Source organism: Nodosilinea sp. FACHB-141, from assembly GCF_014696135.1.
In the GTDB taxonomy this organism is placed as follows: domain Bacteria; phylum Cyanobacteriota; class Cyanobacteriia; order Phormidesmidales; family Phormidesmidaceae; genus Nodosilinea.
The window spans coordinates 230,687-287,894 of sequence record NZ_JACJPP010000012.1 but is presented as its reverse complement, the minus strand read 5'-3'; the positions used below and the strand labels follow the sequence as shown (position 1 = coordinate 287,894).

Sequence of the window (57,208 nt, the reverse complement as noted above, 5' to 3'; positions counted from 1 at the left end):
TGCTCGGTGATTTCGTCGCTGGCCAAGGCAGGTCTAGCAGTGCGTGTTGTGCTGACCCAGCAAGGGCAGGCCTTCATTCCGCCCCTGACGGTGGCGACCCTGGCCAGACACCCTGCCTATACAGACGAGAATTTTTGGCAGGCAACCCAGGGACGGCCGCTGCACATTGAGCTGGGCGAATGGGCTGAGCTGCTGGTGATTGCCCCCCTGAGCGCTAACACGCTAGGCAAGCTGGCCCATGGCCTAGCCGATAATTTGCTGACCAATACCGTGCTGGCCTCGACCTGCCCGGTGCTGCTAGCCCCAGCGATGAATACCGACATGTGGCAGCAGCAGGCCGTGCAGCGCAACTGGCACCAGCTACTTCAGGATCCGCGCTACCACAGCATTGATCCAGGTAGTGGGGTGCTGGCCTGCGATCGCATCGGCACCGGGCGCATGGCCGAGCCGGAGGACATCCTCACCCACATTCACTCGCTGCTGCACAGCGGCGGGCGGCGCGACCTAGTAGGGAAGCACCTGCTGATCAGCACCGGCAGCACCCGCGAGTTTTTAGATCCCGTGCGCTTTATCGGCAACCCCGCTAGCGGCAAAATGGGGATGGCCTTGGCCCAGGCTGCTCTTCACCGTGGCGCGACCGTCACCCTCGTTCACGGACCGATGGAGGAATCCCTCAAAGCCCGCCTGGGCGGCATCCAAACCGTGAGCATTACCACGGCTGAAGAGATGCACCGGGCGATGCTGACCAACCTACCCCAGGCCGACTGGATTGTGATGGCGGCGGCGGTAGCGGATGTGAAACCAGCGACCCAGGCCGCCACTAAGTTGGCCAAAGCAGATCTGCCCCAATCCCTACCCCTGGCCCAGGTGCCCGACATTGTGGCCGATTTGTCTCAAAAGCGATCGCCCCACCAGCGGCTGATTGGCTTTGCGGCCCAGACCGGCGACATCATTCCCCCAGCGTTGGATAAGCTACAGCGTAAGGGTTTAGATGCGATCGTGGCGAACCCTATTGATGTGGCAGGAAGTGGGTTTGGGGGCGATCGCAACCAGGCCGTCCTGCTCACTCAAGCGGGCGACAAGCTTCCGATTCCTCCCTGCACCAAGTTGGAGATGGCCCACCAAATCTGGGATGCTCTGCTGAAAGCTGGCTTCTAGCTGTGCTACATCCTGTGGATTCAGCTACCCCTCACCTCTTAAAATAGGGGCTGTTCTAACACTGCGGCCGCTATGACTGCTACCTCTGCTCCCAACCTGCTTTCCAGCGTGGTGAATCAGGTGCTCGCCATTAAGCCCCTGTGGAATTTTGCCAAGGGCCGTGCCCGCCACATGATGGTGACGCGGGCCGAAACTATCGGCGTACCCTGGCGGGAACGAGTTCAGGCCTTGCAGAGCCGTCGTACAGAAGTTGGGCTATCCACGGCTGAGAACGAGGAGCTGTCGCCCCTCTGGCAGACCGATTTAGAAGCGGTGCAAAATCCTTACCTCATCTATCCCGACTATTACACCACCAGCTTTCACGCCTACGACGAGGGCAATTTGGGCTGGCGACCCGCCATGGAGGTTGAAGTGGCGGCCCAAGCGGTGCACGCCAAGATCTGGCCCGAGGCCGGGGCTGCTGGCGACGATCGCCTCCGCCAGAGCTACCATGATGTCCTCATTGCCCAACTGCCCCAGGCCCCAGAGGCCATTGTGGATATTGGCTGCGGGGTGGGCATGAGCACCGAAGCGTTTCAGACCACCTTTCCCCAGGCGCACCTAACTGGAGTAGATTTATCACCTTACTTTCTCGCCGTGGCCCAGTATCGGCAGCAAGAACGGCAGGCAGCGGGGGAGATTTCCTCGACTGCAACTCCGATCGCCTGGCACCATGCGGCCGGCGAAGCAACCGGACTACTCGCTGCCTCCTATGACCTGGTTTCGATCTGCCTAGTCTTTCACGAGCTACCGCAATCGGCAGCAAAGGCCATTCTGCAGGAGGCGCGGCGGTTGCTGCGCCCCGGCGGACACCTGGCGATTATGGATATGAACCCCCGTTCTGAGGCCATTCAAAAACTGCCGCCCTTTGTCTTCACCCTACTCAAAAGCACTGAGCCCTATTTAGACGAGTACTTCAGCCTCGACATGGCGGCGGCTTTCGAGGCAGCGGGGTTTGAGCGGCCTACTGTAACGTTTAATAGCCCGCGGCACCGGACATTTATTGGTCAAGCGATTTAGGAGAATAGTGGTTAGGAAAAGCCCAGCGATCGCGCTAGGCCATGCTGAGTCGCGCTTTCTCATCGGGCAGGTACGCGTGTGCTGATCACGTGGGGCATAATCTGGACAGACCCTGCAACAACTTCTCCCTTCTGTCCAGGGCTCAGTACCTATGAAAAAAGTCAGTCCCGCCTCAGGGGAGACCCTCGAGCGCTTAAAGTTGAGCCTCTACCTGGTGCCTATTTTCGGGGTCGTGCCTGCTCTTTATAGCCTGTGGCAAAAGCAGGGCAGCCGCCAAGAGCTGGCGGTCAGTCGGCTGGTGGTTACCTTAGCCTTCACCTGGGTCATCACCTACGGGGTGCTCAGCGCCGGCAGCCATCTGGCACCAGGGCTGTCGCTGCGGCTACTGATTACCAACACCCTAGTGACGACCGGCTATACCTTGACCAACCTCGTCCTAATGGTGCGTCTATTGCAGGGCAAATCGGTAAACCTGCCAGGGTTTAGCCAGTGGAGCAAGCGGCTGCCCTAGGATTACGGGTGTCAACTCAGCCTCCCTGCTAGCACAAATTCTGGATTAGGAGAAAGCCCTAGACCTCGTCCCCAGGGCTGTTCCATAGCCGAACGAAAAATTAACCTAATTTGTTGGGTCCGTGCCATATTACGTGGGTCGGCTGACTAAATTGCTGTTAACATGCAGCTAAAAATTTGGCAGAGTCATCCCCCTACGGGGCTGTAGTCTCCTAACCCCGCTCATTTTTATTGCCCCGAGGTCCCTGGTGTCCCAACGTCATCCCCAACATCTCAACGCTCGTTCACCCCAGGGGCATCCACAAAAAATGCCAACTCAACAGCGACGACGCATGCCGCGTATGCTCGGCGTGGGCATTGCCCTGGCCTCGGTGGCGGGCATTTCTGGAGTGGCCGGGGCGATGCTAGCGGTTTCGCTGTCGGCGGCACCGCTCATGCAGCAAGATCTAAGCGCCGAAGAATCGGGAGTATTTAGCCAGGATGCCGCGATCGCATCGAGCGGTAATCTGCGGCTGCCCCGCCTGACTCGTCCAGTGAATATTCTGGTGCTAGGCGTCAAGGTGCTGACGACAGACGTCGAAAGCGTGCCCCCCGAACTGGAAGATGTGGGCTACCACGCCCTAGTCAACTCCTTTGACGGCCTCTCAGACTCGATGCTGCTGCTGCGGTTTAATCCCCAGACCGAGCAAATGGTAGTGCTTTCCCTTCCCCGCGACACCCGCACCTACGTGCGCGGCCGGCTAACCAAGCTCAACGAGGCCAACCGTGATGGCGGCCCCGCTCTAGCCGCCGAGTCAGTCAGCGATTTACTGGGTGGCGTGGCCGTCGATCGCTACGTGCGCATCAACGTGCAGGGGGTCGAAAAACTGATCGACGCCCTGGGCGGGGTCACGGTCAACGTACCCGCCGACATGAAGTACCAGGACGATAGCCAGCACCTATACATCAATCTCAAGGCGGGCGAACAAAAACTCAACGGCAATCAGGCGCTCCAGTTCCTGCGCTTTCGCTACGACTCCCAGGGCGATATTGGCCGCATTCAGCGCCAGCAAATGTTTATGCGAGCCCTAGCTGAGCAGGCACTCAATCCGGCGACCATTGCCCGGTTGCCCAAAATTTTGTCGGTGATTCAGGAAAACGTCGACACCAACCTGTCAGTAGAAGAGCTGTTGGCCCTGGTGGGCTACGGGGCACAGATCAACCGCTCTAACGTGCAAATGCTGATGCTGCCAGGCAACTTTAGTAGCCCCCAAGAATTTGCAGCGAGCTATTGGATCCCTAGCTACAACGACATCGACGGTATGGTTGACCAATACTTCGGTTTCGGTACTCAGCGGGTAGCCACCACTAGCGACCCTAGCCGAGTGCGGGTTGCTATTCAAGACAGCACCAACGACCCAGTAGCGGTGCAAGCCCTGACCCGAGCGTTGCGTGAAAGCGGTTACTCCAACATCTTTATCGACCAGACCCTAAACGCTCCCCTGCCCATTAGCCGCATCGTGGCCCAGCGGGGCGATGGTGCAACTGCCGAAATGGTGCACCGCTTTTTGGGAATTGGCGAGGTGCGGGTCGAAAGCACCGGCGCGCTCAACTCCGATATCACCATTCAGCTGGGCCAAGACTGGAACCAGGGTCTGGGTGAGTCGCTTTAAAATCACGCGATCGCGAGCATGCCCTAGGACGTAGACTGGCGGGGTAGCGATCGCATCGGATAAACACCTATGGCGCAGTGGGTTTGGGGCGCAGCCGCGCTAGCCGGTTTCAGCACAGTAGGCATTGCCACCCTGGCGCAGGCTCAGACCGCCCTGCAAGTGGTCTATCCCCCCGATGGCCACCAGACCACGGCAGAGCAGATCTTTTTCATCGGCACCGGAGCCACCGACCAGCCCGTGCTGCTGAATGGCGAACCCATTGAGGGACGCAGCGCCTCAGGGCACTTTGCCCCCTCCCGACCTCTCAGTCTCGGGGCCAACACCTTTACCCTGACCCAGGGTGACCAAACCTTATCAATTACGGTTACCCGGGTGGCCAGCGGGCCAGTGCTGCCAGAAACCCTGGGCTTTGCCGAAGGCTCGCTCCTGCCGGGGGCAGATATTGCTCGCCAGCCGGGGGACTGGGTGTGTCTGGGGGCCGTGGCTCCTGCCAATGCCACGGTGACAGCAGTCCTGGCAGGGCAGACCTACACCCTGCTGCCCCAGGGCGATCGCGCCGATTTGCCTCCCAACTCAGCCGTCCTCACCGACCAGGCCAGCCCCATTGCCACCACTGGCCCCAGCCGCTACGAAAGCTGCTTCATGGCCGAAGAACCGGGCGATCTGGGACAGCCCGTCTACCGCCTCGCCCAGGGGACGTCCGTAGTGACGGATGCCGCCCCCGGTTCTGTGAGTATTTTGGATCCTAGTGCGATCGAGGTCGTCGAAGTCACCGCTGCCGCTGGCGTAGCCCGCACCGGCCCCAGCACCGACTATTCCCGCCTCACTCCCCTACCTCAGGGCACCCGTGCCCAAATCACGAGCCGCGAGGGCGAGTGGCTGCGCCTCGACTACGGCGGCTGGATTCGTGCCGCTGAGACTCAGCCTGTAGCGGGAGGGTCAGTGGTGCGATCGCTGATTCGCGGCGTCACCTCCCGCCAGGTGCCGGGCTGGACAGAAATCTACTTTCCCCTGCAAGTCCCCGTCCCCGTCAGCGTTGAGCAAGGGACCGACACCTTCACCCTCACCCTGCACAACACCGTGCCCCAAACCGACACCATCTACGTCACCGACGACGGGCTAGTGGAACGCCTAGACTGGAATCCCGTGCTGCCCGACCAGGTAGAGTACCGGATCAATTTCAAAACCGACCAGCAGTGGGGCTACAAACTGCGCTACGAAGGCACTACCCTCGTGCTATCCCTCAAGCAGCCCCCCAGTCTTCAAGCTTCTCGCCCCCTAGCGGGCACCACCATTCTGGTAGACCCCGGCCACGGCGGCGACGAACCCGGCTCACGCGGCCCCAACGGCACCCCCGAAAAAGACGTCAACCTGGAAGTATCGCTCCTCCTACAAGCCGCTCTAGAAGCCCGAGGAGCCCAGGTGATCATGACCCGCACCGCTGACAGCACCGTTGGCGTCAACGATCGCCCCGCCCAGATTGCCCAAGTCGAACCCACCCTAGCCCTTAGCATTCACTACAACGCCCTACCCGACAGCGGCGACGCCCAAAACACCGCCGGCATCGGTGCCTTCTGGTTCCACACCCAGGCCCATAGCCTGGCCCAGTTCCTCCACGACTACTTGGTAACTGAACTCGATCGCCCCTCCTACGGCGTCTTCTGGAACAACCTCGCCCTCACCCGCCCCCACGTCGCCCCCTCCGTACTGCTAGAGCTGGGCTTCATGATCAACCCCAATGAATTCGAGTGGGTGACGGATCCGCAGAAGCAGGCGAAATTGGCAGAAACCCTGGCTGAAGGAGTGGAGCTTTGGGTGCAGCAGACGGGGGGAGGGGAGTGAGTGGATGGGTGGATGGGTGGATGGGTGGATGAGTGGATGAGTGGATGAGTGGATGAGTGGATCAGGATTAATTCGCTTCCAGACCCATTTGCAGAACAGGGGTTTAAACCGATGATCAGCTCGTCCTTTCCGTGAGGTCAAGGACGACGGAACGTCCTTGTCGACGGGGGTCTGGGGCCAGCGAAATGGCCCCGGCGGTAGATCTGGCTTTTCCGCAAAGTTGTGCGCCGCTCCTACAGATGGTGGTGGGCAACCGAAATTTAGGATCCCATCCTCAATGCGATCACCCCACCCCCTAAAATAAGAGACTGTTCAGAAACCTTTGTCGAAAGTGCAGGAAACCCCATGACCGTCCGCGTTCGCCTTGCCCCTAGCCCCACGGGAACTCTGCACATTGGTACCGCCCGCACCGCTGTGTTCAACTGGCTATTTGCCCGCCACGAAGGCGGCCAGTTCATTCTCCGCATCGAAGACACCGACGAAGAGCGATCCAAATCAGAATTCACCGACAACATTCTCGCCGGCCTCAAGTGGCTAGGCATGGAATGGGACGAAGGCCCCTTCTTTCAGTCCCAGCGGCTCGACCTCTATCGCCAAGCCATTCAAACCCTGCTCGACAAGGGCCTCGCCTACCGCGCCTACGACACTCCCGACGAGCTAGACGCCATGCGCGAAACCCAAAAAGCCAGGGGCCATGCTCCCCGCTACGACAACCGCCATCGTGATCTCACCCCCGACCAACAAGCAGCCTTTGAGGCCGAGGGCCGCCCAGCCGTGATTCGCTTCAAAATTGACGACAGCCGCACCATCACCTGGAACGACATGGTGCGCGGCCCCGTCACCTGGCAGGCCAGCGACCTGGGCGGCGACATGGTTGTCGCCCGCGCCTCCTCTGCCACTAACATTGGCCAGCCCCTCTACAACCTGGCCGTAGTGGTTGACGACATCGATATGGCCATCACCCACGTCATTCGCGGCGAAGACCACATCGCCAACACCGCCAAGCAAATTCTGCTCTACGAAGCCCTCGAAGCTGCCGTGCCCGCCTTTGCCCACGCACCGCTGATTCTCAACCAGACCGGGCAGAAGCTCTCCAAGCGCGACGGCGTCACCTCCATTTCTGACTTCCAAAAGATGGGCTTTGTGGCTCCGGCCCTGGTCAACTACATGACCCTGCTGGGTTGGTCAGCCCCCGACGCCACCGAACAGTTCACCCTGGCCGAAGCCGCCAAACAGTTCAGCTTCGATCGCGTCAACAAAGCCGGAGCCAAATTCGACTGGGATAAGCTCGACTGGCTCAACAGCCAGTACCTTCACGCGATGGAGCCCACTCCCCTACTAGAGCTGACGCTGCCCTACCTGCAAGACGCTTATGCCATTGATGCGGAGGCCGATCGCGGCTGGCTGTTGCCCTTAGTGACGCTCCTCGGTCCTAGCCTCACCCGACTGACAGACGTTGTGGAGCAAAGCCGCTTTTTCTTTACCGAAACCGTGGAGTTCGCTGATGACGCCAAAGCCCAGGTGCAGCTCGACGGCGTATCCCCTGTACTGGAGGGCATTCTGACCGGGCTCACCGAGAAATCTCCAGCCACGATTGACGAACTCAAGGCTTTAGTGGATGAGGTTACCAAGGCCCAGGGCGTGAAGAAAGGGCTGGTGATGAAATCGATGCGGGCGGCTCTCATGGGTGCCCTCCAAGGCCCTGACCTGATGGAGTCTTGGCTAATTCTGCGCCAGCGCGGCTTTGATGTGCCTCGTCTACAGGGGGCGATCGCGCTGACCTAGCCTTCGCCAATGGGCCATTACACCCAAGGTAATGGCTCCCAGCAGCAGCATGAGACCCCCAGCCAGACCGTAAGTAGCTGCTAAACCCAGCTGCTGGCTGAGGGGCTGGCTCACCAGCGGCGATATAAACTGACCAAAGAAAAAGCTGGTGGTGAGACCGCCCAAAATTCGTCCTCGCAGGGCCGCTGGGGTCGACGACGTGAGGCAAACGGTCATATTGGGGGTAAAGAGGCCGAGGCCCAGGCCCGCGATCGCCAGCCCCACCAGCACTCCCCCATAGCTCGATGCCTGGCTGATCACCAGGTAGCCCGTCCCCATCAGCCCAAAGGCCAGAGCATAGAGTGCGGTAAACGTGAACCGCGCCTTGAGTTTTTGGTAGCTGAGCGAGCTGCTGGCAGCGGCTAGGGTGGCCAGGGCGATCGCGAGCCCGCTCTGCGACCCATTGGCACCACTCAGCTGCTGCAGATAGAACGGCAGCTGCACCGGAATCATGTAAAACACGATTTGGGTCAGCAGGGCGATCGCAAAGGTCGTGATCAGCAACACCCAGGGGACGGGTTCAGGGTTGGCCGCAGCCAGGGCCTCCGCTTCAGCGCGGCTGACCCGCACCGGTTCGGGCAGCACCAGCAGCACCAGCGGCAGCATCAGCCAGGCTGTTGCATAGATCAAGAACGGAAACCGCCAGCTAATATCGGCCAGGTAGCCACCCAGGGTGAGAAACAGCACGCCGCCCAGCGCCATAAACGCGGCTTGCACCCCCAAAAACTGGGCGCGAGCGGCTCCCAGGTAATAATCGGCAACCAGGGTGGTAGCGGTGGTCATAATGCCCGCCACGCTCAGGCCCAGCACCAGCCGCCCGACCAAAATCCACCCGATATCGTTTAGAAAAAACCCCGAACTGCCCGCCAAACCGTAGGCAAACACCGACAGCGACAGCCAGCGCTTGCGGCCAAAGCGATCGATAATCGTGCCTGCGATCGGGGCGCCCAGAGCGATAAACAGGGCTGGCACCGTCAGGACCAGCCTCACCCAGTAGTCAGCGTTGGGCACATCGGCAAAGTGCGATCGCATAGCGGGCAGGGAGGGGGCGATCGTGGCTCCGGCCATGACCGTCAGGGTGCTGACCAGCAGCAGGGTAGCTTTCACCCCCAACGTCTCGGGATGGCGGGGTTTCATCGCTGGGCTCCTCGGCCGCTAAACATTTCTCAACCCGATAACAGTTAAAGTAACAATAGAGGAGAAGCCTGGCTAACGCTACGCACCTCAAGGTTAGTTACTCCCGGGACAATCAATTTGATCGGGGATTTGCCCGAGTCCCGTGGCTTACGTTACATTAAGTAAAGATTTATCTCATATTTCTTTTTCCGACTCGAGGTTCCGCCCCCGGCAACACCCTGTTTCCAGGCATGATAGACGTAGGGCCAAACTCGGTCACCATCCGTTAACTGAACATTCGTTAACACTGTGCACGTTAGTCAATAGAGGCCATAGGTATGAAATTTTCGTGGCGAGTAGCCTTACTGTGGACCCTGCCCCTGCTGGTAATAGGGTTTTTCTTGTGGCAAGGAGCATTTTCGTCAGCCCCGGCTGATATGGGTCGCAACGCGGCCAACACCCGCCTCACCTATGGTCGCTTTCTCGACTATCTCGATGCCGGGCGGGTGACAGCAGTAGATCTCTATGACGGCGGCAGAACGGCCATTATCGAAGCCGTTGACCCCGACCTAGACAACCGCGTCATGCGCTGGCGGGTTGACCTGCCGGGCAATTCCCCCGACCTGGTGAGCCGTCTGCGCACCGCCAACATCAGCCTCGACTCTCACCCCCCGCGCAATGATGGCGCTTTGGTGGGTGCCCTGGGCAACCTGCTGTTTCCGCTGCTGCTGATTGGCGGTTTGTTCTTTTTATTCCGCCGCTCCAACGGGGCCATGGGTGGCCCGGGCCAGGCGATGAGCTTTGGTAAGTCGAAGGCCCGCTTCATGATGGAAGCCAAGACTGGCGTCATGTTTGATGATGTGGCCGGTATTGACGAAGCCAAGGAAGAGCTGGAAGAAGTCGTTACCTTTTTGAAGAAGCCCGAGCGCTTTACCGCCATTGGCGCGCGCATTCCTAAGGGCGTGCTACTGGTAGGCCCTCCCGGTACCGGTAAAACCTTGCTGGCCAAGGCGATCGCAGGTGAAGCCGGCGTACCCTTCTTCAGCATCTCCGGTTCTGAATTTGTCGAGATGTTCGTCGGCGTCGGTGCTTCCCGCGTGCGCGACCTGTTTAAGAAGGCTAAAGAAAACGCTCCCTGCATCATCTTTATCGATGAGATTGACGCTGTCGGTCGGCAGCGGGGCGCAGGCATCGGCGGCGGCAACGATGAGCGTGAGCAAACCCTCAACCAGCTGCTCACCGAGATGGATGGTTTCGAGGGCAATACCGGCATCATCATCATTGCTGCCACTAACCGGGCAGACGTGCTCGACTCAGCGCTGCTGCGCCCCGGTCGCTTTGACCGTCAGGTGATGGTCGATCCGCCCGACATCAAAGGCCGAATCGAAATCCTCGAAGTCCACGCCCGCAATAAGAAGCTGGCCGAAGACATTTCTCTAGAGACGATCGCCCGCCGCACCCCCGGCTTTACCGGGGCTGACCTGGCCAACCTGCTCAATGAGGCCGCCATTCTCACCGCTCGCCGTCGCAAAGATGGCATGACTATGGCCGAGGTCGATGATGCCGTCGACCGCGTCATCGCTGGTATGGAGGGCACCCCCCTAGTCGACAGCAAGAGCAAGCGGCTGATTGCCTACCACGAGATTGGCCATGCGATCGTCGGCACCCTGGTCAAAGACCACGACCCCGTGCAAAAAGTTACCCTGATTCCTCGCGGTCAGGCTCAAGGTCTCACCTGGTTTACCCCCAGTGAAGAGCAGATGCTGATCTCGCGCGCTCAGATTTTGGCTCGGATTACCGGGGCACTGGGCGGTCGCGCCGCTGAAGATGTAATCTTTGGCGATGCCGAAGTCACCACCGGAGCCGGCAACGACCTCCAGCAGGTGAGCAATATGGCTCGGCAAATGGTCACTCGATTTGGCATGTCCGATCTGGGGCCGCTATCCCTCGAAAGCTCTCAGGGTGAGGTGTTCCTCGGTCGCGACTGGCTCTCTCGCTCAGAATATTCTGAGGAAGTGTCGTCTCGCATTGACGGTCAGGTGCGCACTATCGTTGACCACTGCTACACCAACGCTAAGCGCATTATGCAAGACCACCGCGCTCTGATCGATCGCCTAGTCGATCTGCTGGTCGAGCGCGAAACCATCGACGGCGACGAGCTGCGCCAGATCGTCTCTGAGTACACGGTAGTGCCTGACAAACAGCAGTTTGTGCCCCAGCTCTAGGGTCTAAGCTGTTGAGATGATTGAGGCTCGTCCCTAGGGACGAGCCTTTTTAGTTGGAGAGAAATTGTCTATGCCCCGCCCTGTGCTCTACGTGGCGATCACCAACCACGGCTTTGGTCATGCCACCCGTGCCGCCTCGGTTGCCGCTGCGGTCAAAGCGCTACAGCCCGAGGTGGATTTGGTACTGGCCACTACCGCTCCCCAATGGCTGCTCAACGAATACCTGCCGATGGACTATGAGTATCGTCCGGTAGCCTTTGATATCGGCGTGATTCAGCCCGATAGTCTCACCATGGATTTGCCAGCCACACTGGCTAAGCTTGAAGACATTCAGGCTCATCAACAAGAAACCGTGGCCGCAGAAGCCACCTACCTCAAGCAGCGCGAGGTGAATCTGGTGCTGGCTGATATTCCACCGCTGGCTACGGCGATCGCCCACGCCGCTGACATCCCCTGCTGGATGGTCAGCAACTTTGGCTGGGATTTCATCTACCGCGGCTTTGGCCCAGAGTTTGAGCCGATCGCCCGCTGGATTGGGGAATGTTTTGGTGAGTGCGATCGCCTCTTTCGCCTGCCCTTCCACGAGCCGATGGCTGCCTTCCCCCTCATAGAAGACGTCGGGCTAACTGGAGGAACCCCGCGCTATGAAGCTGAAGCATTGAGAGCACAGTGGAACCTGTCTCATCCCAAAGAACGCACGGTTCTACTGACCTTCGGCGGGTTAAGCCTCCAGGCCATTCCCTACGAGCGCCTCACCCAGTTCCCCGACTGGCAGTTTCTCACCTTTGAGCAAGACGCCCCCGCCCTGCCTAATCTGTTTAAAGTGCCTAGGCAAGGCTACCGCCCAGTGGATGTCATGCCCCTGTGCAGCCGCATAGTCTCCAAGCCAGGGTTCAGCACCTTCTCCGAAGCCTGCCGCCTCGATCTGCCCATTATTACTATCACTCGGGAAGACTTTGCGGAAGGCCCCGTGCTCGTCAACGGTCTGCAAGACTACAGCTGGCACCGAGTCCTCACCCCCGCCGAATTTTTCGACGGCAACTGGGCATTTTTAACCCAGCCCCTCGACCCACCCCGCACTACCAAATCCATCAGCAAAGACGGCAACCATCAGATCGCCAAAGCCATTGTCGATTATCTCAGTAGCTAAGTCTGGCACCCACTCAACTACTCCCTACTGAGCTCGCCCTTGCCCGGTCGGCAGCGGCGGCGGACTCTGGTACGGCAGCGGAATGTACTGCACTGTCGGGCGGCCCATCATCGGCTGAGGATAGAGATCCATCAGGCTGTAGATCTCTAGGGGCAAGCCTACGGTCACGGGCAGCCCCATGTCGGTTGCCTCTTCCACTGCGATCGGGTAGTCGTGGGTGACTTGGCCGGTGGTAAGGCGATCGATAATTTTGTCAATGTTGGCCGGGTCAACTTTCTGTCGAGGGTTTGAGTCTTCCAGCAGAGCTCGCACAAATCGCTGTACCTGGCTAATTGCCTTGCGGGCTAGATCGGCCGTTATGAGAGTCTGATCATCCATTTTCTCGGGTGGTTTTGCCTCTAGCACCGTGAGAATGCTGGCGGCTGCTACGTTGCCCAACTGAGGATCCACCGGCCCCAGCACCGCATTTTCATCCATCACAATTTCGTCGGCGGCCATTGCCAGCATCGTGCCGCCACTCATGGCGTAGTGGGGAATAAACACCGTTACCTTAGCCCCATGGCGCAGCAACGCTCGGGCAATTTGCTCGGTGGCCAGCACCAGCCCCCCAGGAGTGTGCAAAATCAAGTCAATGGGCACGTTGGCGGGGGTGAGGCGAATGGCCCGCAAAATCTGCTCTGAGTCTTCGATATTGATAAACCGCGAGATGGGAATGCCCAGCAGGCTGATCGACTCCTGGCGATGAATCAACAAAATCACCCGGCTGCCGCGCTGCTGCTCTAGATTGCGAATGGCGTTGATCCGACGTGACTGGACGAGCCGCCGCTGAATGGCAGGTTGAAGGGAGGAGAGAATTAAAAAGATGAAAAATAGGCTGATGACGTTCATGAGCTGACGAATAAATACAGCACCGGAGTCAGCACCCGTCCATCTTGCTCGATGGCGGCAGGGCCGACAACCCAACAATTAACGCTTCTGGCATCTTAGAAACTAACCGATGATCAGGGCGGTTGCCCGGTGCGATTCTAAAATCTGGTTCCAAGCCCCCGGCCCATAGCTATGATGACGAAGGGAACGCTTAAGGATGTGAAACCGTGATTCAACCTTCTGTGGCCGTATTCACCACCGCAATTGTGGCGTTTGCCATCACAGCAGCGCCAGCGGCAGATCTATCTTTTGCGACCCCCAATGGGCTGTTTCGTCTGGAGCCCGACAGCGGCGATCGCGAAGCCCTGCTGCCCGAGGGCGATCGCCCCTTCAATACCCTAGCCTGGTCTCGCAGCGGAGAGCGGCTAGCCATTGTTCAAAACTACGGCGAAGTCTATCGAGTTGAACCGGGTGCGGACTCCCCCAAGCTGGTGTTTTCTAGCGATTGTCAACGGCTGCCCACAATCGATCTGGTCTGGCAGCTCGATGGCGAAACCTTGGTCATTAAGCAGCGCTGCCCCGCCCCCACCGCCGGTGCCCCCGCTGAATTAGAACTGTTCCTTAGTCGCCCTACTGGAGAGGTGACAGCCTTTAATTCCTTGCCCGACAGTCCAGAGTCAGACGTTTTTGTGGCGCCCGATGGCAGCCAGATCGCCTATGTGACCGGCCAGCATATCTTCGTAGCCGGGCTGGACGGCAGTCGCCCTCGCCGCATTACCCAAACCCCTGGCATCTACGGTGCTGCTGGGAGCCCTTTGGCTTGGTCCCCCGATGGCACCCAGCTGGCCTTCTATGAGGGTAACTATCCTTTCCAGCGGCTCAATGTCGTGAGGGCTGACGGGGGCGATCGCCGCGTGCTGACGCCCGAAGCCAACTTCCAGATTTACCGCAGCATTGTGCTGTGGTCACCTGACGGTCGCTATATCGCCTACTATCGGCCCCACAACCCACCCCTCAGCAACCAAGAAATCATTGCTCTAGTCAACGTCAACACTGGGGAGACCCAATCTCTCACCCGGCCTGGTTTTTACGACGCCCTCAGCTGGGCTCCTAACGGTCAGCAGCTCGCCTTCGCCTCAGGAGCTCAAGCCGGTCGGCAAACCCTATTTCGCATGGATCTCGTCAGCCAAGAATTTACGGCTTTGACCAATCAGCCTCTGCAGAATATCCTCGACAGCCAGTGGTCCCCTGATGGCGAGTGGATCGCCTTTACGGCCACCCCGCCGGACGACTCACTAGGTACCCAGGTGCTGCACCGCGTTCAGCCCGATGGCACAGCACTGTCTCCCCTAACCGCCCTTGACGAATACGTTTATCCCTTCGCCTGGGTGCCAACCCCGATCGAGACCAACACCCAAGGCCTAAACAAGACTCCCTAGCTGAGCCTGAATTTCGCTCTGTCGCTGCACCGCCGTCAAAGCCTGCCGGACAACCTCAACCCCGGCCCTAGGCTTTGACGACTCCTCGGTTAGTGTTTGCTTCCACAAGCGGCTGCCGGGCTGCCCTGCAAACAGCATCAGCATGTGGCGAGTAATTTTGTTGAGCTTCAGCCCCTGGCGCACCCAGTGGTCAATGTAGGGCAGCATCGCTTCGGCCACCTGGTGGCGGCTGAGGGGATCCTGGCGGGCAGCAAAAAAGCTCTGATCAATCTGGCTAAAGAGGTAAGGATTGTCGTAGGCAGCTCGGCCAACCATGACCCCATCGACCTGGGCAAGCTGTTCTGTCACCTGCTCAAGTCGGGTCAAGCCACCATTGATCTCAATCCACAGGTGGGGAAAGTCGCGTTTGAGGCGGTGCACGTCGCCGTAGCGTAGGGGCGGCACGGTGCGGTTATCTTTGGGGCTAAGCCCCTGCAGCCAGGCCTTGCGGGCGTGAACAGTAAAGTGGCGGCAGCCGGTCTGAGCCACGGTATCCACGAAAGTGGCCATGTCCTCATAGCGATCGCGATCATCGATCCCAATCCGGTGCTTGACGCTGACCGGCAGCGGACTGGCCGCCATCATCGCCGCAACGCCCTCGGCGACCCGCCCAGGCTGGGCCATCAGGCAGGCTCCAAAGTTGCCGCTGCGGACGCGATCGCTCGGGCAGCCCACGTTCAAATTGATGGCATCATAGCCAAAGTCAGCGGCAGCGCGGGCCGAGACTGCCAGCATCTGCGGATCGTCACCTCCCACCTGCAGCACCAGCGGCGACTCACTGGGGGTAAAACCCAGCAAATGGTCGCGATCGCCGTGCAAAATTGCCTGGGCCGTCACCATCTCGGTATAGAGCAGGGTGTGCCGAGTGATCTGCCGCATAAAGTAGCGATAATGGCGATCGGTGCGATCCATCATGGGTGCAATGCTAAGGAGCACCTCAATGGTCGCCACTCCGGCTTGGTCCGTCGGTCTCGTCTCTACGGTCATAGAACCGCGCATTTCTGTCATTGTTGCTCCCGTAGTCTAGCACTCTGGCTCTGGGCATCCAGAGGTTGCTTCACCCAGAGCCAATCAATTCTGGGGGCCGGTTCTCCACCGTTTTAGATCAGTTTTCTACACTAGGTGATTACCCGTTTTTTTGACATCATGAAATAGTCACGTTCAGGTGAATGGCTCAATGAACAATGCGATCGGCTTGTTTTACAACTGGTATAAAGCAACTCTACGCAATACCAAATACCGCTGGCTCTTGGTTGTGGGAACCATAATTTACTTGGTTTCTCCCATTGATATTGCCCCTGACTTCTTGCCAATTATTGGCTGGGTCGATGACGGTTTGTTGGCCACCCTGCTCGTCACCGAATTGACTCAAATTGCGCTGGAGCACCTCAACAAGCGTAAGCAGTCCGGCACTAGCACAGCCGATGAACCCATTACCACCATTGATGCGTAGGCCGAGGCAGGTCAGTCCCTGCCAGACTCTTTACCCTCAAACCTATCTCCCGGAGATGTCGCTAGCGGCATCTCTTTTTTTTAAGCTTCGTCAAGGCGGGTTATGAGGTCTTGCGGTAGATTAAAAGCGAACGGCGACCTGCCTACCGGCTCTTTAGGTTAAAACTCCCATGACCACCGCCACCAACGTCTTGGGGACTCCCCTCGCCCCCTGCTGCACCTCGCCCATGACCGGCTTTTATCGTGATGGCTGCTGCAATACCGGCGCAGGCGATATGGGAGTTCACGTGGTGTGTGCCCAGATGACCCCCGAGTTTTTGGCTTTCACCAAGGCCCAGGGCAACGATCTCTCGACGCCGATGCCCGATTTCCAATTTCCAGGGCTCAAGCCGGGCGGTCGCTGGTGTCTCTGCGCCCCTCGCTGGCAAGAAGCCCTAGAAGCTGGGGTAGCGCCCCCAGTGATCCTCGATGCCACTCATGCTGCTGCCATCGAGCATGTTTCCCTAGCTGACCTGAAAGACCACGCTCTTCAGTAACCCAATCTAGGGACCTAGTCCCTAAAGTACATCCTTGGATTTAGCCTAATCGAGTCTAGGGACCGGGTGTCTAAGCCAAGAACGTCTCATCCCAGACGCACCGCTGTACCGCTGGCCGCCACCATCAGCATGTTGCCGCCGTTGTTGATTTCGAGCGATTCATAGTCAATGTCTACGGCAATAATGGCGTCGGCGCCTAGTTCCTGGGCCGCCTGCGTCATTTCTTTAATAGCGGTGTTGCGGGCCTGACGCAGAGACTTTTCGTAAGCACCCGATCGCCCGCCCACCACATCGCGAATGCCCGCAAAAAAGTCCTTAAAGATATTTGCGCCCAAAATAGCCTCTCCATTGACCAACCCGCAGTATTCAACTACTTGACGACCGTCAACGTTAGGACCGGTAGTTAAGATCATGGGTTGCCTCGGGTTAAACCGCTTCAGAACTCGTCACTTGCATACTAATATCTAGCCACGGAGCCCGAGTAACGGGGGCACTGCTGGAAATAAAGTCTACCCCCGTCGCCGCGATCGCCCCTAAGGTCTCCAGCGTCACGTTTCCAGACGCCTCGATCTTGACCGTTGGCTTTTGCTCGCGAATGCGCTCAACAGCTGTCTTCATCAGCTCTGGAGACATATTGTCGAGCATGATGATGTCTACAGGGCAGGCGATCGCTTCATCAACCTGCTCTAGATTGCTCGTTTCCACCTCCACCGTCATAGGGTAAGGAATTGCCGTTCGAATCTGAGCCACTGCCGCTCGAATGCCCCCAGCAGCGGCGATATGGTTGTCCTTAATCATCACCGCATCATCTAACCCCATGCGGTGGTTGATGGCCCCACCAACTCGGCTGGCGTACTTTTCAAACTGACGTAGACCAGGGGTAGTCTTGCGGGTATCGACCAATTGGGTAGGGCGATCGGCTAACTGCTCCACGTACTGACGGGTAGCGGTGGCAATGCCGCTCAGGCGCATCACCAGGTTTAAGGCCACCCGTTCGCCCGTGAGCAGCACCGCCAGAGGGCCGCTGATTTTGGCAACGGTGGTGTCTTTATTGCAAGGGTCGCCATCATTCACCAAGGGCTCAAAGCTGACGTCGACATCCAGCTGCTGAAAGAGGCGGCGAGCCAAGGGAAGTCCGGCAATGACGCCGGGGGCGCGGGTGACCCAAACGGCCTGCCCAGGCCGCTGGGCAAAAGACCCTAACCCAGCGGTAGTCCAGTCACCGCGGCCAACATCTTCTTGTAACCAGGCTTGTAGGTACTGATCTACGGTGATATCAGGAATCGGAAGAGGATTTAGGGACATAGATTATGGGCTCTGGAAGGGCATTGAGGGCCAGCGCGATCAGCTTAGACCTCGACAAAGCTCGCAATTTCTGCCACAGCCAGAAATTATTGTGCTAACTTACGAGTAATGCCGCTGTTACGGCAGCAACTCTACAGATTTTACCGTTAGGATTCCAGGAGGTGATGCCCATGCAAGAAAGTAGTAAACGTGTGGGTCTTCAGGTTGAGATCAGCCGGCTGTGCGCCGGGGCTGTACTCTAGCTTCAGTGTTGGTTGCTTTGGCAACTAGCTAAGCTCTCGAAGCTGGCTGAATAGGGTTCCTCCCGGCAGTCAGGTTCAACCTAAGATCCAACTAGACCGCCCCTGCTTAGGAAGACTTTCTTCCCCTGGCAGGGGCGGATAGCTTTTAAAAGGGCAGCGCTTCAGAGGCAATGCGCGATTGGCAGACTCAGCATCCCTTCGCTGAATGCGATCGCACCACTACCGTCCTAGGATGATGGGATAGCTCATCTCCCTACCACCATGGCCACTCTCCTCAGCGATCGCGACATTCAAGCTAAACTAAGCCAGCTTTCTGACTGGACGTTGGTCGGCAAGACCATCACTTTTACCCGCACCTTCAAAGATTTCGTCGCTGCCGTCGACTTTGTCAACCAGCTAGTCGAGCCTGCCGAAGCCGCCGGTCACCACCCCGACCTGCAAATCTCCTACAACCGGGTCGTCGTTAGCCTCTCCACCCACGACACAGGAGGTCTAACCGAAAAAGACTTTGCTATGGCAGAAACTATCTCTGCTTTGAGTTAAACCAACTTAACCTTAAACGTCACAGTCGAAGAGCCATGATTTCTTCACTTGACGTTAATGAGGTTAATTAAGCTCTTCCCAAACTCTCACTCACACTTAACTCGTCTTGCACCCTGAGGATGTTGATCTACGACAACCTCCTATACGAAACTGTGCTGCAGCTTTCGCTACTGGTACACGCTTCGCTTTTTAGAACGGTGTGAGGAGAAAATTACATGTCTAAGCTATTTTGGCCTTTGCTGGCTGTGCCCGCTGCCCTAGGTGCAGCTGTGGCCGTCTCTGGCTCCGCGATCGCAGCTGAAGCCGCTACCCCCCTGGTCAGCGACTTCGACCAAGACTCTATTCAACTGGCTCAAATCACCAGCGTCTCAGAGCTCACCGACGTGCTGCCCTCCGACTGGGCCTTCCAAGCGCTACAAAGTCTGGTTGAAAACTACGGTTGTATTCAGGGCTACCCCGACCGCACCTTCCGCGGTCAGCGCAGCCTGACTCGCTTTGAGTTCGCTGCTGGTCTCAACTCCTGCTTGGACGTGATCGCGACCCTGATCGCCCAGTCCGGCATCGACCCTGACGACCTCGCTACCATCCGTCGTCTGCAAGAAGAGTTCCAGGCTGAACTGGCTACCCTGCGTGGCCGCGTCGATGCCCTAGAAGCTGAAACCGCTACCCTCCGTGCTCAGCAGTTCTCTACCACCACCAAGCTGCGAGGGCAAGTTGACTTCCACCTGGTAACCCCGATTGACAGCATTACCGATGAAGCAAACACTAGCGTTGCCAATCGCGCTCGATTAAACTTCGACTCCAGCTTCACTGGTGACGATCGCTTGCGTATTCGCCTGCAGGCTGGTGAGGGTAACGCCATTGCCCCAGATGTGCTCGGTGGCTTGGCCAACGCTCGGGGCAACGACTACAACGTAACCATTGACGACTTCTACTATCGATTCCCCGTTGGTAGCCGCATCACTCTAACTGCCTCTGCTCGCGGCCTTCAGGGCGATGACTGGGTCACCGACACCATCGTTCCTTTTGATGGCCCCTCCGTCGCCCAATATGGAGAACCAGCTTTCTATAGCAGCGGCGGCAGTAGCTCTAACGGTGCCGGTGCTGGTATCAGCATTGCCCTGACTGACAGCATCGTGTTGGATGCAGGTTACACGGCTGGTGGTCCTGGTGCCTTCAATCCTAATGTTGGTATCTTTGCTGCTGCCGACCAGAGCTACATTGCTCAGCTTAGCTTCCTGAGCGATGGCTTCCTGGATGCTGGTATTGCCTACCTGCACAATGACCAATCCACTAACTTCCAAGGTGGTTTACCCGGCGGTACTGACACCTATGCTGCTCTGTTGAACCTTGACTTTGGTGGATTCTTCATCGCTGGCCATGGCGCATATCAAACCTTCAACGGCGGCAACGACTTCAGCTGGACCGCTGGTCTTGGCATCAACGACTTTGGAGTTGAAGGGTCTCAACTGGGCATTTACGGTGGTCAGCTACCTCAGGTAGCTGACACCACCAACAACCCTCTCCTGATTGAAGGTTACTACGAGGTGCCCTTTAACGAGTTCCTAACCATTACTCCTGCAGTCATCTATGGGGACACCAATCTGGGTAGTGATACTGATGAAACTGGTTTCTGGGGTGTCCTGCGCGCCACCTTCGAGTTCTAGGGGTTATCCCTCTTACTGGGGACTCTGAGTTGGTTGATCACTGGTCAGAGTCTCCGGTCGCCAGAGCTTATCCATCAGCTTCAGAAACCGGAATCAACAGTCGTCTAATACGCCATTCCAAAAAATTTCCTTACTCCTGCTAACTCAGATAATTTTGGGGAACCTTATGCCTAAGGTGCTTGTCTAAGCACTAGATGAGGTGATTTTGTGACTACTTAGTCATTAGGTCAAATCTTATCTAGCCGCCGATGAGCAGATCTGCTACTATCGGTCTTGGATGTACATAAGGTTGAGTTACTGTCCCCTATTATTGGGTCAGGTCTGAACTTCGTTCATTGGGTGCGGCTTTTGCCAAACCTGCTGGTAGGTACACAATAAGCCTTGATTAAGGTGTGAGGAGAAAATCGAATGGCTAAGTTATTTTGGCAATCTTTGCTGGCTGTGCCCGCTGCCCTAGGTGCAGCTGTGGCCGTCTCTGGCTCCGCGATCGCAGCTGAAGCTGCTACCCCCCTGGTCAGCGACTTCGACCAAGACTCTGTTCAACTGGCTCAAATCACCAGTGTTTCAGAGCTCACCGACGTGCTGCCCTCCGACTGGGCCTTCCAGGCACTACAAAGCCTAGTTGAAAACTACGGTTGTATTCAGGGCTACCCCGACCGCACCTTCCGCGGTCAGCGCAGCCTGACTCGCTTTGAGTTCGCCGCTGGTCTCAACTCCTGCTTGGACGTGATCGCGACCCTGATCGCCCAGTCCGGCATCGACCCTGACGACCTCGCCACCATTCGTCGTCTGCAAGAAGAGTTCCAGGCTGAACTGGCTACCCTGCGCGGTCGCGTCGATGCCCTAGAAGCTGAAACCGCTACCCTGCGCGCTCAGCAGTTCTCTACCACCACCAAGCTGGTTGGTCAGGCTGACTTCCACCTGGTTACCCCGATTGACATCGTCACCGGTGAGGCGAGCACTAGCGTTGCTGCCCGTGCCCGTTTGAACTTCGACTCCAGCTTTACCGGCAACGACCGTTTGCGCATTCGCTTGCAGTCTGCCAGAGGCAATGCAATCAGCGGCGACGGTTTCAGCGATGGGCTCCTAGGTGGTCTTGCTAATGCTAGCAGCAGTGACGCCGGCAACGAGGACAATACTGATTACAACGTTGCTGTTGATGACTTCTACTACCAATTCCCTGTTGGTAGCCGTATTACCGTAACGGCTTCTGCTCGTGGTCTCCAGGGCGATGACTGGGTAACCAGCACCATCGTGCCCTTCGACGGCCCCTCCGTTGCTGATGCTGGTGGGCCTCAGTTCTATGACGCGGGTGGTAGCACTACCGCTGGTCCTGGTGTTGGTCTGAGCTTTGCTCTCACCGACAGCATTGTGTTCGATGCAGGTTACACCAGTGGCGAGGGTGGTTTTACTCCCTCCGTCGGTATCTTTGCTGCTAATAGCCAGAGCTACATTGGCCAGCTCAGCTTCATAACTGATGGCTTCCTGGATGCTGGTATTGCCTACATCCACAGCGACCGGTCTGACAGATTCAATGGTGTTGCGGGTGCTACTGACACCTATGCTGGTCTGTTGAACCTTGACTTCGGCAGGTTCTTCGTAGCTGGCCACGGTGCTTACACCACCTACAATGGTGGCAACGACTTCAGCTGGACTGCTGGTGTTGGCCTCAATGACTTCCTGGCTGAGGGTGCTCAGCTAGGTGTCTACGGTGGCCAATTGCCCCAGCTATTAGGTACTACTAACAACCCCACTCTGATTGAAGGTTACTACGAAATTCCCTTCAACCAGTTCTTGACCATCACACCCGCTGTCATCTACGGTGACATCAATACCAACCTTGCTGGTAATGATGACATTGGTCTCTGGGGTGCTCTTCGCGCCACCTTCCGTTTCTAAGTTGTCATAACTTAGTCACAACTTAGCTAGGTTTAACTAGCGTTAAGGCTCTGCCAACATGGCAGAGCCTTTTTTATTTTGGCAAGTTTATAAAGTCCATAGCCTCTGTCCAATAGCCATGGGGTAACCAGAGACCTCCAAAACTATTTACCTGCTCTAGGCTAATGGTGTAGACCCAAGCTATCTCTAAGGGGTGCTGGTTCAGGTCATAAACTGTTTGCAAGCTCCGCTGGTACTCACTGCTCTGGGGGCGATCGGGGTAATATTCTTCAAAATCATCTATAGCCGTTAGAGCATATGCGCTGGAGAACGTCAGCAAAAACCCTTGTACCCAACCAGGTTCTGTGGTCATAGCTGGGTAGCCTAGGGGTAAATGATAGAGCCGTCCCAGCGTCTGTGCAGGTTGGGCTGCGATCGCAAAAGGTTCACAGAGGTTGGCAAACGCTCTCTCCCCAGGTTTTAGGGTGCCATAAACGAACAAATAGCAAAGGACATCATCAGACATAGGGTGGCTTAAATAAGTACACAGCCTGCTCAGGTCCAGGTTAAAAACAGCCGTTTAAAGTAAAAAACTTCATAGAGTATCAGCAAACTAATCAAAATTGAGGCAATGGGGTTTTGATATCCGGATACTTTACCCTAGGAAAAGTAAGGGTAGATGCAAGCTACACCCCCTAGTTTATAAATCTCTCTCTGGTTAATTGCCCATGAGAATTCTCGTAACCGGTGGAGCCGGGTTTATTGGCTCCCATTTAATCGACCGTTTGATGACCGAAGGTCACGAAGTAATTTGTCTAGATAATTTTTATACAGGTCACCGGCACAATCTGCTGCACTGGCTCGATCACCCCTATTTCGAGGTCATTCGCCACGATGTAACTGAGCCAATTCGGCTTGAGGTTGACCAAATTTATCATCTGGCTTGCCCTGCCTCTCCGGTGCATTACCAATACAACCCGGTTAAAACCATCAAAACCAACGTTATGGGCACCCTAAATATGTTGGGCTTAGCTAAGCGAGTTAAAGCTCGCTTTTTGCTAGCCTCAACCTCTGAGGTGTATGGCGACCCTGAAGTACATCCCCAAACCGAAGACTACCGAGGCAATGTCAATCCTATTGGCATTCGCAGCTGTTATGACGAGGGCAAGCGCGTTGCTGAAACCTTAGCCTTTGACTACCACCGTCAAAACAACGTCGATATTCGAGTGGCCCGAATTTTCAATACCTATGGGCCTCGCATGCTTGAAAACGATGGCCGTGTAGTCAGCAATTTCGTTGTCCAGGCCCTACAGGGTATTCCGCTGACTGTGTACGGTAGCGGTTCTCAAACGCGGAGTTTTTGCTACGTGTCTGATTTGGTGAGCGGTCTGATGAGACTTATGAATGGCGATTACATTGGTCCAGTCAATTTAGGCAACCCCGATGAGTACACCATTTTACAGCTAGCTCAAACCATCCAGGCTATGGTGAACCCAGGCGCTGACTTGATTTATAAACCCTTGCCCCAGGATGACCCACAGCGCCGCAAGCCAGATATCACTCGGGCTCAAACGTTCCTCGGCTGGAATCCTACGGTGCCTCTACAGGAGGGACTCAAGCTTACCATCGACGATTTTCGCAGTCGTCAGAGCCCATCAGGAACAACTGCGGCTGTATCACCGACACTGCACTCTGTGACTAGCTAGCCTTTGCAGGTTGCCATAGCTAGGAGGCCATAGTCTAGCTATGGCCTCGGGTTTGCCAAAGTCAAGAGCATTAAGCTCAAAGTTTAACGGTTATCGATTGTTCATAAAGTAAGGACTATTTTCTATGCGGGTATGTGTGATTGGTACTGGTTATGTAGGCCTAGTTACCGGTGTGTGCTTAGCCAATGTTGGCCACGATGTAGTGTGTATTGATGTCAACGAAGAAAAGGTTAAGCTCATGCAGGCGGGGCAGTCGCCCATTTTTGAGCCTGGGCTGGCTGAGATTATGCAGTCGTCAATGGCAGCAGGCCATCTCCAGTTTTCCACTGATCTCAAAGGTGGCGTTGAGCACGGCGACATCCTATTCATTGCAGTGGGCACCCCAGCACTGCCTACGGGTGAAAGTGATACCCGCTATGTGGAGGCGGTAGCTCGGGGCATTGGTACTCACCTAAACGGCGGTTACAAGGTGATTGTTAATAAATCTACGGTACCCATTGGTTCCGGCGACTGGGTGCGCATGATTGTGTTGGATGGCGTGGCTGAGCGCCAGCTGGTACCCGTGCCTGCTGGGGGTATTCCTGAGACAACCCACCCTGAGGTTGCTGCCGACTTTGATGTCGTTAGCAACCCAGAGTTTTTGCGCGAAGGCTCAGCGGTATACGACACCTTTAACCCTGATCGCATCGTGCTGGGCAGCAACAGCCCTCGGGCGATCGCCATGATGAAAGAACTTTACACCCCGATCATAGAACGGCGCTTTGCCGAAGATCCCAGTGCTGAGCCAGTGCCTGTGCTGGTTACCGATATCAGCTCGGCCGAAATGGTCAAGTATGCTTCTAACGCTTTTTTGGCCACCAAAATTAGCTTTATTAATGAAGTCGCCAATATCTGCGATCGCGTGGGAGCCGACGTGACTCAGGTGGCCCAAGGCATTGGTCTAGACTCTCGTATCGGCAAAAAGTTTTTGCAGGCAGGCATTGGCTGGGGCGGGTCGTGCTTTCCCAAAGACGTATCGGCCCTGATTCACACCGCCGACGACTACGGCTACGAGGCGCAGCTACTCAAAGCCGCCGTGGAGGTTAACGACCGCCAGCGTCAAATTACCCTCGAAAAGCTTCAGCAGGTGCTTAAGATTCTCAAGGGAAAAACCGTAGGCCTGCTGGGGCTCACGTTTAAGCCTGACACCGACGACATGCGCGACGCACCAGCGTTGATTTTGATTGAGCAGCTCAATCGCCTAGGAGCCAAAGTTAAAGCCTATGACCCCATTGTTTCCCAAAGCGGGCTGCGCCATGGGCTGACGGGCGTTATCGTTGAGACTGACGCCACGCTCTTGGCCGACCACTGCGATGCCCTGGTCTTAGTCACCGACTGGCAACAGTTTAAAGAGCTCGACTACGCCGCTATGGGCCAGCGGATGAACAGCCCCATCATCATTGATGGCCGCAACTTCCTCGATCGCGAAGCTCTGGTGCGGGCTGGGTTCCAGTACCTGGGTATTGGTCGCTAACGCCTAACTGTCATGCCCATCGCGCCAAAGACATTGGCGTGATGGGCATGACTCTAGCAATGGCAGCCGCTCGGTAAATTTAGTCAATCTTGGGGTCTAAAACCTGAGTTTTGGGCCTCCAGCAGCGGAACGTTCCCTGGATCTGTTCACTTGCAATAGGTTGTTAGATCAAGTCTGCGAGGCTAGCTCGACTGGCCTTAAGATGAACAGATAGCCCATTATGCTGCCTGTTATGACTGCCTACGCGTCCGCCTCAAGCTCTGCCTATGCCCTAGAAGATGAAGCTTGGTGGGTGCAGCGCTGGGTAGAGCTGTTGAACACCTACCGCTTCAAAAAGCGCCTAGAGCGGGGACGCATCTACGCCCGAGAAGGCCACATTCTCAGCCTAGAGTACAAGGGGTCTAAGGTCACGGCCTTGGTGCAGGGCACAGCTGAAGAACCTTACAAGCTTTCGATCTGGCTCGACGCGTTTAGTGATGAAGACTGGAACTACGTCATTGATTCACTTTCGGAGCAGGCTATTTATTCTGCTCAGCTGCTGGCGGGGGAAATGCCGGCTGAAATTGAGGCTGTTTTTACCGCCAATGGCCTCAGCCTTTACCCATTCAACCTGTCAGAGGTGCATTCTAAATGCAGTTGCCCTGATCCTAAGAACCCCTGCAAGCACATTGCAGCGGTGTACTACCAGCTAGGAGATTTTTTTCGCGAGGACCCGTTTGTGCTGTTTCAACTGCGGGGTCGCAGTCGTGACAGTATTTTAGACGCGCTACGGCAACGACGGCAGAGTACCGCGACCTCCACCGAAGTCCTAACCACAGATACGGAGTTGGCCATTCAGCCGGAATCTGGGAAAGTCACCAGTCAAGTTGATCTTCAGCATTTTTGGGCCTATGCAGAACCCCTGGACTCGGAACTGGTGGTGATTACCCCTGCCGAAACAACGGTTCTAGATGTGTTGGGTAAAATACCGCTCCCTCCTGAGGATGCACCCGCAGTGATGGGCCACCTCAAGGAGATTTATCAGACCGTAGCCCAGCAGGCGATGATGCAAGCCCTAGGCTAGGCTGACCGTGTCAGTGATAGCAGCCGTCGTAGCCCTAGCCAGCCAATGATCGAGTAACCAGCGGCCAAGAGCAGGCTAATCACTGAGACGCGAATGCCAGAGCGCCAGGCCTCAACCCTAACGCGCTGCTCGGCTTCCGCCCGGCGAGTGCCGATTTCGGTTTCAATTTGCTGCTGGGCTTGGTCAGCGCGCTGCTGCAAGAACTGGGTGAGCCCCTCTGGATCGTCGCGGTACTGCTCAATATCGGCGGGAAGCTGGCCGCTTTGGATCGCTTGGGATAAAAGATCGTCGTTTTCGAATAGCGCCCCTAGCTGGGTCTGTTGCTGGCTGAGTTCGGTAGACAGCCGTTGTTGCAGCTGGGTTGCGGCTTCGCTAGCTTCGGTGCTGACTTGGGCTAGGGCCGCTTGACTAGAAAGGCGTACAGCGTTGAGGTGCAGTAGTATGAGCAACAAGTAGACCAAACCCAGCACGCTAGCCAAAGCACAGACCCAAAACCGCAGATCGGTGGTCAGATTTTTGCGCTGCCTCCCCTTGCCCACAGAACTGTCGAGCCAAAACCCGGTCAGCAGCAGAGCCATGCCTATCAGAGGGACAATGCCGCGATCGACGAGCTGAGTGGTAGTGGCCAACTGCCACTGCACATTGGTGAGATTGGGTGGAATCAGCAGAATCAGAAAGTCGAGCAGGGCTGACAGAATGGCGATGGCACCGGCTACCTTAAGGGCGATCGCAGCCAGAGGAGACACCGTGGAGCTGGTGACAGCGGGTTCAGAGGTCATAGGAAGGGTCGGTCGCTTGTTACAGTTAACCATTCTGCCTTGACCCGGCCAGAAAACCACATATTCGCTATAAAACCTTGAGCTTTGCTGGCTTCAAGTCCCTCCTAGTTCTGCAACCTAATGGCCAAAAGTATGGCTAATGATTGCGATCGCAATCATTAGCCAACTACTACGTAATAGAAGGCTTAGACACCTATCTCAGCGATCGCGCCTGCTCTGCTATTGCTCCGGCTGAGCGGGCTTAGGGCTCCAGTCTTTGATCGCCCAAGTGCTGGCATCCCAGGGAGTGAACTCGACTCCGGTGAGGCGATCGCTGACTGCATTGGTCATAGCTCGGTGCACCACCGGAATGACGGCGACATCCTGGGCTAGCAGCTCATTCATTTGCTGAAACAGTGCGGCGCGGCGAGCGGGGTCGAGTTCTTGGCGGGCTTCATCCCAGAGGCGATCGTACTCCGGGTTGCAGTAGCGGGCGTTGTTGGGCTCCTGCCATTGGTTGGCCTGGGAAGCAATTTTGTCGCAAGTCCACCAACCCATATAGATGCTGGGGTCAGGGCTTTCGTTGCCAATAGAGTACACCTGCATATCGGCATAGAAATGGTTGAGGCTGCCGGTGTCCTCCGGGTTGCCTGAGAAAAATTCGTCCATACGCACTCGCGCAATCTGCACATCTACTCCCAGCTCTTGCAGACTATCGCTGACAATGGTCTGGGTCTTTTGGCGCACCGGATTGACCGCCGCCTGAAACAGCACCTCTAGGGGAATGCCATCTTTTTCACGCAGACCATCACCGTTGCTGTCAACCCAGCCCGCCTCATCGAGCAGCGCTTTGGCCTGCGCCAGATTGTAGCTATAACTGACGTCTGGCGCTTGGTAGTTGGCAGGGGCCACCAGCAGTTGAGCGGTTGGTTTGCCAGAGGCACCGTAAAGCTCTTTGGCAATGGTGTTGCGATCTACGGCTAGATTAATCGCCTGACGCACTCGCACATCGCTGAAATAGGGGTGCGGAATCTCTGGGCTAGAGCGCTCCCCGTCTTCGGTGCGGGCAAAGGGATTGGAAAAATTTAGCATAATCCGCTCCACCTGAGAGCCAAACAGGTGAGTGACATGGCCACTGGCGTCAGTTTCTAGCTCGCTGAGGGCCTCCGCTTCAACCTGGAGGTTGTGGGCAAAGTCGGCGGTGCCAGCCTGCAAGACCTCTCGCGCTGCGGCGTAGGGAGCTAGACCGCCTGCCAGCTCTATTTGCTTAAAGGCAGGCCGTCCGCCCCAGTAGCTGGGATTGGGCTCGTACACCACAGTGCCCGACTCAAACCCGACGACCTGGTAGGGGCCAGTGCCAACGGGCTGGAGGTTGGCCAGTGCATCTCGGGCGGTAGGGCCGTTAAATTCTTTAAAGATGTGGCGAGGCAAAATCAGCCCGGTTTGACCGGTGAAAGGAATCGACCAGGCGGGGGTGGGAGTGGCAAAGGTAATTTTTACGGTGTAGTCGTCGATCGCCTCCACGCTTTTCACACCGTCATAATATTGAGCGGTTGCTGCCGCCACCACAGGATTGCGAATAAATTCGAAGGTAAACACCACATCGGCGGCGGTGAAGGGTTCGCCGTCGGCCCAGGTGATATCGGGGCGCAGCGTCCAGGTGACAGAGGTGCCATCGGCGGCTATGCCCCCGTTCTCTGCAGTCGGAATTTCGTCGGCTAGAAAGGGCACCAGCTCGCCCGCCTCGTTATAGCTGGCTAGGGGTTCGTAGACGATGCGGGCCGCCTCAAAATCTTGGTAGCCACTGGCCAGGTGAGGGTTGAGGGTAACCACCGAGCGACTGTACAGCAGGCGCAGAGTTTCTGGGTCGCGAGCTGGCGCGGCGGCGTCCAAGTTATCTGCCTCGATCGCAGCAGGCGGAGCGGTGGCCAGGTCGGTAGATTGGCTAGTGACGGTGGCGGCTATGGCAATGCCAGCGACGGCTACCAAAAGTGCAGTGCGAAACCCTGATCTGATCATTATTTACGGTATGGAACCCCAAAACGACAGTGTTGCCCATTCACCCCCGCACTTTATAGTAGACAATTTGTGCGGTGAGGCTGGGGGCGATCGCGGCAGTAGAGGGCAATGTTTCGCCTCTATCTCTATGTCTATCAAGGGCGGGGGCAGAGTTCCCGGAAACTTTGACCCAATCTTGAGCGGGGGGTCAAACGGGGAAATCCAGCGCGGGATTGGAGAGCAAATTTGGCTTACCAGGACAAGGCGTAGCAGTCTCGGTGCTGTAGCGCTGCAGGTAGTGGCGGTAGCGATCGGGAGCAATTTGCGCTTTCGCTGAAATCATCACGGCAATGTGCTGAGGCTGCATAGCAGCAAAGAACTCGACCAGCTGATGATCATCTAGCGGGCAGGGTCGCCAGTATTCGTGACACAGGGGAGACCAGTCGTAGACGTGACCAGCCGCATCGCCCAGCACCTGATCGACAAACACCCCGTAGAGAATGTATTCCGACAGAGTTTTCGCTCGGGCCAAGGTCTCTAGCCAGGGGCGACCTCCTACTTGCTCTAGGCGATCGCACAGGGCAACCACGTTACTCTGCCGCCAGCTAATCAAATTGCCAATGTAGTTGGGGCGTGTGACTCCGTAGCGGTAACCCTCTAGCCCCAGCAGCTGATAGGCCACTTCGTACAGCGGTTCGAAGTCAGGGCTATAGAACTCAGGCACTCGAAACAGCCGCGTTTGGTCGGGTTGGGCAAAGTTTGTCAGGTCAAAGGGGCGCACAAACACCACATCAGAGTCAACAAAAACCGTGACGGCCTCAGGGACGCGTTGGGCAAAGGCCAGCTTGACCAACTGCTGCAAAACCCAGTTGCGAATTGGCGGAGTTTTGAAGCTGAGCCAGGCGCAGCTGACTAGGGGAAAGCGACGAATCCAGGCGGGCAGTAGTGACTCAACCGTTAAAATTTCAGTGCTGGCGTTGGCCAACGACTTAAACATTGGATAATCCCGCTGATCGACAATGACGTAGTGGCGCAGTGAGATCTGACTGAGCTGACTAACACTGTCGACTAACAGTTGGCAACGGTAGAAGTCGGGGCCGTAGCTGAGGGTAGCCAGGGCAAGGGATGGAGACACAGAGGCCGGCATTAGTAGTTGCTCAAAAGGGCGACGCTAGCAGAGGGGATACAGCCTTGGCGGTGCATTCAGAGCGAGCAAAGCAGCATTTTTACCCGGCTCTAACTCTAGGGATAAAAGAAAAAGCGAAGGTAAAGGATAAACTGAAGTCATAAAAAGACATGTTGTAATTGAAGAGTCAATAAAAAAGTGAATAAACTGGCAAAATTAGCTACTCTTAGGGGTCAACAGCCCCCTTAGTGGTTGAGTGTTCAATGTGAGACTACGCGACCAGGATCAGGCAACCTTATGACTGACACTACGGCTTCAAGCGCTTCCCCAGAGCCCCAGGGTAACCCTTCGCGGTACAACTCCGAGGAAGCTCTAGATCAGCCTTTTCCCCCGGCTGGCAACGAGTGGGAGGCAGTCACCTTTCCTGGTCAGCTGCCCTTAGACCATGCCGTTGAGCTGGCTGAGGTCTATGGTTTGTCTTCGCCAACCGCGGCAGAGAGCCTAGCAGAGGCCACACAACCCGCCGAGCCTGCCCCAGAAGATCTGGTGCAGCTGATTCAAGATCTCAACCAGTGCAACGATGCCCTCCTGCTGCGCGTCACTGAGCTTGAGGAAGCTCTAGAGCGATCGCAGGTGGCCCTTCAGGCTGAGATCGAGCGCACCCAAACTATGCCGGGCAGTCTTCCTTTAGGGGCCACTCCCGGCCCGGTGCAGCAGCAGATTGCTCAGCTCCTCAGCGAGCTTGACATCGCCAACGATGGGCTGCGCCGCACTACTATCCACAACGAAACCCTCCAGGCCGAGCTGGAGTCCAACCAGCAGCGGGTTGCCCAGCTTGAGCGAGAGTGCACCCTTTTGCAGCAGCGCTTCGGTGAAAAAAATACCGCCCTGCACCAGGCTGAAGAAACCTGCCGCGATCTTAAGGCGCGCCTGCATCGCCAGCAGCGCTATACCCTCCAGTTCAAAGCGGCGCTAGAGAAGTGTTTGAATATGACTCCGGCCGCTGGCTCGGCCGGTCCCAGCTCGACTGCGGTACAGGGGCAGCTGCTGAGCCCTACCGCCCTTGAGGACGTGAGCCAGCCTGTTGCCATGCCGCGATCGCAGCAGATCCAGCCTTGGTCAGCCGGTCAGGGCAGCGTCACGGATAATCCTAGCCTGACCCATCTGCTGCGAGGTCTGCGCAGCGCCGGGCCAAGCTCAGTACCGGCTCCGGCAGCAGTCCAGCCCGATTTTTTGCCAGAACCAAGCGTGGCAATCGCCCCCGAGCCCCTACCGACGATTTCTGCGGACCCACCGCCCTTGGCTAACCCCAAACCCGCACCTACCGCCCTCGACCCCTGGCTGGAGACGATTGACCAACCCGCAACAACTACCGCTTTAGAGGCAGCGTCTCTATTTACAGAGCCATCGCCCTGGGGAGAGCCCGTCGCTGCGGTACCGCAGCCCACCCCAATGCCTAGCCCCTCTGCCACCGCTCTACCCGCAGAACCGGTGCGAACTCAGCAGCCCACAGCACCTGCACCTGGCCCTAGCCAGCCAGCGGCTTCCGCCCTGCCTAGCTACAGCTATCCAGTGTCCGCCCCCAAGGCTTCACCGTCGCCCTTGGTCCATCCGCTGCGATCGCAGAAAAAGATCACCTCCATTGCCGCCGTCGAGCTACCTAGCTTTGGCCGCGCGGTCCGACGACGCACGGTGTGATCCCATGACACTCAACACGAAGCGCCCTAGCCTTAGGGACTAGGGCGCTTCGTGTTTAAGAATTCTAAGATCGCTGAGCAAACTATTTGATGTGGTGGCCAATCACCATCTGCAAGAGAGTAGGTTCGCCACCCGGCTGGTGATACTTATCGGCCCAGGTGCGAATTACTTCGTCTAGCTCTTGGAGAGCAGCATCGCGAGCAGCGACGGGAATATCTAATTCTTCTAACACACGCATCGTGCCAGGAATGCCGTTGGCCCACTCGCGCATCATGCGAAAGTACTGAGCCGTATCTTCGACCATGGCGTACATGCGCTCTTGGTCATCAACCGGAGCATAGGAAGACCGGGCCAGCCCATAGTACGAAGCCCCCCAGGAGGCATCAATGCGCGCCACAGTACCCGAATAGATCAGCCGCCGCCGGATATGCTCGGCCAGAGCTTCGCTCAGGGGTACGCGGTGCTCTACAGGCAGGTCATCCTGAGACTTTTCGTGGAGAATTTCAATCAGCTCTAAAAACTGAAACGAGTTGATAATCCGGGCATCGGGACAGGGTTTGGGCAGCCGGCTCTCCAGCAGCGCTTTTTCGTCACTGGTTAGAGAGGTGCCCGAGACCCGCGACTGCCCTGATCTCCAAGGGTAGCGCCGCAGCCACATGTAGGGAAATTGAATGAGATAGCGGGGTTCTTGGGAGCCCAGCATTTTAAGCAGCTTGCCCTCAGTGAGGGCCTGGCGCATTTCTTCGACAATGGCCTTGACCCGCTTGGGCTCAATGTGGTGCAGATGGCCCGTCATACGCAGGTTTTCGCCCTGCTCTAGATAGGTCATGTAGATGGCGCACTTAGCCGCCGTGGCCGCTGCATCTAAAAAGGCCCCGTGGCGATGCCCCCCCGTTCGCATAGCGCTGAAGGCGATGTAAAGCAGTATCTGATCGATGGCACTGGGGCTGAGGCGGCGAATCAGGGCTTCGTCTTCTACCGCTAGGGCAGACAGAGACATTGAGAGAAGGGGTTCGGCCATCGGACTTGGGGAAGCTCAGAACAACAGGCGGTATCGCGACCCCCGCTGCTAAGGGGGCAAAACCGCTGAGAATTGTCAGAAATAGCAGATACAGCTTAATTTAAATGCTCTGCAAGAAGACGCACCATGAATAAGGCAATATAAATACGTTTAATTGTTTGAAGCTTTGACGAGGGTTGACGGCCAAGCCGTCAGCCAAAGAAATTACACCTGATTAGGTTTAAGTGTGACTCAAAATCTGCCAAATTGACCCCTATTGCAGGTTAAATTCATTTAGTCGTAGAGCAGGGTCAACAGAAACCCAACGCATCAACTAGCTGACCCTAAGCCGGCAAAGGCTAGAGAAAGCTAGGTGATGCGAGTCTTAGTAATTCTGCCGCTGCCGCGGTAGGCAACGGGGCTATCACTGCCAAAGGAGGGTTGGGGAGGGGTGGGATCAACCCGACCACTGCCGCGAAAGCTGAGCCAGCCCGCGATCGCAGGCACCCGGCTGAGGCGACCGCTACCGCGATCGTCCTCAGCACGAGCCGCGGTGCGCAGGGTAGCTTCGGAGCTGGCTTCGAGCCCAGCAGATAGGCCCAGGGGCGCGGCAGTAGCCATAACTAGGCCCAGGCTAGCGGCGCAGGCCAGACGAGTCATCAAAAAACAGGGGGAGGAAGAGTGCATAGGACGTGGCCTTGTTAGCGCTTCTAGTCCTAGTTACAAACCCATCCCTCCTTAGTCAGGAAAATCTTTATGCGTAAATCTGCGGATTTCTAAAATTTAGTAATCCCCAGCACAATCTTGTTCTGTTCTAAGCAGTCTGTAGTCCAGCCCACGTTTATTCTATCGGAGGGTTTGAAGCCCTAAGATGAGCCCGAAAAGAGCCTGGGCAGGCAATAAAAGGTTCAACCGCAGCTTATTCCTGGGGCAGGAAGCAGCAGCGGCGGTCAACATCCCACCGTGAGAGGCGATCGCAATGGCAGAAAAAACCCCGGTTGCAATGGTCAGAACCGACCAAACGATCTAATCTATGGTGAATGTAATATATTCCGGTTAGAGGCCCAACGAACAACCGTTCTGGGGAAGCCGATAGCCAATGTTCGTTGGAGGTCTGGCCGTGCCCCGATTAGCCCTGGCAAACCGTGTAACCTGCGTCACTCCGTCGATGACTCTGGCCATTGCGGCCCGGGCCAAGGCCATGAAGGCCGAAGGCTTGCCGGTGTGCAGCTTTAGCGCTGGCGAACCCGATTTTGATACCCCCGACCACATCAAGGCGGCTGCCAAGGCTGCCCTCGATGCGGGCAAAACTCGCTACGGTCCGGCAGCGGGCGAACCGGCCCTGCGCCAGGCGATCGCCCAAAAACTTCAGCAGGACAACGGCCTCTGCTACGGCCCCGAGAACGTCATCGTCACCAACGGCGGCAAGCATTCGCTCTCTGGCCTGATGATGGCCCTGATCGAACCCGGCGACGAGGTGATTATTCCGGCCCCCTACTGGCTGAGCTACCCTGAGATGGTGAAGCTAGCTGGGGGCACGCCGGTCATTGTGCCCACTACCGCTGAACAAAACTACCGCATTACCCCCGAGCAGCTGCGCCAGGCAATTACTCCACAGACCAAGCTGTTTATTCTTAACTCCCCCTCTAACCCCACGGGGATGGTCTACTCCCCCGCTGAAATTGCGGCTCTGGCGGCGGTAGTGGTCGAGGCCGACATCTGGGTGGTGTCAGACGAAATCTACGAAAAAATTCTCTACGACGGGGCGACTCACCTTAGCATTGGGGCTGTGTCGCCCGAGGCCTTTGAGCACACTATTATTAGCAACGGGTTCGCCAAAGCCTATTCAATGACCGGCTGGCGGGTGGGCTACCTAGCTGGGCCAGCGGAGCTGATCAAGGCGGTAGCTACTATACAGAGCCACAGTACGTCGAACGTGTGCACCTTTGCTCAGTACGGGGCGATCGCCGCCCTCGAAGGCCCCCAAGACTGCATTGCCACTATGGGCCGCGCTTTTGCCGAGCGACGGCAAGCCATTATTGAGCGGTGTCGAACCATCAATGGCTTGAACTGCGGTGAGCCCGAGGGGGCTTTCTACCTCTGTATCGACATCAGTGCCCTCGGTGTTTCCTCCCTCGATTTTTGCACCGCACTACTCGACGAAAAATACGTAGCGGCCATTCCGGGAATTGCCTTTGGCGCTGAAGGCACCATTCGCCTTTCCTATGCCACCGACATGGAGACTATTTTGGAAGGTATGGAGCGGCTAGAAGCGTTCGTAGCAGGGCGTTTGGGTTAGCACATCGACCTCCAGCCTCACCCGTTCGTAAATATGTGATGTCGATCGCTTAGTTTTGCCCCCCGACAGGAATACTAATAGGACTGTTGGTAACACAGGCTACATGGGGCGTCGTTTTCTCGGATTGCCAAATCGAGGGGCATTTAGCCGCATACCGCTGCGGCTGCTAATCGTTGTGCCCTTTGTGGTGCAAGTATCGATGGCCGTGGGGTTGACAGGATGGCTATCCCTACACGAGGGGCAGCGGGCGGTGAACGAGGTAGCCACTGAGCTGCGCTCTATGGTTTCCCACCACATTCAGCATGAGATGGAGACGATGCTGGCCACCTCCCACCTGGTCAACCAGCTCACCTATGACGCCATTGCCCTCGGTCAGGTTGACCCCACCGACTCGGAGGCACTGTTTCGTCACTTTATGCGGCAGTCTCGCACCTTTCCCCACATCGATTCGATCATGTTTGGCAACGCCAACGGCGAATTTGTAGGGCATACCAACCTGGGCCAGCAGGCCCACCAGCGCATGCAGGCTGGTCCTTCCCTAGACAATCGTATTGAGTTTGTAGAGGTTGAGATAGGGACGGCCCGCTCTACTCGTGTCGTCTCATCTACCCCTAACTGGAATACCCAAACTCGACCCTGGTATCGGGCGGCTGTGCAAGCCCAGGGCCCGGCCTGGGGAGAAATTTTTCCTTACCACGCCTACCCGGTGCTAGCGATTTCAGCGTCTCGCCCCGTGTACGGCGATCGCGGCGAGCTAATTGGGGTGCTGGGCAACAACTTCTTTCTTACCCAAATCAGCCAGTTTTTACGGGAAATCTCGATCAGTGAGCACGGTCAGGCCTTCATTATGGAGCGATCGGGCCTGCTGATCGCCACCTCTAACGATGCTAAGTCCTACAAAATAGTGGACGGTCGGCCCCAGCGGGTCTACTCAGTTATTAGCCCAGACCCTCGCATTCGCGCCAGCGCTCGGCTGTTGCTCAACCAGTCGGGGGGAGACTGGCAAACCATTCAACCCCAGCAGACGGAGTTTTGGCTCGATCGCGATCGGCAGTTTATGCAGGTGGTTCCCCTCAATGATGGCTATGGCCTCGACTGGCTGATCGTGGTGATTATGCCTGAGAGTGACTTTATGGGGGAGATCAAAACCAGCCGCCGCAACACCATTGCCCTTTGCACCCTGGCACTGGCTGGGGCGATCGCCTCTGGTCTCTACACCAGCCGCTGGATCACCCGCCCCCTAACCGCCTTTAGTTCAGCATCCCAGGCGATCGCTGAGGGCAACCTGAACCAGACCATTGGCCGCACCGGCCTGCAAGAGCTAGAAGGACTGGCCGTGGCTTTTAACCGGATGGCGACGCGGCTGGAATCATCCTTTGGTGAGCTGCAACGCTCCAAGGCCCAGGTCGAGCAGGCCAACGCCGAAATTCAGCAGCAGGCGGCGCTGTTTCGCCTGATGGCCGAAAATATGAGTGACCTGATCTGTTTACACGAGGTCGATGGCACCTACCTCTACGTCAGCCCGTCGGTGGAGTGGCTGCTGGGCTATAGCCCAGCAGCTCTGATCGGGCTACAGCCCAGCAGCCTGGTGCACTCTGACGACCTGGTGAATTACCAAATGCACTTGCAAACCTCGCCACTAAGGCGGGCCTCAGACCCGACCCCCGTGGTATATCGAATGCGCCATCTTCAGGGCCACTACGTCTGGCTAGAGACCTTTACACGCTCTATCGTCGATTCTACCGGTGTGGTGGTGCAGCTCCAGACGGCCTCCCGCGATGTCACTGACCAGGTGAGACTGCGCCGTCAGCTCCAACACGACGCCTGCCACGACAGCCTCACCGGCTTGCCCAACCGCAAGCAGCTACAAGAGCGTTTAGAAATGGCCCTGAAGCGGGCCCACCAGCAGAGTAAGTACCGCTTTGCCCTGCTGTTTTTAGACATCGACCACTTTAAGGTCGTCAACGATAGCCTGGGTCACCTGATCGGTGACGAGCTGCTGATGGAGGTGGCCAGCCGCCTTAAAACGGCGCTGGGGCCAACCGATCTGGCGGTGCGCCTAGGGGGCGACGAGTTTATTGTGCTGCTGGAAGACATTGGCCATTTTGAGAGGGCCCAGGCCACGGCAGAGCAGCTGTTAGAGACGTTGCGCCAGCCCTTTCAGCTCAGCAGTCACCAGATGTTTGCCACCGTTAGCCTGGGGCTGGTGATGGGCGATGCCCGTTACCAAAGCGCCCTAGAGCTAATTCGCGATGCCGACACGGCCATGTATCGGGCTAAAGCCGGGGGCCGCGACGGCTACCAGACCTTTGATAGCGGCATGCACGATCGCGCGATCGCCCGCCTCACCTTTGAAACCGAGCTGCGCCGAGCCCTACTCCACCACCCCGAAGAATTTGTGCTTTACTACCAGCCCATTGTCGATCTGCAAACAGCGACTGTAACCGGGTTTGAGGCTTTGGTGCGGTGGCAACATCCCCAGCGGGGTCTGATCATGCCGGGAGAATTCATTCCAGTCGCCGAGGAAACCGGCCTGATTGCGCCCTTAAGCTACTGGCTGCTAGAGCTAGCCTGCCGACAGATGGCCACCTGGCAAAGCACCTACTACCAAGCCAAGGCACTTACGGTCAGCGTCAATCTGTCGGCGCTGCAGCTGCACAGTACAGGCTTGCTCAGCCGGGTCGATGAAATTCTAAGCAAAACGGGGCTTTTGCCGCACAGCTTGGTGCTGGAGATTACCGAAAGCATGCTGATCGACAATATCGACGATACCATTCGCGTGCTCAACGGGCTGCGGCAGCGGGGCATTGCCCTCAGCATTGACGACTTTGGTACTGGCTATTCTTCCTTGAGCTACCTGTACCGCTTTCCGATCAGTAGTCTGAAGATCGATCGCTCCTTCGTCGGCCAGATGAACAGCAGCCCGAGCCACGAAACCATTGTGCACACCATCATTAACCTGGGACGACAGCTGGGCTTTCGGGCGATCGCCGAAGGTATTGAAACCTCCCGGCAGGTCAGTACCCTCAAGCGATTGGGCTGCGACTACGGCCAGGGTTACTGGTTTGGTAAACCCCAGGCCGCCGCTGAACTAGAAGCTTGGCTGACCCAGTCTACCGCCCACTACCGCCCCTATCCGGTGAGCTAAGCCGCCGATCGACCCACTGTCTGGCCTTATAAATGGCCTCAGAGCGGCTGACTACCCCTGGCACCGCCACCGCACAGCCCATGTCGTAGGTGGCCCATACCGCATAGAGCGGCACGCCATCCTCCGTGCTTTGGTCAAGCTCTAGGCGAAAGCCCCGATAGTCAAAGGACAGCACCACGTGGGGAAAGTCTGGATCGGCGAATAGCATAGCGGGGAGGGTGTAGGGTTCAGGATTTAAGGTTCAAGGGGCCGACCTGAGACCTTCGGCCTGGTACCTTGAACAAAAAAGGAGGCGGACCGTAACCCACCTCCCATGAGTCGCGGAGCACGACTGTGGTGTTGCCCCCGTCTAGGCGGCGGCTAGGTTGCTGGTAGCAAAATCCCAGTTGACCACGTTCTTCAAGAAGCTATCGATATAGTCGGGGCGCTTGTTTTGGTAGTCGAGGTAGTAGGCATGTTCCCACACATCCATGGTGAGCAGGGGCACTTGCCCAGCGGTGAGGGGGTTGTCGGCGTTGAGGGTTTTGGTCACCTTGAGGGTGCCGTTGTCGAGCACCAGCCAGGCCCAGCCGCTACCAAACTGGGTGGCCCCAGCATTCTTAAATTCCTCGACAAACTTATCAAAGCTGCCAAAGTCAGAGTCAATTTTGCTGGCCAGCTCCCCAGTGGGAGTGCCGCCGCCACCGGGCTTCATAGAGTTCCAGTAGAAGGTGTGGTTCCAGGCCTGGGCACCGTTGTTGAACAACCCCTGCTGAGAACTGTCGCCAGCGATCGCCTTGATCACATCCTCGATCGGCTTGCTGTCGTGGTCAGTGCCTTTGACCGCATCGTTGTACTTGCTGACGTAGGCCGCGTGGTGCTTATCGTGGTGAAATTCGAGGGTGCTCTTGGAGACGTAGGGCTCTAGGGCATCGTAGGCGTAGGGGAGAGGGGGCAATTCGTAGGCCATGGGGGCTCCTTGCTTAAAGGCCAGTGGCATGATAAATCGCCCCTTTGATAAAAACTATCCCCCTAGGGTGGAGGGGGATAGCGGCATTCGAGCCTTTCGACTCGGCCTCAGGGCAGAAATTTTTCCTCAGCTCAACCCTGAATCGCCACCAGCTCGATGTCAAAAATCAGGGTTTCTCCCGCCAGGGGATGGTTGGCGTCGAGGGTGACATTGGCCTCAGACAGGTCAGTTACCATGACCGGCACCATCTGGCCCTCAGGCCCCTGTAGCTGCAGCTGTTGCCCCACATCGAGGGAAATTTCGGCAGGAATGTGGTGGCGCTCAACCACCATCACCATCTCGGGCTGATGGGGGCCGTAGGCGCTGTCAGCCGGAATCACTTCGGTTTTAGCATCGCCAGGGGCCATGCCCACCACCGCCGCCTCAAAGCCAGGAATCACCTCGCCATTGCCAATGGAAAACTCTAGGGGGTCGCGATCGCGCGACGAATCAAACACAGTGCCGTCTTCGAGCCTGCCAGTATAGTGAATCGAGACGCTGTCGCCGGGTTTAGCCTGGGTCATAAAACCATCCTTGCGTGGGAGCTTGTCTACAGGTCGTGGACCGTTCTCTTCACGCTAGCGGGCATTTTGTAGAACCCCAGCAATACTAGAGATTTTCCTAAGGTTTCGGGTAGAAAACCTGCAAACAGCGCTGGCCTCAGCCGTTTTGAATCACCAAACCCTGACTATGCTGTAAATAAGTCTGGCCCAGCGGGCCCCTATCAGAGACAATCCGCAATGGTCGAGTCCGTAGACGACGCAACGCCTCAGCCCTCTGCCAACATTTGGCTCATAGAATTACAGGCCATTCTCCAGGGGGCGGTGGGGGGCTTTTTGTTTGGCATTCCGCTGCTGTACACGGTGGAGGTATGGGTGATCGGCGCCGCCACGGGTCCCCACTGGCTGCTGACGGTGCTCGCCACCACCCTAGTCGGTGTGGGGTTGCTCACCCAGGTCGAAGGGTTTCGCCAGACCCTCCACCTGCACCCCCTCGAAGCCTTGTTCGAAAGCATTGAGGCTGTCGCCATTGGGGTTGTCTGTGCAGCCCTGGCCCTGGTACTGCTGCGCCGCATCACCCTCGACATTCCCCTATCGGAAGTCTTGGGCAAGGTGGTGTTTGAGACCGTGCCCTTTGCGCTGGGGGTAGCCTTGGCGCGCTCAACCTTGCAGGGCAAGCAAAGGCGCGATTCTGGCACAGACCGCGTGCGTCGCACGACTGCCCCCATCTCGCGCAGGTTGGCCTCTCCTACCGTGGCCAACCTGCGCGACGCCTTAGTCGATTTCGACGCTGCCCTGATTGGTGCGGTGCTGATTGCCTTTAGCATTGCCCCCACCGAAGAAGTGCCGCTGCTGGCCGCATCCCTGCCCCCCCTGTGGCTGCTGCTGATTATGGGCGCGTCGCTGGGCCTCTCCTACGCCATTGTGTTTGCTTCGGGCTTTACCGATCGCGCCGAGCGGCGACAGCGGGGCCTGCTGTTTAGCCCCGTCACCGAAACTCTGGTGGCCTACCTCGTGGCTCTAGTAGCATCAGTGGTGATGCTGATGCTGTTTCAGCAGCTCAACCCCAGTGACCCCTGGTCAGAATGGTTGAGCAATACCCTAGTTTTGGGCCTACCCGCCTCCATTGGCGGAGCCGCAGGGCGTATCCTTATCTAATGGATTTGCCCAACCACCCCGACAACTCACCCTCCCCCAATGCGCCCAGGAGCTTTACCCAACGGTCTGCGGCTGAGTGGGTGACGTTTGTAGCGGCTTCCCTCATTTTGCTGGGGCTGGTGGGGCTCATCTTCTTTGACTGGCAAACCAACCAAAATCGCCCGCCCGCCTTTTCGGTGGCGGTGTCGGAGGCGGTGCGGGTCACCGATGGCCGCTACTACGTGCCCTTTGCCATTACTAACACCGGCGGCCGCATTGCCCGCATGGTGCAGGTGACCGCTGAGTTACACATCACAGGGGTCGACGACGAAACTGGCGAGCAGCAAATCGACTTTCTCTCAGGTCACGAAACCAAAGCGGGCAGTTTTGTCTTCACCCACAATCCCCAGGGGGGGGATTTGATGGTACGGGTGGCCAGCTATCGGCTACCGTAGAATGCGGTGGTTCAGGGCACTCGCGTTGGGTCATCCCTAAAGCGCAACAAGGGGGATGCATGCTCGGCTATGTCTTAATTCTGCTGGCGACCATTTGCTTTGGGGCCCAAAACCTGATCACGCGGGTTCTATTTATTCCGTCTGACCTGTTTGGGGTACTGGAGACTGGTGGGTTTGTAGAGCCCACTCTGCCCAACTCGTTTTTGCTGATGTTTATGCGCATGCTGGTCGGAGTACCGCTGATGGCGGTGCTGCTGCCGCCGGTGTATCCGGCGATGTGGGGTGACCTGTGGCGTTTAGGGTCGGCGAGCTACCGCCGCGAACTCTACCTGGCCTTAGTGGGCGGGGTATTGATGTTTTCGTACCTAGCGCTGCTTTACGTGTCGGTAGGGCGAATTGCGGCGGGCATTGCGCTAACGCTATTTTTTACGTACCCCGTCTATACGGCGCTGCTGGACTGGTACTGGTTCAACCACCGCCCTAGCTTTAGCCGCTGGGCCATTTTGGCGCTGATTTTGCTGGGCAGCGTCCTGACCATTCCCATGACCGGGGCGGCGATCGAGAGCTGGGTAGGCGTCGTCTTTGGTCTGGCCTCGGGGGTAGTGTACGCCTTTTACACCGTGGCGGCCCAAAAAGCGTTTGAAACCTTTCACCCGGTGCCGTTTACGGGCATTAGCTTTACGGTGACGCTGGTGCTGTCGGCGGTCAGCCTACTGCTGTGGCCGGTGGATTTGGCGGGTCTGCTATGGCCCGCGCTGTGGATGGGAGGCTTGCTGTCGGCGATCGCTACCCTCGCTGGCCATGTGCTCAACAACCTCGGCATTCGCGTTGTCGGGGCCACCGCCGCCTCAATGCTCGGGGCCGCTAACCCAGCCCTCACCGCCGTCCTCGCATGGGGCATCCTGCAAGAGCAGCTTTCTGTGGTGCAGGGGTTAGGGGTGCTGCTGGTCACCGTCAGCGTGGGTCTGCTCAGCCTGACCAAGCCTTCGTAACCAGGAAACTGATGGACTCTAAGTTAATCTTGCTCAGCCGCAAGAGATGGGCCTGTTCTTGAGTCCAAGCGTAAAAATCTGCGGTGTAGAGGTCAGCCAAAATGAAACCTCCGAAGCCTGTCTAACCTGATCTTGCCGCATCTAGCCTCAAAAACCCCTAGGACTGAACCACCTCTTGTATGGGGCTAACTTGCACAGGGCCAACTTGGATAGAACCAACTACCGGAACAACTTTGGCCGAGGGGCAAAGATCGGCTAGCTCGCACATACTGCATTTGGGGTTGCGGGCCTTGCACACCGCTCGCCCGTGGTACACCAGCCGAATTGACCAGTTTTCCCAGTCGGGCTGGGGCAGCAACTTCATCAGGTCGCGCTCGATTTTGACGGGGTCAGCGTGCTTGGTCAGCCACAGCAAGTTAGTGATGCGCTTAACGTGGGTGTCTACGGTCACACCGCCGTTGATGCCAAAGCCGTGGGCCAGCACGACGTTAGCTGTTTTGCGCGCCACGCCCGGCAGAGTGACCAAATCTTCCATGCGGGGAGGAACTTCGCCGTTGTACTCGGTGATGATCCGTTGGCAGGCGGCGCGAATGTTTTTGGCTTTGTTGCGGTAAAAGCCGGTAGATTTCACCAGCTGCTCTAAATCGGCGATATCAGCTTCGGCAAAGGCGTAGACATCGGGATAGGCGGCAAACAGGGCCGGGGTGACCAGGTTAACCCGCTCGTCGGTGCACTGAGCTGCCAGCATAGTGGCAATCATCAGCTGCAAGGGATTGGCAAAATCTAGGGAGCAAGGGGCTTCGGGATACAGTCGTTTCAGGCGGAGAAGAATCTCCAGCGATCGCTGTTTTTTAGAAGCTCGCCGCTGGTTGGGCATAGATGGGGTGGGGGGTGGATGGGTAGAGGGTGAATGGGTAACGTGGGTCGCGCCCCCTACCCATTCACCTGGCGCTGTCAGTCAAAAACCTCAGTGACCCATGGTGAGGAAGTTACCGAAGATTTTGGAAGATTTCGAGCTGGGTGGTGTCGCGGACAATGAGAAACACGCCCAAGCCCAGCAGCAGCACAAGGCCAGTCTGCATAACGTTTTCTTGAATGCGATCGGGTAGGGGCTTGCCGCCGCGCAGGGCTTCAATCAACAGAAACGCGAGCTGACCGCCATCTAACGCCGGCAGGGGTAAAATGTTGATGATCGCCAGGTTAATGCTGATGATGGCGGTGAAGGGGAACAGCATGGCGGCGCTATTTTTAGCCAGTCCAGCCCCCTGCTCGACGATTTTGACCGGCCCAGCTACCTGGCTGGCCATTTCGCCAAAGTTAGTCACTAGTTGAACAAAGCCTTTTACGGTGCGCACTAGAGTGTCTTGGAATTGCTGCGCCGCCAGGGAAAATACTTCAATAGGGTTTTTGGGACGGCGGTAGCCAAAGTCGCCATTGGGCTGAAGCTGCACACCAATCACCGCCGTGCCGTCGGGGCCAATGACGGGAGTGACCGAAACATCTAGCTCGCGAGCACCGCGCTGCACCGTGAGCTGCACGGGCTGGTTGGGGCTATCTTTGATTAGCTGAATGAAGAAGGGAATGCTCTCTTCGCCGGAGGCCAGGGGTTCACCGTTGGCCGCTACCAAAATATCTCCAGCGCGAATGCCTGCCTGACCGGCGGGAGAGCTTTCGGCGATTACCTGGGGCACCAGAATACCGGGCTGAGGGTTGAAGGTTTCGGGAATGCCCACGGCGCTAAACTGGGCCACAAACACCAGGTAAGCAAATACCAGGTTGGCAATCACCCCAGCGCTGATGACAATGGCGCGATCGAGAATCGGGCGATTTTTAAGCAGGTCGGGGTCGTTGGTGGGAATTTCGCTCTCGGGATCGTCGTCAGGAAAACCGACAAAGCCGCCCAGGGGAATGGCCCGCAGGGAATATTCAGTCTCAGCTCCCTGGTACTTCCAGAGGATAGGGCCAAAGCCGATGGCAAAGCGGTTGACGTGAATGCCCTGTAGTCGAGCGGCTGTGAAGTGCCCCGCTTCATGAACGGCTACCAGTAGGGCAATGACCGCGATCGCAGCTAAAACCGACATAGACAAACCCGATAGGTTAAGAACAGTTTCCCTATTCTAGCGTTGCTTCTCCCCGCTCACGGTGGGCAACCCCTCCGCAGCCCCATTCTCAGCCTTTTGGTTAGCTAGCGATCTGCACCCCACTGGGCACAAACTGAGCCGTCCAAATGCCTAAATCGGGGTCTGGCAACGCCGAGCGCAGCTTGGCCGCCAGCTCGTTGGCCTGGGCCTCAGACTCGGCCAGGGTAAACACCGAGGGGCCAGATCCCGACATTAGGGTGCCGAGCCCGCCGAGGTCAGCCATGGTGGCTTTGAGGGCGGCGGTTTTGGGGTGGGCATCTAGCACGATTTTCTCAAAGTCATTGCAGAGGTGCTGCCCCAGGGCGATCGCATCTCGACGGGCCACTGCCCTCACCATCTCACCCGATCGCACTTGGGCCTGTCGCTCTTGCCAGCCTTGGGTATTGGTTACATAGGTGTCGCCATACTCGGCCCGGTAGGTTTTGTAGGCCCAAGGGGTTGAGACAAACTCAGACTCGTACTTGGCAATCACTAGGTGCAGGCTGTCGATACCAGGGAGCGCATCGAGCTGTTCGCCCCGGCCAGTGGCGATCGCCGTCCCGCCCGATACGCAAAAGGGTACATCTGACCCTAGCTCAGCCCCCAGATCTTGCAGCTCGCTTCGGGTAAGGCCCAGGTTCCACAGAAGATCTAGCCCCACTAGCACCGCCGCCGCGTTGGACGAGCCACCGGCCAGCCCGGCCCCCACCGGGATCTGCTTCTCGATGGTGATTTCGACACCACCCAGCTTGGCCATCGCGTCGGGGAATTGCGCCATTACCAGGGCTGCTGCCTTGTAGGCCAAATTGGTTTCATCCGCAGGCACCAAGGGGTGGTCGCAGCGCACGCGAATCTCATCGACGCCAATGCTGCGAACGGTGATGCGATCGCACAGACTAACGCTCTGCATCACCATGATCAGCTCGTGAAAGCCGTCGGGGCGGCTGCCCACAATTTCGAGATAGAGGTTAATTTTGGCGGCGGCCAGCAGAGTGTAAAGGCGCATAGAAAATCAGCGGGGGTGCTTCAGGATTGTATTACTCAGCGCCACCCACTGTTCAACGCTAAGGTCTTCGGCACGGGCGGTGGGCTCAATAGCTAGGGCCGTCATCATCGCTTCCAGTTCGTCGCGATCGACTACACCCTTAAGGTTATTGCGCAGCATTTTGCGCTTGCTGCCAAACCCCAGCTTTACCAGGCGATCGAACCCAGCCAGATCATCCGACGGAGTGACCGGCGGCCGGGGAGTAATCTTCACTACTGCGGAGTCTACCTGGGGTGGTGGCTGAAATGCGCGAGCCGGCACTGGGCAAACCAGCTCACAGTCAGCCAGGTACTGCACCCGCACCGACAAGGCCCCGAAGGCTTTGCGGCCTGGGCGTGCGTAGAGCCGTTCAGCGACTTCCTTTTGTACTAGCAGCACGATCGCGTCGTAGGGGTCCGGGTTCGGCTCGGCCAGGGTGCCTAGCAGCTTTTCTAAGATTGGCCCAGTGATGTAGTAAGGGATGTTGGCGACAACTTTGTTGGGTAGGCCAAAGTCAAAGTTCTTGTCCCGCGAGACGGCAGCAATGTCTAGCTCTAAAATATCGCTCGGCACCAGGCGAAAGTTATCGTGCTTGGCGAACTGATTATTGAGCTTGCGGACCAAGTCGCGATCGATTTCCACCGCTACTACCGCGTTGGCTAAGGGCAGCAGCCAGCGAGTTAGCGCCCCAGTGCCAGGGCCAATTTCGAGCACGGTGTCTTGACGAGTAACAGCGGCGGCCTCCAGCATGCGGTGGAGCACCTTCTCGTCGGTGAGCCAGTGCTGGCCAAAGCGCTTGCGGGTCGGTTGAGAGAACATTTCGTAATTAGCAACTTGTGATAGGCTCTCGCCCAAAGTCTTTTGCAAGGAGAGAATTATGACATTCTTCTCAGCTTGGTTAACAGTCTTTGCTGTCAGTTTAGTGGCAGTTGTCACCCCTGGCCCTGATTTTGCCCTAACGTTGCGCAATAGCCTGGCCTACTCTTGGCGGGCAGGAATCTTTACCGCGATCGGTGTTGGAGCTGGCAACTTGGTCCACGCCACCTATTCCCTGATTGGCATTGGCGCTGTGATTTCAAAATCTATTCTGCTGTTCAATGCCTTGAAATGGGTTGGCGCAGCTTATCTCGTTTATCTTGGCGTCAAGTCTTTGAATGCCAAGAGAGTAGCGATTCCCCTTCGGGGACACTGCGTGAACGCATCAGAAGCCATTGGGCAACAGCGAGATATAGGGCGTTGGGCCGCGTTCCGCATCGGCTTCCTAGGAAATTTGCTGAATCCTAAAGCAACGCTCTTTTTTCTGGCGCTGTTTACCCAAATTGTCCAGCCTGGAACGCCGATGGTAGCGCAAGCAGTTTTTGGGGCAACCGTCGCGGCTGTCGCCCTGATTTGGTTTGCGGTGGTAGCCGTGGTGATTTCCCAACAGATTTTCAAGCGACATATTCTGGCCATTGCCCATTGGCTAGAGCGTTTAACTGGGGCAGCGCTCATCGTATTGGGAGTGCGCCTGGCTGTGGCAGAGGCAAACGAGTAGCCTGCCTAAACTCAGCAAAGTACCGAAGGCAAACGAGAGCTATGAGTTGAGCGCGACAGTTCAACTTAATCTGAGGCTGTCAGTTCAACTTAATCTGAAGCTGTCAGTGCGATCACCCATCTGGGGAATCCTACAGAGTGGTTATCCGGAGGCTCGTGAATGGCACCTGTTCCTGACAGAGGACAACTGAAAACCTGGAAGGATGACAGAGGCTTCGGCTTTATCAAACCGGACGATGGTAGCAAGGACGTTTTCTTGCACATCAGTGCCCTACCGGCAGACTGCCGCCGTCCGCAGATCGGAGACACGATCCTATACGAGAAAGTGACTCAAGCTGACGGCAAGGTACGTGCTGCCAAAGCCTCTATTCAAGGCGTTGTGCTCAGCCCACCGCAAACCACTACACCTATCTCAACAACGCCCCGCCCCCAGACAGCTAAATCCATTCCAACAACGCCCCGCCCTCGGACAGCTAGGCGTCAATCAATACAAGACATCTGGCTCGAAGCTGTGGTGGGTGTTTTAGGCCTCACTACTGTTGCCCTGTTCGCCTTACCGTTTGTGCATAGAACCTTCTTGTCGCCTGTTGCGAGTATTTTGCCCTTGCCCACTGAACCGCCCAGTACTACGACTCCGCCCTCACCCGTTGCGCAGCCCAGTACTAAGCCCTCGCCCTCATCCACTACGCAGCTCAGTACTAAGCCCTCGCCCTCACATACCGCGTCACCCAGTACCACGACACCCCCGGCACCCGCTGCACAGCCCAGTACTACGGCTCCGCTCTCGCCTATTGACGCCGTTGCAGAACCCGCCTGCACGGTCAAAGGCAATATTTCAATTTCAAGCGGCAATAGGCTCTACCACGTTCCCGGTATGGAGGATTATGAGGGGACAGAAATCCATCTCGACAAGGGAGAACGGTGGTTTTGCACCGAGGCAGAGGCGATCGCTGCGGGCTGGCGTAGAGCCCCACGATAGCCATACCCTGCTGGTTTCCTAGAGAGCAGATGCCGCCACAAGACTGGCGGCCTTGTTATCATCCTGACATTGCCGTGCGGTTGTTTGCCCATGCCTGTTGCCCTAGCCACTCCCTTGAGTCAAATTGTGCTGTCTCCCGGCAGCGCTATGACTGTGTCAGGGTTGACTTGGCAGCACTACCAGCTTTTTCTAGCAGAGCTAGGCGAGAATCGAGCCACTCGGTTGGCCTATAGCGGTGGCAGCTTGGAGATTCGCATGCCCAGTAAACTCCATGAGATTGTCAACCGGCTGCTGAGCAAGATTATCTTTGCCTTAGCAGAAGAACTAGGGTTAGAAATTGTGGATCTGGGTTCAACGACCTGGAACCGTGAAGACTTAGACAAAGGGATTGAACCTGATAGCTGCTTTTTTATTCAGAATGCTGGGTTAGTGCAGGGTTTAAATCCTGAGATTCCGCCAAACCTGTCGCCAGACTTGGCGGTGGAAGTGGATATTGCCAGTGCGTCGAATCAGAAATTGGTCATTTACCAGGCGCTTGGGGTGCCCGAACTCTGGCTTTACAGCAACGGCAAGGTCAAAATTTTGGACTTGCGCGGCGAGCAAATCCGCGAATTGGAGAGCAGTTTGGCCTTCTCCGTAGTACCAGTAGAGCAGCTGCAAGCTTGGGTTGCGCTACGAGAAACCGGGACTGATCTAACCGTAGTCAAAGCAGTTCGTCAGTTTGTTTCTAAGGCCAATTAGCGTTCACAATCCATTAGCGGCCCAAATAATTCAAAATGCCTTGGGCGATGCCGTCGGCAATCCGATTTACTGCGGCGGGGTCGCGGAAGCGGGCAGCGTCTTGAGATCCGGTGACAAACCCAGTTTCGACCAGCACCGAGGGCATGGTGGTGTAGCGCAGCACGTAGAACCGGGCAGTGCGGACGCCGCGATCGCGCATATCTGTATTCCCCAAAACACTGGCGTGAATGCTGCGGGCCAGCCGTTCACCGCTGGAGAAATAGTAGGTCTCTAGCCCGTTGACCTCGGGGCGGCTCATGCTGATGGCGTTGGCATGGATGCTGACGAACACGCTAGCTCCGGCCCGGTTGGCATACTGGGCACGGGCGTCTAGATCGACAAAGACATCGCTGCTGCGGGTCATTAGCACCGTAATACCGGCGGCGGCAAGCTGCTGCTGCACTCGGTTAGAGATAGCGGTGTTAATCTGCTTTTCTTGTAGGCCACCGATGCCCACGGCACCGGGGTCGCGCCCGCCGTGGCCGGGGTCAATGACGACCACCACCGACCCCTGGGGAATCGGTGGTAGGGTGGGCGTGGAGGCCACCGCCGGGGCTGAGGCCCCAAGAATTTTGGCGGGCAGGCTGGCGGCGACTAGGGCGTTGTAGACTTCGTCGGCCCGCTGGCGATCGCGAAACACTCCCACCTGCACCACCTCTTGGCCCTCCGCGTTAGTGCGAAAAGCTTCAGGCTCTACAGCCCGCACCTGTTGTAGGGTGTTGGGTCCAGTAATCGGCACCACCACGCGAAAATAGTTGCCGGTAGCCACTGTGCTGCTGGGTGGTGGCGGCGGCGATGTCATGGGCGGCGTGGTGGGACGGGCCGCGGGTGGCGTATTGGGGGTCTGGCTCAGGGGTGGGGCGGCCCCGGCGGCTAGGCGCACATCCAGGGGTGCGTCGTGGGTGAGGTAAATGTGGCCGACGGGCTGGCCGTTGTAGGTGCGACGGGTCATCTGCCAGCCAGGGTTGAGCTGGATTTTGAGAAATCCGTCAGTGCGTCCATTGGTGCGGCCAATCTCGATGGGCGGGGCGGAGCGATCGCGCGTCGGGCGGGCAAACAGCACCAGGTCATTCTGCCGGGCCGAGACCTCTAGGCGGTAGTGCACCCCTAGGTCTTGACTGTTGATGCGCACCGAGTAGCCGTTGCCGTCGGTGCTGCGATCGCAGGCCCCGGTAAAGTCAAAGTTCAGCAGCAGCGGGTCGACGGTGACCGGCCCGCCCGCCTGTCCCTGCTCTTGCCAGCACTGCCGCTGGTTGGGCACCTGTGTCAAGATCATCAAGCTGTAGAAAGCCCCGTTGCGCACCGGGCTGGCGATGGCCACTGCCAGGTTGGGGTCGATGGGCTGCTGGTCAAACTGCTGGGCTCGCGCCATGGGGGCCGCAGCCAGCCCTGTGAGCACCACAGCGGCAGTGGTCAAAAACGTTTTTAGCGGGCGAGACAGCAGGGCCATAGCAGTTGGTGAAGCGGTGTGGGGAGTTAAGGTTAGAGTCAAACGTTGGCAAGACTCCTAATGCTACCCACGATTGTCGCGATCGCAAGCACCTCCTGCGCGTTTGAGGTGTCGCAGTTTACCAATTGGCCCCACCCAAAATAAAACCGGCCCAGGAATGCTGAGCCGGTGAGGCGGGGCTAAATCACCCCAATCAACCTGGTTTTCATCAATTCTCTATTGCCCTAGCTCCCGAAACGTTTCGTAGGCGCGCTCAGGGTGATAGATATGACAACGGCTAGTGATCGTCCGCATCAATTCCCAGGAAAACTTGGTTTCCTTCATCAGAGGAGACCAGTTTTCCTTCAGCGCTGCATAGGCAGGCCGCAGGTTGTAGGACGGAATCCCTACTGAAACATGGTGGGGAACATGGACGTTGATGTCGTGGCACAGCACCTCAATCCACTTGGGATAGTCGCAGTGCAGCGTTCCCGAGAGCTGCGACTCCACCTCATTCCAGGTGTCGCCGTAGCGAAACTGAATCTCAGGGATGGTGTGGTGCACTAGCGTAAACGTGCTCATCCAGAAGTGGTAGCCCAGCCAGGGCATCAGCCAAAATTTCACGACGCCCCAGGGGCCGGCAAAGTAAAACAGAGTGGGGAAAAACACCAGCGCAAAGATCACCACCGCCGCGATCGAGCGCTTGACCTTGCCGTGGTCGCGGGGTTCAAAATTGCGCAGATCAAAGTGCAGTGCTCCCCAGTGAACTACCGACGCCAGCCACCACAGCCAGCCTCGCATGTTCTTGTAAACCGTCTGTAAGAAGCCACCAGCGCCAGTGTATTCCTCCTTGCTCCAGGGGGCCCAGGCGTTGTCGATCTCCATGTTGTTGGTGTGGCGGTGGTGAATGTCGTGCAGCAGCCGCCAGCTGTGGAAGGGGTAAATCAGCGGCAGAAACATGATGTGCCCCAGCCAGTTGTTGACCCAGCGGCGGTTAGCAAAGGAGCGATGGCCGCAGTCGTGGCCCACCACGAAAAAGCCCGTTAGGGCGGTGCCGGTCAAAAACCAGGCAAAGGGGAGTAAAAACCAGGGGGAAAAGGCGATCGCCACATAGCCCAGGGTTACGGCCCCTACGCTGAGCGCTACAGCAGCCCAGGCTTTGCGCGGGTCTTTTTGAAAATAAACTTTAGGAATAGTTTGAATAACCTGCTTTAGGGTCAGGTCGCTGTAAGGGGTTACATCCGCAGCTCTGGCGGAAGGCTCAAAAATTGCAGTCAAGGAATAGTCTCCACAGAAGTTAAGGTGCGCATATCAGAGCTGGACTGTATTTGCCCAAAAAAAATCTGTCCACCCCGCAGGGGCCAAACAGAGCCTAAGCTTGATTGCAAAATCGAGATATTAGCAAGCAGAACTACTTCAATAACTCTGATAACCGCCGCAAACAGCTTAATGGGGGCAAAGATTGGCCCACGAGAATACTTATAATTCCTTAACATTTATAACATGTTCAGTCTCGCTTACCGATAGAGCTGGGAGCTGTTAGGAAAACTGCTGCCCGAGAAGCGTTGCGTTCTATAAATCACCTCCCCGCATGCCTGAGCATTAGCCGACAATGGGGATAGCTTTAACGGCAACTGGCACTTCAACCGGTGCCATCTTGAGAGGCATAAGTTAGCAGGCAACGATAGCTGTTGGCCGATTTCTTCGACCCTAAAGCGGCTCACCCCGAGCGGATGCCTTAGCTGAATGGCTACGCTGGCCCCCTGCTGAGCAAGACAAGTCAGCAAGCTTCAACCCCAAGGCACTGCCCGTTAAGGCTGATCTAGCCAAGTTGTGGAGGCTGTCTTCCATGGATATTCAACAGTTTTTGCACGAATACAACCGAGGCGATCGCAACTTTTCGGGCGTTCGTCTTCATAGGGTCGACCTACGCGGTGCCACCCTCAGCGGCATCGATCTCAGCGGGGCCGATTTATCCCAAGCTGACCTCAGCGGGGCCGACCTCTCGCGAGCCAATCTAGAACGGGCTAACGTGACCGACGCCGAGCTAATTGGGGCCGACCTCAGCGGGGCCAATCTCAAGCACATCAATTTGATCGGGGCCGACCTAGAGCGGGCCAACCTGGTTGGAGCCGACCTCAGCTACGCTGACTTGCGCACGGCTAATTTAGAACAGGCCGATCTCCAGGGCGCAATTTTGCGTGAGGTAGCCCTCAGCGGTGCTAACCTCTCCCACGCCACCCTAACCAATGCCTGGGTTGAAAACACCGACCTCACCCCAGTCGAACTGGATGATACCAGTGGCAACTGGGTCAGATCATCCGATGCTGGCGATGCGGCTACAGGCTCTCGATGGATTTCTTGGGGGCTGCACTAGCGCCTGCCTCCAACTCAGTTGCTTCTTTCGGCATCGAGATCCTTGAAAAAGAAACCGGGTTTCTGCGTCAGAGGCGATACTCTCTAGCAGAAACCCGGTTTTTTGCCGATCGCCGCCTAGACAGCGACAATTTCTAGTTGTCTATGGCAGGCGGGCAGCGAAGTTTTGGCTAACCTCCTCGACGGTGAGGGCGCGATCGTAGATGGCGACCAAGTGGTACTCACCCAGCCAGGGGCGATCGCCCGTTAGCTCATTACCTAGAGCTAGACGGTAGGTAGCATCCCAGTTGGAAAGATCGCCGCTGATCACCTCGCGTTTTTGCACCTGGCCGTCGAGGTAGAGGGTGGCGTTGCCCTCGCCGTCGCGAGTGTACACCAGGTGGGTCAGCTGGTTGACGCTGACTGAGCCCGCTTCGACCACCTTGCTAGACCCGTTGACCCCAGTGGTGGTGGTGCGCAAGCGCGTTACGTACTGGTTGTTGTTTTGGCCCAGGGTGACGTTGCGATGTCCGGTATCGACTGAGAGAGTGACAATCCGCGCCGGGGTCTGGCTGGGGGAAAGCTGGGCTGGTTTCACCCAGGCCTCTACGGTTAATGCCTGGCTGCGCTGAATGGCTTGGTTGAGCCGAGTCGCAGCTCCGGCGGTGGCTAGCAAGCTGGGCTGCTGGAGGGCAATACCTTGGGGGATGCGGGCGATCGCCCCGTTCACCAAAACCAAGTCCAGCGCGGGCTGAATCCCTGACTGGTCACGGATGGTGTTGCCGCTGCCCTCGCGAAAATCGTAGAGGGCCTGAATACCCGTCATGACTCGCTTGGAAACGACAACCGTGACAGTATCGCGCCCGGTCAGCCGTCCGTCGCTAGCGCTCAGCTCCAGCACGTAGGTGCCCGCTCCAGGGAACTCGGCCGAGGTGGAGGGTTTTGCAGCATCTTTCAGAACGGCGGGGGCCGGACCGCTGAGCTGCTGCCAAAGCGTGGTCAGGGTATTGGCGGGGAGACCGTCATCCTGGACCGTACCATTGAGAGTTGCCGTTACAGACTGAACCGCTCCTTCGGCTTGCGCTGTCAGGGTGAGGACTTGATCGGCTCCGGCATTGACCACAGGGGGCTGGTTCACTCGAATGATTACCTCGTCGTGGGCGGCGATCGCCCCATCGTTTGCCGTTAGCCGCAGCACATACTCACCGCCCCGAGAAAACTGGGCCGTGGTAATGTCGCTGGCGGGGTCGGCAAAGGTGACCGCGCCGGGGCCGCTGACTTTGCTCCAGGCCAGGGTCAGGCGACCGGGGGTGGTTGGGAAGCCGTCGTCGCTGACGGTGCCGTCGAGTTCGGCCAGGGCGGGGAAATCGAGGCTCTGATCGGGGCCGGCATCGACCAGGGGAGCCTGGTTGGCGGTGATCGTCACCTCGCGGCTGGTGGTGAGTTCCCCGGTGCTGACGGTCAGCCGCAGGGTGTACTCGCCGCTGGTGCTGAAGGTGGCGGTGGTAGACAGCCGCTGGGCATCGGCAAAGGTGACCAAGCCGGGGCCATTGACCAGACTCCACTTGGCGCTCACGGTGCCCGACGGATCGGCCAAGCCAGTATCGACTACTTCACCCTGGAGGGTAGCGGTAGAGGGCAGGTTGACTAGCGGTGCAGCGCTGACCCGAATCATCGGCGCTTTGTTGGCGTGGACGGTGACATCGGCCACGGTGGTGAGCAGCCCGTTGCTGGCGGTGAGCCGCAGCCTGTAGGTGCCGCTTTCGGAGAACTGAGCGGCGGTGTTGGCCAAGGCAGGGTCGCTAAAGGAAACCGCGCCCGGTCCGCTGAGCTGGCTCCAGAGCAGGGTGAGGCGTCCCTGCTGGGGGTTGCCCAAGCCGCTTTGCACCTCGGCGGTGAGCTGGGCTCGGTTGGGCAACTGCACCACGATCGCATTCGGCGCTTTGATCATCGGCGCGTGGTTAACGGTGATCTGTACCTCGTCGCTAATGGCCTGGGCCTCGTCGCCGACGGTGAGCCGCAGGGTGTAGACGCCCGCCACCTTAACGGGCTGCCCGTCTTCATCGTTGGTGCTCGGTTCGGTAAAGGTCACCGTGGGTTCTAGGCTGGTCGGGTCGCTAAAGGTGACCGGGGCTGGGCCACCGGGCTGGCTCCACAGCACCGATAGGTTGCCGTTGAGCAGCTGGTCATCCATAACAGCCCCTTTGAGGGAGAGAGCACTAGGGAGGTTGATCACCTGGTCAGCACCCGCAGAAACCACCGGAGCCAGGTTGGCGTCGGCCCCCACCTCAAAGTTGGTGGCAATTTCGGCGGGGGTGAGGGCGCTGCTGTAGAGCGCTACCAGATGGAAGTCGCCCAGCCAAGCGCGGTCTTCGCTGAGCGTATCGCCCAGCTCGTTGCCGAGGGCAAGGGCAAAGCTGTCGTCCCAGTTGGCCAGGGTGCCGGGGATGACGCGCTGAGCCACAACTTGGCCATTCAGATACAGACGGGTGGTGCCGTTGGTCTCGCGGGTGCAGACGACGTGGGTGAGGGTGGCGGGGGCCACAATGCCGCTGGCAAAGGCGCGATCGCTGGCATTGCCATTCGTCTCGCTGGTGCGCACCCCGAGGTGGAACTGGTTACCCGCCTGGCCCAAAATCAGGTTGCGGCGGCTAGCTCCACCCGACAGGGTGAGAATGCGACCCAGGCCGGGCTGGTTTCCCTGGGAGGGGTTTATCCAGGCTTCTAGGGTGAACTCACCGCTGGCTTTGATCGCCTGGATCAGGCGGCTGGCATTGGTGCTGGTGAGCCGGGCGGGCTTCTTCAGCGCCAGGGCAAAGGGCGTGGTTGCGCCGCGGGCTTTGAGCGGTGTAGGTTTACCGGCGATCGCCAGATCCACCGGCACCCCAACGCCAGCGACATCTCGCACGGTGTTGCCCTCGTTGGCCAAACTATCCGCGAAGCTGTAGAGGCTGAGAAGACCTCGGTTGATGCGCGCCCCCACAAACACTTGCAGGTCGTCGCTGTGGGTGAGCACACCGCTAGCGGTGGTAGTTTCTGCCGTCAGCCGCAGCAGGTAGACGCCACTGGCGCTAAAGAGGGCGCGGGTGCGCGGGGCGGCGGCGTTGTCAAAGGTAACGGAGCCAGGGCCGCTGACCGCCTCCCAGCGAGTGGTGAGGGCTTGAGTCGTCCGATCGCCTCGACCATCCCGCACCAGTTCGCCGCGCAGTTCTAGGGACTGGCGGAAGCCGATCTCCTGGTCTTCCCCAGCTCGCACCAGGGGCGACTGGTTGACCAAAATATCGAGGTCTTCCGTGGCAGATAGGGTGCCGTCGCTGGCGGTTAGGGCTAGCCGGTAGCGGCCAATGTTGCTAAAGCTGGCAACGGTCACGGGGCTGTGAAGATCTTCAAAGGCGACGGTGGCCCCGGAGGGTGCCGACTGCACTGCCCAGGTGACGAAGACGGCCTCAGGAGAGAGGCGATCGTCTGCCACCGAGCCAGGCAGGGTAGTTTGCACCGCCTCATCTTCCAGATGCAGGGTTTGGCTGCGGCCTACCCGCACCACTGGAGCGGCGTTGGGGCTGCGATCGCCCTCCAAGAGTGCCGTCAGTTCGGGGCTGTCGGCCAGACTAGTGACCTCGGTGACGCCGTAGAACAGCCGCATAAACTCGGTGATGGCAGCCACATGGGGCTGGAGCTCGGGCAGGAAGGTAGCAATGGTCTCGCGAATGGCGCGGGAGAATTCGCCAATGTCGTCTACCTTGTCGGCTACAAACGGGTCGAGCCGCTTGATCAGCTCAAAGTTGCTGTCGATGCTCAGCTCCCGCAGGGTAGATTCTAGTGCCGGCAGGGGCTTGGTGCTGCCGATCGGGGGCAGCACCCGGCTGACAAAGGTGACCCGGTGGAAAATGCGCCAGCAGGGGGGCTTGGTGCCAGGGCCTTTGTTGGCATCGCGCAGGCCGCGCAGGGCCAGGGCGTTGGCGTCGGTGCTTTGCTCTAGCCAAATGGGGTCAACCACCTGGCTAAAGAAGTGGTCGAAGTGGTCGGCCTGAGGCTCCAGATAGAAGGTCATGAACCGGTAGGCATCGACTTTGCCAGGATGGCGCAGGGCCTTGGGCGTCAGG

48 protein-coding genes (2 of these 48 cut by a window edge) are annotated in these 57,208 nt (G+C 57.6%); 27 read left to right on the top strand and 21 right to left on the bottom strand.

Annotated elements, in window-relative coordinates; genetic code table 11:
• The 6 genes from coaBC to gltX all read left to right on the top strand — a co-directional run.
• Positions 1-1,158 carry the 3' portion of a bifunctional phosphopantothenoylcysteine decarboxylase/phosphopantothenate--cysteine ligase CoaBC gene (coaBC, locus tag H6F59_RS13670; RefSeq protein ID WP_313887208.1) on the top strand. It extends 60 nt beyond the left edge of the window, so the window shows 1,158 of its 1,218 coding nt (coding positions 61-1,218); its start codon lies beyond the left edge, outside the window; the stop codon is at positions 1,156-1,158.
• 72 nt (positions 1,159-1,230) lie between these two features.
• A complete protein-coding gene (locus H6F59_RS13665; RefSeq protein ID WP_190700656.1) occupies positions 1,231-2,217 on the top strand; it encodes a class I SAM-dependent methyltransferase in 987 nt (328 codons plus the stop codon).
• Between the two features lie 151 nt (positions 2,218-2,368).
• On the top strand, positions 2,369-2,728 hold the full coding sequence (locus H6F59_RS13660) for a hypothetical protein (protein WP_190516827.1): 360 nt from the start codon (positions 2,369-2,371) through the stop codon (positions 2,726-2,728).
• Between the two features lie 307 nt (positions 2,729-3,035).
• Entirely contained in the window at positions 3,036-4,379 is a 1,344-nt protein-coding gene (locus H6F59_RS13655; RefSeq protein WP_190516825.1) for an LCP family protein, read from the top strand.
• Between the two features lie 69 nt (positions 4,380-4,448).
• Positions 4,449-6,221 carry an N-acetylmuramoyl-L-alanine amidase gene (locus tag H6F59_RS13650; protein ID WP_190700652.1) on the top strand — a complete coding sequence of 591 codons (1,773 nt, stop codon included), beginning with the start codon at positions 4,449-4,451 and terminating at the stop codon, positions 6,219-6,221.
• Between the two features lie 345 nt (positions 6,222-6,566).
• Positions 6,567-8,006, top strand: coding sequence for a glutamate--tRNA ligase (gltX, locus tag H6F59_RS13645; protein WP_190700649.1), 1,440 nt, complete (start codon positions 6,567-6,569; stop codon positions 8,004-8,006).
• On the opposite strand, the gene H6F59_RS13640 is transcribed toward gltX, so the two are convergent.
• Entirely contained in the window at positions 7,980-9,182 is a 1,203-nt protein-coding gene (locus tag H6F59_RS13640; RefSeq protein ID WP_190700646.1) for an MFS transporter, read from the bottom strand. The genes gltX and H6F59_RS13640 overlap by 27 nt on opposite strands.
• A 317-nt stretch (positions 9,183-9,499) precedes the next feature.
• Between H6F59_RS13640 and ftsH2 the strand changes: the two genes are divergently transcribed.
• Positions 9,500-11,386, top strand: a complete 1,887-nt coding sequence (gene ftsH2, locus H6F59_RS13635; RefSeq protein WP_190700642.1) for an ATP-dependent zinc metalloprotease FtsH2 — start codon at positions 9,500-9,502, stop codon at positions 11,384-11,386.
• 70 nt (positions 11,387-11,456) lie between these two features.
• Entirely contained in the window at positions 11,457-12,536 is a 1,080-nt protein-coding gene (locus tag H6F59_RS13630; RefSeq protein WP_190700628.1) for a glycosyl transferase, read from the top strand.
• A 24-nt stretch (positions 12,537-12,560) separates the two neighbouring features.
• Here H6F59_RS13630 and H6F59_RS13625 read toward each other — a convergent pair whose 3' ends face one another.
• Positions 12,561-13,424, bottom strand: coding sequence for an SDH family Clp fold serine proteinase (locus H6F59_RS13625; protein ID WP_190700625.1), 864 nt, complete (start codon positions 13,422-13,424; stop codon positions 12,561-12,563).
• Between the two features lie 206 nt (positions 13,425-13,630).
• On the opposite strand from H6F59_RS13625, the gene H6F59_RS13620 reads away from it, so the two are divergent.
• A complete protein-coding gene (locus tag H6F59_RS13620) occupies positions 13,631-14,842 on the top strand; it encodes a PD40 domain-containing protein (protein ID WP_190700622.1) in 1,212 nt (403 codons plus the stop codon).
• On the opposite strand, the gene dusA is transcribed toward H6F59_RS13620, so the two are convergent.
• Complete coding sequence (gene dusA, locus H6F59_RS13615) at positions 14,825-15,868, bottom strand: tRNA dihydrouridine(20/20a) synthase DusA (protein WP_199325787.1); 1,044 nt, start codon at positions 15,866-15,868, stop codon at positions 14,825-14,827. The two genes, H6F59_RS13620 and dusA, sit on opposite strands and share 18 nt — an antisense overlap.
• 190 nt (positions 15,869-16,058) lie before the next feature.
• Here dusA and H6F59_RS13610 point away from each other — a divergent pair, with 190 nt between their 5' ends.
• Together H6F59_RS13610 and H6F59_RS13605 are read left to right on the top strand one after the other, a co-directional pair.
• Positions 16,059-16,334 carry a YkvA family protein gene (locus H6F59_RS13610; protein ID WP_190700616.1) on the top strand — a complete coding sequence of 92 codons (276 nt, stop codon included), beginning with the start codon at positions 16,059-16,061 and terminating at the stop codon, positions 16,332-16,334.
• 169 nt (positions 16,335-16,503) lie between these two features.
• Positions 16,504-16,869: a DUF2237 family protein gene (locus tag H6F59_RS13605; RefSeq protein WP_190700613.1), complete on the top strand. Its 366-nt coding sequence runs from the start codon at positions 16,504-16,506 to the stop codon at positions 16,867-16,869.
• Between the two features lie 86 nt (positions 16,870-16,955).
• Here the strand turns inward: H6F59_RS13605 and H6F59_RS13600 are convergent, their stop codons facing one another.
• Both H6F59_RS13600 and nadC read right to left on the bottom strand, forming a co-directional pair.
• A complete protein-coding gene (locus tag H6F59_RS13600) occupies positions 16,956-17,282 on the bottom strand; it encodes a heavy metal-binding domain-containing protein (protein WP_190700610.1) in 327 nt (108 codons plus the stop codon).
• Between the two features lie 13 nt (positions 17,283-17,295).
• Positions 17,296-18,174, bottom strand: a complete 879-nt coding sequence (nadC, locus tag H6F59_RS13595) for a carboxylating nicotinate-nucleotide diphosphorylase (RefSeq protein WP_190700607.1) — start codon at positions 18,172-18,174, stop codon at positions 17,296-17,298.
• Positions 18,175-18,677: 503 nt separating this feature from the next.
• Between nadC and H6F59_RS13590 the strand changes: the two genes are divergently transcribed.
• The 3 genes from H6F59_RS13590 (at position 18,678) to H6F59_RS13580 (ending at position 22,525) form a co-directional block, all read left to right on the top strand.
• The gene (locus H6F59_RS13590; RefSeq protein WP_190516793.1) at positions 18,678-18,959 is read left to right on the top strand and encodes a 4a-hydroxytetrahydrobiopterin dehydratase; all 282 of its coding nucleotides are present in this window, start codon (positions 18,678-18,680) and stop codon (positions 18,957-18,959) included.
• A gap of 215 nt (positions 18,960-19,174) precedes the next feature.
• A complete protein-coding gene (locus H6F59_RS13585; RefSeq protein WP_190700604.1) occupies positions 19,175-20,626 on the top strand; it encodes an iron uptake porin in 1,452 nt (483 codons plus the stop codon).
• A 408-nt stretch (positions 20,627-21,034) separates the two neighbouring features.
• Positions 21,035-22,525 (top strand): iron uptake porin, encoded by a 1,491-nt coding sequence (locus H6F59_RS13580; protein WP_190700600.1) that lies wholly within the window; start codon positions 21,035-21,037, stop codon positions 22,523-22,525.
• A gap of 73 nt (positions 22,526-22,598) precedes the next feature.
• On the opposite strand, the gene H6F59_RS13575 is transcribed toward H6F59_RS13580, so the two are convergent.
• Entirely contained in the window at positions 22,599-23,030 is a 432-nt protein-coding gene (locus H6F59_RS13575) for a gamma-glutamylcyclotransferase (RefSeq protein WP_190700596.1), read from the bottom strand.
• Between the two features lie 202 nt (positions 23,031-23,232).
• Between H6F59_RS13575 and H6F59_RS13570 the strand changes: the two genes are divergently transcribed.
• The 3 genes from H6F59_RS13570 (at position 23,233) to H6F59_RS13560 (ending at position 26,786) form a co-directional block, all read left to right on the top strand.
• Entirely contained in the window at positions 23,233-24,210 is a 978-nt protein-coding gene (locus H6F59_RS13570) for a UDP-glucuronic acid decarboxylase family protein (RefSeq protein ID WP_190700592.1), read from the top strand.
• A 124-nt stretch (positions 24,211-24,334) separates the two neighbouring features.
• Positions 24,335-25,723 carry a UDP-glucose/GDP-mannose dehydrogenase family protein gene (locus H6F59_RS13565; RefSeq protein ID WP_190700588.1) on the top strand — a complete coding sequence of 463 codons (1,389 nt, stop codon included), beginning with the start codon at positions 24,335-24,337 and terminating at the stop codon, positions 25,721-25,723.
• A 232-nt stretch (positions 25,724-25,955) separates the two neighbouring features.
• On the top strand, positions 25,956-26,786 hold the full coding sequence (locus tag H6F59_RS13560) for an SWIM zinc finger family protein (RefSeq protein WP_190700585.1): 831 nt from the start codon (positions 25,956-25,958) through the stop codon (positions 26,784-26,786).
• Here H6F59_RS13560 and H6F59_RS13555 read toward each other — a convergent pair.
• From H6F59_RS13555 to H6F59_RS13545, 3 genes are all read right to left on the bottom strand, one after another.
• On the bottom strand, positions 26,783-27,565 hold the full coding sequence (locus tag H6F59_RS13555) for an HpsJ family protein (protein ID WP_190700580.1): 783 nt from the start codon (positions 27,563-27,565) through the stop codon (positions 26,783-26,785). The two genes, H6F59_RS13560 and H6F59_RS13555, sit on opposite strands and share 4 nt — an antisense overlap.
• A gap of 219 nt (positions 27,566-27,784) precedes the next feature.
• Complete coding sequence (locus tag H6F59_RS13550; RefSeq protein WP_190700576.1) at positions 27,785-29,563, bottom strand: peptide ABC transporter substrate-binding protein; 1,779 nt, start codon at positions 29,561-29,563, stop codon at positions 27,785-27,787.
• Between the two features lie 187 nt (positions 29,564-29,750).
• The gene (locus H6F59_RS13545) at positions 29,751-30,689 is read right to left on the bottom strand and encodes a DUF6492 family protein (protein ID WP_190700573.1); all 939 of its coding nucleotides are present in this window, start codon (positions 30,687-30,689) and stop codon (positions 29,751-29,753) included.
• Between the two features lie 276 nt (positions 30,690-30,965).
• Between H6F59_RS13545 and H6F59_RS13540 the strand changes: the two genes are divergently transcribed.
• A complete protein-coding gene (locus H6F59_RS13540) occupies positions 30,966-32,366 on the top strand; it encodes a hypothetical protein (RefSeq protein ID WP_190700569.1) in 1,401 nt (466 codons plus the stop codon).
• A gap of 82 nt (positions 32,367-32,448) precedes the next feature.
• Here the strand turns inward: H6F59_RS13540 and hetR are convergent, their stop codons facing one another.
• A complete protein-coding gene (gene hetR, locus H6F59_RS13535; RefSeq protein WP_190700853.1) occupies positions 32,449-33,366 on the bottom strand; it encodes a heterocyst differentiation master regulator HetR in 918 nt (305 codons plus the stop codon).
• A gap of 369 nt (positions 33,367-33,735) precedes the next feature.
• The gene (locus H6F59_RS13530) at positions 33,736-34,053 is read right to left on the bottom strand and encodes a hypothetical protein (protein WP_190700566.1); all 318 of its coding nucleotides are present in this window, start codon (positions 34,051-34,053) and stop codon (positions 33,736-33,738) included.
• 481 nt (positions 34,054-34,534) lie between these two features.
• Between H6F59_RS13530 and H6F59_RS13525 the strand changes: the two genes are divergently transcribed.
• Both H6F59_RS13525 and H6F59_RS13520 read left to right on the top strand, forming a co-directional pair.
• The gene (locus H6F59_RS13525) at positions 34,535-35,665 is read left to right on the top strand and encodes a pyridoxal phosphate-dependent aminotransferase (RefSeq protein ID WP_199325786.1); all 1,131 of its coding nucleotides are present in this window, start codon (positions 34,535-34,537) and stop codon (positions 35,663-35,665) included.
• A gap of 103 nt (positions 35,666-35,768) precedes the next feature.
• A complete protein-coding gene (locus H6F59_RS13520) occupies positions 35,769-38,813 on the top strand; it encodes an EAL domain-containing protein (protein ID WP_190700561.1) in 3,045 nt (1,014 codons plus the stop codon).
• Here H6F59_RS13520 and H6F59_RS13515 read toward each other — a convergent pair.
• From H6F59_RS13515 to H6F59_RS13505, 3 genes are all read right to left on the bottom strand, one after another.
• Positions 38,779-39,021, bottom strand: coding sequence for a hypothetical protein (locus tag H6F59_RS13515; RefSeq protein ID WP_190700557.1), 243 nt, complete (start codon positions 39,019-39,021; stop codon positions 38,779-38,781). The two genes, H6F59_RS13520 and H6F59_RS13515, sit on opposite strands and share 35 nt — an antisense overlap.
• A 141-nt stretch (positions 39,022-39,162) precedes the next feature.
• Positions 39,163-39,762, bottom strand: a complete 600-nt coding sequence (locus H6F59_RS13510) for a superoxide dismutase (RefSeq protein WP_190700850.1) — start codon at positions 39,760-39,762, stop codon at positions 39,163-39,165.
• Positions 39,763-39,893: 131 nt separating this feature from the next.
• Positions 39,894-40,325 carry a peptidylprolyl isomerase gene (locus tag H6F59_RS13505; protein ID WP_190700554.1) on the bottom strand — a complete coding sequence of 144 codons (432 nt, stop codon included), beginning with the start codon at positions 40,323-40,325 and terminating at the stop codon, positions 39,894-39,896.
• Between the two features lie 216 nt (positions 40,326-40,541).
• Here H6F59_RS13505 and H6F59_RS13500 point away from each other — a divergent pair, with 216 nt between their 5' ends.
• Genes H6F59_RS13500 through H6F59_RS13490 form a run of 3 tightly spaced genes read left to right on the top strand, consistent with a single transcriptional unit; the run spans position 40,542 to position 42,885 of the window.
• Positions 40,542-41,459, top strand: coding sequence for a TIGR02587 family membrane protein (locus H6F59_RS13500; RefSeq protein ID WP_190700551.1), 918 nt, complete (start codon positions 40,542-40,544; stop codon positions 41,457-41,459).
• Complete coding sequence (locus H6F59_RS13495; RefSeq protein ID WP_190700547.1) at positions 41,459-41,893, top strand: TIGR02588 family protein; 435 nt, start codon at positions 41,459-41,461, stop codon at positions 41,891-41,893. Before H6F59_RS13500 ends, H6F59_RS13495 begins: the two co-directional genes overlap by 1 nt.
• Positions 41,894-41,952: 59 nt before the next feature.
• The gene (locus H6F59_RS13490) at positions 41,953-42,885 is read left to right on the top strand and encodes a DMT family transporter (RefSeq protein WP_190700543.1); all 933 of its coding nucleotides are present in this window, start codon (positions 41,953-41,955) and stop codon (positions 42,883-42,885) included.
• A 157-nt stretch (positions 42,886-43,042) separates the two neighbouring features.
• Here the strand turns inward: H6F59_RS13490 and nth are convergent, their stop codons facing one another.
• From nth to rsmA, 4 genes are all read right to left on the bottom strand, one after another.
• Positions 43,043-43,762, bottom strand: a complete 720-nt coding sequence (gene nth / locus H6F59_RS13485; RefSeq protein ID WP_190700540.1) for an endonuclease III — start codon at positions 43,760-43,762, stop codon at positions 43,043-43,045.
• A gap of 112 nt (positions 43,763-43,874) precedes the next feature.
• Positions 43,875-44,966 (bottom strand): RIP metalloprotease RseP, encoded by a 1,092-nt coding sequence (rseP, locus tag H6F59_RS13480; RefSeq protein WP_190700537.1) that lies wholly within the window; start codon positions 44,964-44,966, stop codon positions 43,875-43,877.
• Positions 44,967-45,066: 100 nt separating this feature from the next.
• Positions 45,067-46,011, bottom strand: coding sequence for a 4-(cytidine 5'-diphospho)-2-C-methyl-D-erythritol kinase (gene ispE / locus H6F59_RS13475; RefSeq protein WP_190700534.1), 945 nt, complete (start codon positions 46,009-46,011; stop codon positions 45,067-45,069).
• A gap of 6 nt (positions 46,012-46,017) precedes the next feature.
• The gene (gene rsmA / locus H6F59_RS13470; protein WP_190700531.1) at positions 46,018-46,848 is read right to left on the bottom strand and encodes a 16S rRNA (adenine(1518)-N(6)/adenine(1519)-N(6))-dimethyltransferase RsmA; all 831 of its coding nucleotides are present in this window, start codon (positions 46,846-46,848) and stop codon (positions 46,018-46,020) included.
• 58 nt (positions 46,849-46,906) lie between these two features.
• On the opposite strand from rsmA, the gene H6F59_RS13465 reads away from it, so the two are divergent.
• The 3 genes from H6F59_RS13465 to H6F59_RS13455 all read left to right on the top strand — a co-directional run bounded on the left by H6F59_RS13465 (position 46,907) and on the right by H6F59_RS13455 (position 49,282).
• Positions 46,907-47,563: a LysE family transporter gene (locus H6F59_RS13465; RefSeq protein ID WP_190700529.1), complete on the top strand. Its 657-nt coding sequence runs from the start codon at positions 46,907-46,909 to the stop codon at positions 47,561-47,563.
• A gap of 159 nt (positions 47,564-47,722) precedes the next feature.
• On the top strand, positions 47,723-48,541 hold the full coding sequence (locus H6F59_RS26050) for a cold shock domain-containing protein (protein WP_199325775.1): 819 nt from the start codon (positions 47,723-47,725) through the stop codon (positions 48,539-48,541).
• A gap of 90 nt (positions 48,542-48,631) precedes the next feature.
• Positions 48,632-49,282, top strand: coding sequence for a Uma2 family endonuclease (locus H6F59_RS13455; protein WP_190700526.1), 651 nt, complete (start codon positions 48,632-48,634; stop codon positions 49,280-49,282).
• A 13-nt stretch (positions 49,283-49,295) separates the two neighbouring features.
• On the opposite strand, the gene H6F59_RS13450 is transcribed toward H6F59_RS13455, so the two are convergent.
• Both H6F59_RS13450 and H6F59_RS13445 read right to left on the bottom strand, forming a co-directional pair.
• Positions 49,296-50,813 carry a DUF3747 domain-containing protein gene (locus H6F59_RS13450; RefSeq protein WP_242021457.1) on the bottom strand — a complete coding sequence of 506 codons (1,518 nt, stop codon included), beginning with the start codon at positions 50,811-50,813 and terminating at the stop codon, positions 49,296-49,298.
• Between the two features lie 174 nt (positions 50,814-50,987).
• Entirely contained in the window at positions 50,988-52,028 is a 1,041-nt protein-coding gene (locus H6F59_RS13445; protein ID WP_190700524.1) for a fatty acid desaturase, read from the bottom strand.
• 571 nt (positions 52,029-52,599) lie between these two features.
• Between H6F59_RS13445 and H6F59_RS13440 the strand changes: the two genes are divergently transcribed.
• Positions 52,600-53,127, top strand: coding sequence for a pentapeptide repeat-containing protein (locus H6F59_RS13440; protein ID WP_190700521.1), 528 nt, complete (start codon positions 52,600-52,602; stop codon positions 53,125-53,127).
• 141 nt (positions 53,128-53,268) lie between these two features.
• On the opposite strand, the gene H6F59_RS13435 is transcribed toward H6F59_RS13440, so the two are convergent.
• Positions 53,269-57,208 carry the 3' end of a LamG domain-containing protein gene (locus H6F59_RS13435; RefSeq protein WP_190700518.1) on the bottom strand. It continues 7,490 nt past the right edge of the window, so 3,940 of the gene's 11,430 nt are visible here — the last part of the coding sequence; its start codon lies off the right edge, out of view; it ends in the stop codon at positions 53,269-53,271.

Excerpts from the sequence above, each read along its gene's own strand:
- H6F59_RS13505 (WP_190700554.1), bottom strand. The coding sequence starts at position 40,325 with ATGACCCAGGCTAAACCCGGCGACAGCGTCTCGATTCACTATACTGGC.
- nth (WP_190700540.1), bottom strand. The coding sequence starts at position 43,762 with ATGCCCAACCAGCGGCGAGCTTCTAAAAAACAGCGATCGCTGGAGATT.
- H6F59_RS13465 (WP_190700529.1), top strand. The coding sequence starts at position 46,907 with ATGACATTCTTCTCAGCTTGGTTAACAGTCTTTGCTGTCAGTTTAGTG.
- H6F59_RS13570 (WP_190700592.1), top strand. The coding sequence starts at position 23,233 with ATGAGAATTCTCGTAACCGGTGGAGCCGGGTTTATTGGCTCCCATTTA.
- H6F59_RS13555 (WP_190700580.1), bottom strand. The coding sequence starts at position 27,565 with ATGACCTCTGAACCCGCTGTCACCAGCTCCACGGTGTCTCCTCTGGCT.
- H6F59_RS13515 (WP_190700557.1), bottom strand. The coding sequence starts at position 39,021 with ATGCTATTCGCCGATCCAGACTTTCCCCACGTGGTGCTGTCCTTTGAC.
- H6F59_RS13550 (WP_190700576.1), bottom strand. The coding sequence starts at position 29,563 with ATGATCAGATCAGGGTTTCGCACTGCACTTTTGGTAGCCGTCGCTGGC.
- H6F59_RS13665 (WP_190700656.1), top strand. The coding sequence starts at position 1,231 with ATGACTGCTACCTCTGCTCCCAACCTGCTTTCCAGCGTGGTGAATCAG.
- rseP (WP_190700537.1), bottom strand. The coding sequence starts at position 44,966 with ATGTCGGTTTTAGCTGCGATCGCGGTCATTGCCCTACTGGTAGCCGTT.
- H6F59_RS13545 (WP_190700573.1), bottom strand. The coding sequence starts at position 30,689 with ATGCCGGCCTCTGTGTCTCCATCCCTTGCCCTGGCTACCCTCAGCTAC.
- H6F59_RS13600 (WP_190700610.1), bottom strand. The coding sequence starts at position 17,282 with ATGATCTTAACTACCGGTCCTAACGTTGACGGTCGTCAAGTAGTTGAA.
- H6F59_RS13605 (WP_190700613.1), top strand. The coding sequence starts at position 16,504 with ATGACCACCGCCACCAACGTCTTGGGGACTCCCCTCGCCCCCTGCTGC.
- H6F59_RS26050 (WP_199325775.1), top strand. The coding sequence starts at position 47,723 with ATGGCACCTGTTCCTGACAGAGGACAACTGAAAACCTGGAAGGATGAC.
- nadC (WP_190700607.1), bottom strand. The coding sequence starts at position 18,174 with ATGTCCCTAAATCCTCTTCCGATTCCTGATATCACCGTAGATCAGTAC.
- H6F59_RS13530 (WP_190700566.1), bottom strand. The coding sequence starts at position 34,053 with ATGCACTCTTCCTCCCCCTGTTTTTTGATGACTCGTCTGGCCTGCGCC.
- H6F59_RS13565 (WP_190700588.1), top strand. The coding sequence starts at position 24,335 with ATGCGGGTATGTGTGATTGGTACTGGTTATGTAGGCCTAGTTACCGGT.
- dusA (WP_199325787.1), bottom strand. The coding sequence starts at position 15,868 with ATGACCGTAGAGACGAGACCGACGGACCAAGCCGGAGTGGCGACCATT.
- H6F59_RS13650 (WP_190700652.1), top strand. The coding sequence starts at position 4,449 with ATGGCGCAGTGGGTTTGGGGCGCAGCCGCGCTAGCCGGTTTCAGCACA.
- rsmA (WP_190700531.1), bottom strand. The coding sequence starts at position 46,848 with ATGTTCTCTCAACCGACCCGCAAGCGCTTTGGCCAGCACTGGCTCACC.
- H6F59_RS13490 (WP_190700543.1), top strand. The coding sequence starts at position 41,953 with ATGCTCGGCTATGTCTTAATTCTGCTGGCGACCATTTGCTTTGGGGCC.
- ispE (WP_190700534.1), bottom strand. The coding sequence starts at position 46,011 with ATGCGCCTTTACACTCTGCTGGCCGCCGCCAAAATTAACCTCTATCTC.
- H6F59_RS13660 (WP_190516827.1), top strand. The coding sequence starts at position 2,369 with ATGAAAAAAGTCAGTCCCGCCTCAGGGGAGACCCTCGAGCGCTTAAAG.
- H6F59_RS13525 (WP_199325786.1), top strand. The coding sequence starts at position 34,535 with ATGACTCTGGCCATTGCGGCCCGGGCCAAGGCCATGAAGGCCGAAGGC.
- H6F59_RS13520 (WP_190700561.1), top strand. The coding sequence starts at position 35,769 with ATGGGGCGTCGTTTTCTCGGATTGCCAAATCGAGGGGCATTTAGCCGC.
- H6F59_RS13625 (WP_190700625.1), bottom strand. The coding sequence starts at position 13,424 with ATGAACGTCATCAGCCTATTTTTCATCTTTTTAATTCTCTCCTCCCTT.
- H6F59_RS13500 (WP_190700551.1), top strand. The coding sequence starts at position 40,542 with ATGGTCGAGTCCGTAGACGACGCAACGCCTCAGCCCTCTGCCAACATT.
- H6F59_RS13510 (WP_190700850.1), bottom strand. The coding sequence starts at position 39,762 with ATGGCCTACGAATTGCCCCCTCTCCCCTACGCCTACGATGCCCTAGAG.
- H6F59_RS13585 (WP_190700604.1), top strand. The coding sequence starts at position 19,175 with ATGTCTAAGCTATTTTGGCCTTTGCTGGCTGTGCCCGCTGCCCTAGGT.
- H6F59_RS13590 (WP_190516793.1), top strand. The coding sequence starts at position 18,678 with ATGGCCACTCTCCTCAGCGATCGCGACATTCAAGCTAAACTAAGCCAG.
- gltX (WP_190700649.1), top strand. The coding sequence starts at position 6,567 with ATGACCGTCCGCGTTCGCCTTGCCCCTAGCCCCACGGGAACTCTGCAC.
- H6F59_RS13495 (WP_190700547.1), top strand. The coding sequence starts at position 41,459 with ATGGATTTGCCCAACCACCCCGACAACTCACCCTCCCCCAATGCGCCC.
- H6F59_RS13560 (WP_190700585.1), top strand. The coding sequence starts at position 25,956 with ATGACTGCCTACGCGTCCGCCTCAAGCTCTGCCTATGCCCTAGAAGAT.
- H6F59_RS13540 (WP_190700569.1), top strand. The coding sequence starts at position 30,966 with ATGACTGACACTACGGCTTCAAGCGCTTCCCCAGAGCCCCAGGGTAAC.
- H6F59_RS13640 (WP_190700646.1), bottom strand. The coding sequence starts at position 9,182 with ATGAAACCCCGCCATCCCGAGACGTTGGGGGTGAAAGCTACCCTGCTG.
- H6F59_RS13630 (WP_190700628.1), top strand. The coding sequence starts at position 11,457 with ATGCCCCGCCCTGTGCTCTACGTGGCGATCACCAACCACGGCTTTGGT.
- H6F59_RS13610 (WP_190700616.1), top strand. The coding sequence starts at position 16,059 with ATGAACAATGCGATCGGCTTGTTTTACAACTGGTATAAAGCAACTCTA.
- H6F59_RS13575 (WP_190700596.1), bottom strand. The coding sequence starts at position 23,030 with ATGTCTGATGATGTCCTTTGCTATTTGTTCGTTTATGGCACCCTAAAA.
- H6F59_RS13655 (WP_190516825.1), top strand. The coding sequence starts at position 3,036 with ATGCCAACTCAACAGCGACGACGCATGCCGCGTATGCTCGGCGTGGGC.
- H6F59_RS13440 (WP_190700521.1), top strand. The coding sequence starts at position 52,600 with ATGGATATTCAACAGTTTTTGCACGAATACAACCGAGGCGATCGCAAC.
- H6F59_RS13455 (WP_190700526.1), top strand. The coding sequence starts at position 48,632 with ATGCCTGTTGCCCTAGCCACTCCCTTGAGTCAAATTGTGCTGTCTCCC.
- H6F59_RS13580 (WP_190700600.1), top strand. The coding sequence starts at position 21,035 with ATGGCTAAGTTATTTTGGCAATCTTTGCTGGCTGTGCCCGCTGCCCTA.
- ftsH2 (WP_190700642.1), top strand. The coding sequence starts at position 9,500 with ATGAAATTTTCGTGGCGAGTAGCCTTACTGTGGACCCTGCCCCTGCTG.
- hetR (WP_190700853.1), bottom strand. The coding sequence starts at position 33,366 with ATGTCTCTGTCTGCCCTAGCGGTAGAAGACGAAGCCCTGATTCGCCGC.